This is a genomic window from Salmonella sp. 32120201201600049SM, from assembly GCF_017572835.1.
Classification (GTDB): Bacteria; Pseudomonadota; Gammaproteobacteria; order Enterobacterales; family Enterobacteriaceae; genus Salmonella; species Salmonella enterica.
Genome location: NZ_JAGESA010000001.1, coordinates 1,030,208 through 1,087,878, shown reverse-complemented (window position 1 = coordinate 1,087,878; position 57,671 = coordinate 1,030,208). Strand labels below are relative to the sequence as shown.

Genomic DNA, 57,671 nt, shown 5'->3' with positions numbered 1-57,671 from the left:
GAATCGGTTCGTGCTTATGCACGATGTTGCCGACAACGTCTTCTTTTCCTTCCTGCACGTTATATTCCCAACGGCAGGCATTGGTGCAGGTGCCCTGGTTCGGATCGCGTTTATTGATGTAGCCGGAAAGCAGGCAGCGGCCGGAATAGGCCATGCATAGCGCGCCGTGGACGAAAATTTCTATTTCCATATCCGGCACCTGCTGGCGAATTTCCTCAATCTCTTCCAGTGACAGCTCGCGGGAGAGAATCACACGGGTCAGCCCCATCTGCTGCCAGAATTTTACCGTCGCCCAGTTTACGGCATTAGCCTGTACCGACAGGTGAATCGGCATTGCCGGGAAGTGCTCGCGTACCAGCATAATCAACCCTGGATCGGACATGATCAGCGCATCCGGGCCCATCTCGACGACGGGTTTCAGGTCACGGATAAAGGTTTTGAGCTTGGCGTTATGCGGGGCGATGTTCACCACCACGTAGAATTTTTTTCCGAGCGCGTGGGCTTCGTTGATGCCAAGCTGCAAATTTTCGTGATTGAATTCGTTATTACGCACGCGTAAAGAGTAGCGTGGTTGGCCCGCATAGACGGCATCGGCACCGTAAGCGAAAGCGTAACGCATATTTTTCAGCGTTCCCGCCGGCGAAAGAAGTTCTGGTTTAAACATCATTTTCTCGTTCTGATGACAGGTCAGATCCGCCTCACCTGATGAGGCGGCTTGAGGAGAGTCCTCACTTTAAGGGCGGGCATTGTAGCGCCGTGGGAGAGGGGAGTAAACCACCTTACACCATTGAGTTGACCTGTCCCGGCAGCTCTGAATTCGGGATACGGATGGTATACCAGGCGAAACGAAAGCGTTTCCAGAAAGAATCGAAATGCAGGTGGTCCAGGCAGTCCATAACGATTTCATTATCCGGGTAAAGAGTGAAGGCAAAATGCGCCCAGCGTGCGCTTAGCCTCATATTAAACAGCGTTCGATCGTGTTTATTACCGTGCAGGCGCGATAGGGTCACCATAGCATGTAGCGTGCCTTTGTTGGCCTCTTGTTGCACCAGTTCCAAATGCTTATGCGCCAGCGTAATATCCTTCACTTCAAAAATATTCAGCAGGAACAAGCCCCAGGCCTCTTTATGCCCGAACTGATGCGCCAGCCAGAGATTATCGAGCAGTTCTTTTTCATAAGCGGAACGTTTTTCGGTATCAGGTTCTTGTTTACTCAGACGCTGGTTGCAGACGCCGATGCTGAAATGAATATTTTGCAGGTCATTTTCATAGTCGGTATAGCCTCCGTTATCTATTAATTTGTACGGGGTGCTCTCGCGCAGCGCTAACTGCCGGTGCAAAATCTCCGCCGCGCGCTGAAAATACCCTAACGCGATGGCAGGATCGTAAGGTAGTAGGCCGTTGTTCTCTTTATTATTGTGTTCAAGGCCCAGCAGGTTTAGCGCGGCGGGTATATTTCTTTGTGCGCCCAGCTCTGCCAGCGGCACGAAATGTTCCGGGAGCCCGAACCAGTTGAAATTTTTAATCGCCGCCCGCCAGTTATGGTTATATTGAATGTCGGCGACGCTATCGAGCCAGGCGAGGCCTTGCGCCTCATCCTTTTCGAAACCCAATAACCCGGCGTACTGAAAGTAGCCACGACGGATTTTCGGCACTGCGAATTCCGTTTGCTGCGCATTCTGACAGAGAAAATTATACATCCACAAGGTGTCAGGAAAATCGCGCAGGGCGAACTTTATCGTGTCATCAAAGAAGTAATTGTTGAACTTAACTTTTTCCACGATCGAACGCTGAAGGGTTCGCCAGAGCGCGTCATTATCGTCCAGATCGCTATAGCAGACCCGCAGCCACTTCAGCGCGTTGTGGCGAGATTCCTGGATATGCGCTCGCAGGCTAATCTCTTCGGCTTTGGCGATAATGCGTTCCTGTTCTGCCGGGGAGTCAACCTCTTTGATGCGCAGATCGCGGTGATCGTCCCACCAGATCAATAGCTCCAGATGTTCACGTTCTGCGGCAGAAAGGTGATCGCATACGCTTGATTCCAGAAATTCGCGGATTTCCTCGTGAGACCCTCTCCAGCGTGGCATACAAAACGGGATATATTCATCCAGCACGTAAAATGCCGTCGGGAAAATAGCCAGGCAGACGGCGAGCCAGTATTTTTGCCCGGCATCGTCATTGCACTCCGGCAGCACGGACGGGCGCGGCAAATTTGGGCAAACCGCGTCGGCAAACGACAGCCCGGAATGGGCCATCAGCGCGTCCACCTCCTGCGGTGAATGGCGATGATATTCAGCCAGATCTTCCATTAATGGCTGCCCGGCAACATCCGCGCCCACGAGGAACTCAACCAGCCAGCCGGGCTGGCCGAAGACTTTTGAGTTGGTGCTGGTCAGGGCCGCCGCCATCCACTGGCGCGGTTCACAGTCGATAGCATTGAGCGCGGCGATGACCATCCGTTCGTTGCAGGCGGCGGCGCAGATCCACATCGCTCGGGTGGTTTCTCTCGCCCAGCCATAGCTGCGGTAAAGCCACGCACGGTGATTCCAGTATTGCGCCTCGGCAAGCCAGGCGTGAGTGGAGCGGGGACGAGCGCGCTGCCAGTTTTTGATCAGCGCTAATCCTTGCGGCCCAGCCTCAACCAGCGTGTCCATATCGTAAAAAGGGTTGTCCATTTGATTCCAGGCGAAGAAATAGCGCTTTTCCGCTTCGCGGCTGGTAAAGCTCTCCGTCAGCGCCTGGTTGTAGCGTTCGTCCAGTTCGTCATAGCGTTCTTCGCGCAGCAGGCCGGGAATATCGGCAATATGCCATTCGCGTTGCCCGTCATTGAGGGGATTTTTGTGGTTGCACATCTCAAACATAGCGTTGAGCAGACGATCATCCTGTTCCATAAAGCGTCCTTTAAATCGGCTCGAAAATTTTGAATTCATTCCACGGCAGTTGTCGCCAGCGGCTGACCGGGTCTTGCAAATAATGGGTGGCTTCCTGTAAATCCCGTCCGGCAAGCGCTGTTGGCGTGTCACGTAGCGTGAGCCATACCCGGCGAGCGCGAACGTAGGCGGTGGCGTAATCCTCCCAGGAATCAAAACAGTCCTGAGCGCGCTGGGCGTTGAGCAATAGCACCAGCCAGGCCTCGTTTTCGTTACACCAGCCGAGCCCGGCGATACAGCGGGTCAGAAAGGCGGTGCGCATACAGTCGAAGGCCAGCGCGTCGCGGACCTGGCCCTGGGCCGCCAGATGATGATAAAACGTGCGCGGCGAGCTGCCGATGCCCGCAGGCCAGCGGCGTAAGATATCCTCAACCTTGTGGCGTAACGCCGCGCCGTCGAGGTTTTCGCTCAAGCCCAGCTCTTTTTTTACCTGCTGCGCCAGATAGCGGCGTTTGTCATCGTCAAGTTTAAATACCAGCTCAACGCCTTTGATCGGTAGCCCGTTGCGCCGGGCGAGGATATCAGCTAGCGCCAGCGCCCATTGCCGCCGTCGAGTATCGCGACGCAGGTCTTTCAGGCGATCTTTTTCTTTCTCCTCGGCGATACGGGCCGCAATCAGCGGTTTGTTTTTTTTGTAGTTGCGCCAGCTAAAAAATAGGGCGGCAATAATAAGAACAATCCAGAACATTATTGCACCTCCTTGATGACAGGGAGGTAACGCGTGGTTTGTAGCGTCAGGCTTTCAATTTCGAAAGGTTCGCTACTGGTGTTTTTCCCGGCAAGCGTAGGATGCCATTCATGCTGCGGAAACAGCATTTCCGCAGCCGTCGCCACGTTAGGATCAACAACCTGAAGGTAGCGCAGTGCCTCCGGGGCGCTGTGCAGCAGCAGCCACTGTAAAGCCACCGGAGGCGTAGGGAAGTGCTCCATTAAATGAAAATTGTCATGCAGCACATTGAGCAGAAAATTGAGGTCATGAATATGAGTAATAAATTTCCAACCTGAATATTCCGGCGTTGCTTCATAAACTATTCCCATCCCTTCGCAATCGGCGTGGCGCTCAGGAAGTGGTTGCAGATGGCGTAACAGAGATAAAACATCGTTAGCATATTTCTTAATAGGGTGGCGATTTTGCTTACCTTTAATCTGATCAATGCTCAGGCCGTTATTACCAACCACCAGGCTTATTGTGACGTGGGGAATATTATTGCCGTCGCGCAGGCTAAACAGGCGAAGTTTTTGTTGTTCAATTTGCCAGGCGTAGTAATCGCCGTAGCCGCCGGAAAGCGCGCCTTTATTATCAAAATCTCCGACGCAGTGTTGCATATGCCAGGATTCATACGCCATCTCACTGCGCAGGCCGGGGTTTGTTGCATCAAGCTCAACCAGTACACCGTTATTCACCGCCATCACCGGTTTTAGCGCCTCGCTGTTGGAGGGATACCAACCTTGTTCACGCAGGCGCTGCATTTTTTGATGCTCCGCTTCGCGCATTGCCAGCACGGTAAAGCAGTTGATGCGCTGCAGTTTAGTTTCCAGCCGCGTTCCTTCCTGACGCGAAAGAAATTCCACTAAATCTCTTTCCATTGCCACGAGTTGCGGGTGCTGAACGTTAAGGTAGTAAAAGCGCTCATCGCCACCCAGCTTTGGCGCCAGCCAGGCGGGGATTTCTGCATCAGCGCTAAAATAAACGGCATAATCGGCGACGGAGCGCACAGGATAAACGTGAGGAAAGTCACCAATGATCCAACGATAAAAATGGTTGCTTAACCAGCGCTGGATATTTTCGCTGTCGCCGCGTTGTTGGCTCCGGGAAAAAATAGACGATTTTACATTTGGCGCATTTATTATATTGCGTGGTTTATAGCGGTGAGATGACGTTTCTGTCATAAAAATCCATGTATAATTAAGCTGGTATTATGTTTATGTATTTTTAGATTCACTTAATGAATTAATGCGCAATAAGTTTAAAAAACTACTCACAGTATATCGGTAAACTAAAAAGAGCGGCCAAATAATTTATTGTCCCCGATCGCGTTCGTTGTGGTTTTCGGGATACCGCTCGGCCAAAGGAAAGAGGACAGTGTGTTAATTCCGCCAGAATAGCGTTGGCGAAAAATATCGTCTTACGACCTTGTTATTGTTATGCCAATAATCATTATACCAGGCGACACGCATCCGCTTCCCAGCGATATCCCACCCCGTAGACCGCGCGGATAAATGACTGTTCGGCATCCAGCGATTCCAGTTTACGGCGCAGGTTTTTAATGTGGCTGTCGATAGTACGATCGGTCACCACACGGTAGTCGTCGTAGAGGTGGTTTAACAACTGCTCGCGGGAAAAAACTTTACCCGGTTCAAGCGATAAGGTTTTTAGCAGGCGGAATTCAGCGGGGGTTAAATCCAGCGCTTTACCACACCAGGAGGCCTGAAAGCGGCTTTCATCAATCATTAACGGGCTTTCGGCATCCTGCTGCTGGAGTTCGCGCTGCGGTTTACAGCGGCGCAAAATGGTTTTCACGCGGGCCACGACTTCGCGTGGGCTGTAAGGCTTACAGATATAATCATCGGCGCCGATTTCCAGCCCCAGCAGCCGGTCGATCTCTTCGATTTTGGCCGTGACCATCACAATGGGGATGTCGGAAAAACGGCGAATCTCCCGGCATAGCGTCAGACCATCGGTACCCGGCAGCATCAGATCCAGCAGGATCAGATCCGGCGGCGTTTGACGCACATACGGCAGTACCTTGTCGCCATGATTGATGAGCGTGGGGGCGTAACTCGCCGCGCGTAAGTAGTCAATAAGCAGCTGTCCCAGCTTGGGTTCATCTTCAACAATCAAAATGCGCGGCGTGTTTTCATCAATGGGTAATTCAGTCATACTTCTCTCTGTAAATCGCGATCCAGCGGTAACTCTACTGTAATGCTAACCCCGCCAAAAGGCGAATGAGCGGCGTGAAGATGACCGTTATGCGCGTGTACAATATTGACGCATATCGCCAGCCCCAGTCCAGAACCGCCGCTGGCGCGGTTACGGGACACTTCCGTGCGGTAAAAACGGTCAAAAAGCTTTTGTAACTGTTCATCGCTGACGCCCGGTGCAGAATCGGCAAAGGTCAGGAATAATGATTTGTCGCGTTGTTCGGCGGAAATATGCAGGCCACCGCCGCTGTCGGTGTAGCGCAGACTGTTTTCCAGCAGATTATTAAACAGTTGCATCAGGCGATCCGGGTCGCCGAAGACGGTCATGCTATCCGGCAACGCGTAATGTAGCGTTAGCCCCCGGCTGGTAAAGCGCTCTCTGAACGCGCCGCCAGCGACTTCCAACAGGGGAACAAGATCGACGGTCGTTTTTTGGTAAGCCAGCGCGCCCTCGTCAGACAACGACAGCTGATGCAGGTCGTCAACCAGTTTGGTAAGCGTACCGACTTCCGCCTGTAGCGAGGTAACCGATTCTGGCGTGAACTGGCGAACGCCATCCTGAATGGCTTCCAGTTCGCCGCGCAATACCGCCAGCGGCGTGCGCAGTTCGTGGGAAATATCCGCCATAAAGTCGCGGCGCATCTGCTGATTTTTTTCCAGCGTGCTGGCAAGCTGGTTAAAGTCCTGCGCCAGTTTTCCCAGCTCATCGGCGCTGGTTGGGGTCACGCGCGTGGTAAAATCCCCCGCCGCCAGTCTGTGCGTACCCTCGACCAACCGTTTGACCGGGGCGAGCAGGCCACGCGCCAGCAAAAACGTCGCCAGCGCGGCTAGCAAGGTTGATAACGCCACGATCATCCAACTGGCACGCCGCTGCTGCATATCAAAATTAATATCCGTATTGCGCGTCAGCCGCTCGACAGGCGAGGCGATAATCGCGCCGACTTCGGCACCATTGACCAGAATGGGGCGGCGAGTACCGTCATGCGGCACCGGACCGCGTGGGCCGACCAGCACCCGGCCATTTTGATCGACGACCCAGAACTGGGTGCGCCAACCGTGCGGCGGCATACCGGGGCCGGGTTTATCCCGGTCGTTGTCATGCTCAAATGAACGCAGAATCTGGAAAACAAAGCGATCGTTGTTGCGTAAAAAACGCCAGTTGCCGTGTTGCTGGTACTGGTCGCCCAGCGCATCGCCCAGCATTTGTAGCCGCTGCTCGTTGCCGTGTTTGATATAGTCAATAAATCCGCGTTCAAAACTGACGCGCACGGCCCAATGCATACTGATCAGCAGCACGATGCAGGTGGCGAAGATCGCCAGAAACAGCTTGCCGGTGATTCCGGGCCGCCAGACTTTCATTACAGGCTCCTTTTACGCCGTGAAATGACCATGTTTTTCTGTGTATCGTTCGGCACGCGGGCAAAAATTATCGCCGGTAGCGCGATAATAACCGCCATACATAACCAGGTGTACATAAAGACGTGATGTGTGGCGCTACTGTCTATCCCGATATGCTGTTGGCCAAACATACCCAGCAGCATTCCGGCAATAGTGACGCCAATACTCATCGAGAGCTGCATAATCATCGATAATAAGCTATTGCCGCTGCTGGCCAGCGTATCGGGAAGGTCTTTTAGCGTTAAGGTGTTCATGGAAGAAAAGCGCGCCGAGTTCACCATTCCCTGCAAAAGCAGTACCAGCGGCAGGAGATAATACCAGCCGAGCAGCGCGACCGACATAAACAACAGGCTAACCAATGCCAGTCCGAGCGTGGTCGCTACCAGAACCCGACGATAGCCAAAACGGTTAACTATCTGCACCACAATCCGCTTCATTCCCATGCTGCCCAGCACCATGGGGATCATCATCAAACCGGCATGAAACGGTGAAAAACCAAGACCAATTTGTAAAAAGACCGGCGTCATAAACGGCAGCATACCGCTGCCGATACGCCCGGCAAAACTGCCCAGCAACCCCAGTGAAAACGTGGGCGTGCGGAACAATCGCAGGCTGAATAACGCACCTGAGTTTTTTTTGGCATGGAAGAGATAGAGCAGAATGGCTGCCGCGCCGCCCGCAGCAAGTCCGGCTAATGTCCAGGGCGAGATCCCCATGCTTTTACTACCGTCCAGCGCCAGCGTGAGTACCGCCATGCCGATAGCTAACAGCAGGAACCCCGGCAGATCAAAGCGCCGGGTCTCTATGGTGTAGTTTGGCATCAGCATAAAGGTCGCCATAGCGCCGACAATTCCCACCGGGATATTGATCAGAAAGATCCAGTGCCATGAAGCATATTCCACCAGCACCCCGCCCAGCGCGGGGCCGAGTAACGGCCCGATCTGACCCGGCAGGGTGACGAAGGTCATCGCCGCCATATATTGCGCGCGCGGCACGATTTTCATGACCGTCAGGCGTCCGACCGGCACCATCATCGCGCCGCCTACGCCTTGTAAAACCCGCGCTAATACCAGTTGATTAAGCGTGCCGGAGAGGGCGCAAAACAGCGAACCCAGCGTGAACAGCACAATGGCGGCAAAGAAGATATTACGCACGCCGATTTTATCTGCCAGCCAGCCGCTGGCGGGGAGCATCACGGCGACGGTAAGAACATATGACACCACTACCATGTGCATATGCAGCGGGCTTTCCCCCAGGCTTTTCGCCATGGAGGGCAGCGCAGTGTTGACGATGGTGGTATCCAGCGACTGCATAAAAAAGCCGAATGCCACAATCCAGAGTTGCCAGCGGGTGTTGTCAGGAAGTTCTGTCATATCTCTACTACCGGTTTGCTATTTTTACGCGAAAAACGCAGCCGCAGACGGTCGAAAAAGAGGTACACCACTGGCGTGGTATAGAGCGTCAGAAGCTGGCTCATGACCAAACCGCCGACAATGGTTATCCCCAGCGGCTGCCGTAATTCCGAACCGTCTCCGCCAGATAACACCAATGGCAGTGCGCCGAACAGCGCCGCCAGCGTGGTCATCATTATTGGACGGAAGCGTAACAAGCAGGCCTGGAAAATGGCTTGTTCCGGCGTCAGGCCGCCGCTTCGTTGCGCTTCAAGCGCAAAATCGACCATCATAATGGCGTTTTTCTTCACAATGCCAATTAATAGCATGATCCCTATCAGGGCGATTAGGCTGAAAGGGGCATTGAAGAGTTCCAGCGCCAGAAGCGCCCCAACGCCCGCCGATGGCAGAGTAGAGAGAATGGTCAGCGGATGGACGTAACTTTCGTACAGTATCCCCAGCACAATGTAGACGGTAGCGATCGCCGCCACTATCAAAATAAGCTGCGAATTCATGGTCTGCTGGAACACTTGCGCCGTTCCGGAAAAACTGCCGCGTACCGTCGGAGGGACGCCAAGCTGCGTCATGGTGCGATTAATGGCCTCCGTCGCCTGCGATAACGATGTGCCGGTCGGCAGGTTAAAGGCAATCGTGGACGCCGCGGAAAGTCCCTGATGGTTCACCGACAGCGGCGCATTGGCGGGCCGCCATTGGGCGAAATAAGAGAGGGGGATCGCTTTTCCGTCACGGTTGATAACAAACATTTTCTCCAGCGCGCTGATATCCTGGCTATAGCGCGGATCGACTTCCATCACCACTTTATACTGGTTCATCGGCTGATAAATGGTGGAAATTTGCCGCTGGCCGAAAGCATTATTTAACAGACTGTTTGCGGCCTGAACATCAATGCCCAGTCGTGACATGGTGTCGCGGTCGTAGATAAGGTTCATCTCCGCGCCGTTATCCTGCTGGTCGGAGTTTACGTCCGCCAGTTGCGGCAGGGCCGAGAGCGCTTTGCGTATTTTCGGCTCCCACTCGCGCAGCGCCGCCAGGGAGTCAGACAGCAATGTGTATTGATAACTGGCGTTAGCCTGCCGCCCGCCGACGCGAATATCCTGTACCGCCATCAGAAACAGCCTGGCGCCGGGTTCTTTTGCCAGTTTGACCCGCAGTCGATCAATGATTTGCTGCGCCGTCTCTTTGCGTTCGCCGCGCGGCTTCAGCGTAATAAACATCATGCCGCTATTCACCCGCGAGCCGCCGGTAAAACCAGTGACATTATTCACCGCCGGATCGTCGCGAATAATTTTCATAAAATCCTGCAGCTTGCCGCGCATGGCCTGGAAAGAGATGCTCTGGTCAGCCTGAATACCGCCCATCAACACGCCGGTGTCCTGCTCCGGAAAGAATGTTTTAGGGATGGCGATATAAAGCCAGATGTTCAGCGCAACGGTGCCAAGAAAAACCACACCGACAAGACGCGTATGGTTAAGCACCCATTTTAACGACGTGCCGTAACCCTGTTGCAAAGCTACCAGCAAACGGCCAACGCCCCGTTTACGCGGTTGGGTGCGCGGTTTGCTTGATTTAAGCATCCAGCCGCACATCATCGGCGTCAGCGTGAGTGAGACCACCAGCGAAATGCCAATCGCCACCGAGAGGGTAACGGCGAATTCCCGTAATAATCGCCCTGGCAGACCGCCCATTAACAGCAGCGGCAGAAATACCGCCACCAGCGACAGACTCATGGAGATGACCGTAAACCCGACTTCCCGCGTACCCTGTAATGCCGCCTGCAAAGGTTTCATTCCCGCCTCCAGATGGCGGGCGATATTTTCCAGCACCACAATGGCATCATCAACGACAAATCCGGTCGCGATAGTCAGCGCCATCAGCGACAGATTGTTGAGGCTGAAGCCGCACAGATACATGGCGGCGAAGGTGCCGATGAGCGAAACGGGAACGGCGACGGCGGGGATTAGCGTGGCGCGCCCGGAACGCAGGAATAAAAACACCACCAGGATCACCAGCGCGACAGAGATAGCCAGCGTCTCTTCTACCTCTTGCAGCGACGCGCGAATCGTCGGCGAACGATCCTGGACGATTTGTAAATCGATAGCGGCGGGGATCATTGCCCGCAGTTCCGGCAGTTTTGCCCGGATGCCGTCGACCGTCTGAATAATGTTGGCCTCCGGCAGCTTGCGGATCATCAACAAAATAGCGGGTTTAGCGTTCGTCATCCCGGCGTTACGGACATCCTGCACCGAGTCGGTGACGCTGGCGACGTCGCCCAGGCGTACCGCCGCGCCGTTGTTATAGTGAATAATCAGCGGCTGGTATTCGGCGGCGGTTTTCAGTTCGTCGTTGGTCTGGATTTGCCAGCGGTGGACGCTATCTTCAATTGCGCCTTGCGGTCGGCGTACGTTGGCGCTGTCGATCGCTTCGCGGACCTCATCCAGCGAGACGCCCTGGTTAAAGAGCGCCTGCGGGTTTAAGCCTACACGTACTGCGGGCAGGGAGCTGCCGCCGACGTCAACGTCGCCGACGCCGTCAATTTGCGCGATGGTTTGCGCCAGTTGGGTAGAGGCGAAATCATACAGTTTGCCCTGTGACCAGCTCTCCGAGGTGAGCGTTAAAATCATAATCGGCGCGTCGGACGGGTTGGCCTTGCGATAAGTCGGGCGGCTGGGCATTCCGCCTGGCAACAAGCTTTGCGCGGCGTTAATGGCGGCCTGCACGTCGCGCGCCGCGCCGTTAATATCACGATCGAAATTAAATTCGAGAATAATGCGCGTGCTGCCGAGCGAGCTGCTGGAGGTCATTTCATTGACGCCTGCAATGCGTCCTAAAGAGCGTTCCAACGGCGTCGCCACCGACGAAGCCATGGTTTCCGGCGAGGCACCCGGTAGCGAGGCGCTAACCATAATCACCGGGAAATCAACCTGCGGCAGCGGGGCGACCGGCAGCAGACGAAAGCCCAGAATGCCGCACAGCGTAATGGCGGCGGCAATCAAAATGGTGGCGACCGGGCGGTAGATGAAAAGGGCGAAAAAGCGCATCTACGCCTCCTCTTTATGGCGCGGAAAGCGACTTTTCACGTACAGCGACAGGCGGTCAAACAGGAGATAAATCACCGGTGTGGTAAACAGAGTTAATACCTGGCTGACCAGTAGGCCGCCCACCATCGCGATCCCCAACGGGCGACGTAATTCCGCGCCAACGCCGGTACTCAACATTAATGGCAATGCCCCGAGCAACGCCGCCAGCGTGGTCATCAGAATCGGTCGAAAACGCAGCAGACAGGCCTGGAAGATAGCGTCGCGCGGACTCATCCCCTGTTCGCGTTCAGCGGCGAGGGCGAAGTCAATCATCATGATGGCGTTTTTCTTCACGATGCCGATCAGCAAAATAATGCCGATAATGGCGATAATATCGAGCTCGCTACCAGCGATGATCAGCGCCAGTAGCGCGCCGACGCCCGCCGTAGGCAGCGTTGAGAGAATCGTGATCGGATGGATAAAACTCTCATACAGCACGCCGAGCACGATATACATCGCCACCACGGCGGCGACAATAAGCCAGACGGTGCTGCCCAGCGCCGCCTGGAAGGCGAGCGTACTGCCCTGAAACTGCGTTGTAATATCCGCTGGCAGGGCGAGCGTTTTTTCCGTATCGAGAATCGCCTGCACCGCATCGCCGAGCGAATAGCCCTCCGGCACGTTAAACGAAAATGTCGTAACCGGGAACTGATCTAAATGATTGATGGAGAGCGGAGCGAAGCGCTGCTCAATGCGGGCAATCGCGCTGAGCGGTACGGTGCCGCCGTCGCGGCTCGTCAGGCGAATCGTCTCCAGCGCCGCCAGGCCCGGCGTGCTGGCGGTATTATGTTCCAGCACGACGCGGTACTGGTTCGCCTGGGTATAAATCGTTGAAATCAGGCGTTGTCCGAACGCGTTGTAGAGCGCGTTATCCACATCCGCCATGCTGATACCCAGACGGCTGGCGCTGTCGCGGTCGACATTCACCCAGGCCGCTAATCCTCGATCTTGCCAGTCGCTGCTTACCTCGGAAAGCTGTGGTAACGACTGTAGCGCGTTCTGCAGTTTTGGCACCCAGTGGCTGAGCGCATCGAGCGTCGTGGCCTGCAGGGTAAACTGATACTGCGTGCGGCTGACCTGCGTGTCGATGGTTAAATCCTGCGTCGGCTGGAGATACAGCACCACGCCGGGAATCGTCGCCACGGCGGTTTGCAGCCGGGAGATCACCTGCTGCACGCGGTCATCACGCGCATCCAGCGGCTTGAGGTTAATTTGCAGGCGCGCGCTATTCAGCGTGGGATTAGCGCCGTCTACGCCAACAAAAGTCGTCAGGCTTTGCACCGCCGGGTCCTGTAATATCCGCTCCGCCACCTGGCGCTGACGTTGCGCCATACTGGCATACGATGACGATTGCGGCGCCTGCAGCGTCCCCTGGATAATGCCGTTATCCTGTACCGGAAAGAACCCTTTCGGAATGACTATCCACAGCATAACGCTGAGCAGGAGCGTGGCGAATGCCACGCTCAATGTAAGCCACGGATGGTTGAGCACTTTCGCTAATCCACGTCCGTAGCTGGCGATCACGCGGTCAAACATCCGCTCGCAGGCGCAGGAAAAGCGGTTTTGTTTACGCAGAGACTGCTGGCTGAGCATACGCGCGCACATCATGGGCGTGAGCGTCAAAGAGACGACGGCGGAGATTAAAATCGCTACCGCCAACGTCACCGCAAATTCGCGGAACAGTCGACCAACAATATCGCCCATAAAGAGCAACGGGATCAGCACCGCAATCAGTGAAAAGGTGAGGGAAATAATGGTAAAGCCGATTTCGCCCGCGCCTTTGAGCGCCGCCGCCAGCGGTTTTTCTCCTTTTTCGATGTAGCGCGAGATGTTCTCGATCACCACAATCGCATCGTCCACCACGAAACCCGTGGCGATAGTGAGCGCCATCAGCGTCAGGTTATTAATGGAAAAATCCAAAAACACCATCACCGCAAAGGTGCCGATAAGCGACAGCGGTACGGCGACGCCGGGAATAATTGTGGCGGGAATATTACGTAAAAACAGATAGATAATCATGACGACCAGCGCGATCGCCAGCATCAGTTCAAACTGGGTATCGCGCACGGAAGCGCGAATATTGGTGGTGCGATCGGACAGGACCGTGACCTTCACCGATTTTGGCAGGCTTTCGGTAAGCTGGGGCAGCATCTGGCGAATGCTGTCCGCTGTCGCAATGATATTGACGCCGGGCTGGCGTTGAACGTTCATCACGATAGCCGGCGCTTGATTCGCCCATGCGCCGAGCCAGCTATTTTCCGCCCCCTGTTCGACGGTGGCGACATCGCCCAACCGTACCGGCGCACCGTTTTGATACGCGATGATAAGCCTGCGGTATTCGTCGGCAGACTGCATCTGATCGTTAGCAGAAAGCGTCACCGCCCGTTCGGGGCCATCCAGACTGCCTTTCGCCGAGTTGACGTTGGCGCCGGTAATTGCGGTACGGACCGTTTCGCTGGTCAGACCGAGCGCGGCGATAGCCTGAGCATTCAGTTTTACACGCACCGCAGGGCGCTGCCCGCCGGCAAGCGTCACCAGTCCGACGCCGGAGACCTGCGAGATCTTCTGCGCCACGCGGGTTTCTACCATGTCCTCTACCTGAGTCATTGGCATCGCGTTTGAGGTGACGGCAAGCGTCATAATCGGCGGGTCCGCCGGATTGACTTTGCTAAAAATCGGCGGATTCGGCAGGTCGGAAGGCAATAAATTGGTGGCTGCGTTAATCGCCGCCTGTACTTCCTGCTCGGCAACGTCCAGCGGCAGCGTCAACTGAAACTGTAGCGTCACCACCGATGCGCCGCCGGAACTTTGCGACGACATCTGCTTCAGTCCTGACATCTGGCCGAACTGGCGCTCAAGCGGCGCGGTGACGGCGGAGGTCATGACATCCGGGCTGGCGCCAGGGTAGAGCGTAACAACCTGAATAGTGGGGTAGTCGACCTCCGGCAAAGCGGCGACGGGCAGGAAGCGATAGCCGATAATCCCGGCGAGTAAAATCGCCGCCATCAGCAGAGTGGTGGCCACGGGGCGCAGAATAAACAGACGCGAGGGGCCGCCCGTGCTGCCCGGAGGTAATACCTGCATCAGGCGCGCGCTCCTTTTTGACCTTCATGGCGGGAAGGGGATTTTTCATCCGCCATGGTGGTTTGCGGCTCAACGACCTCGACTTTTGCGCCTTCCGTCAGCCGATCAATACCATCGGTAACGACGCGATCGCCTGCCGACAAGCCTGCGCTGATCACCACGTTTTGGTTATCCTGAATACCGATTTTTACCCGCTTCTTGCTGACGTTATTTTCGTCGTTCAGCACCCATACAAAATGGCCCTCATTGCCCATTTGCACCGCCGCGGCAGGCACCACAACGGCATTTTGTTCGGTATCGACCAGCATCCGGGCGTTCACAAATTGATTGGGGAACAGCGTATCGTCCTGATTGGTAAAGCGCGCTTTAATTTTGATCGTTCCCGTCGTGGGATCAATCTGGTTGTCCAGACTGAGCAACACACCTTCGCTCAATTTGTGCGAGTTAGTCCGATCCCAGACTTCTACGACCAGCGTTTTCCCCGCTTTCTGCGCCTGAACCACGGTCGCGATATCGCTTTCCGGCAGAGTAAAAATGAGATCAATCGGGTGCGTTTGCGTAATGACGACAATACCTGCGGTATCGCTGCTGGAAATCTGGTTGCCGACATCCACCTGTTTCAGACCCACGCGTCCCGAGACCGGGGCCGTGATACGACTCCAGTCGAGCTGTAACTGCGCGCTGGCGACATTAGCTTCATCCGCTTTAATGGTTCCCTGGGTTTCGTTGACCAGCGCCTGTTGCGCATCCAGTTCCTGACGGGAAACCAGATTGGTTTTTGCCAGTTGCTGATAGCGCGCCAGATCACGACGCGCATTCGCCAGCGTAGCGTTATCTTTTGCCAACTGTCCCTGAGCCTGCGCCAGGGCGACCTTAAACTGGCTGGGATCGATTTGCGCCAGCAGATCGCCTGCGTTGACCTGCTGACCTTCCTGAAAGTGCAGGGCGATGAGTTGACCATCCACGCGGCTACGCACCGTAACGGTATTCGCGGCGGTCACGGTACCCAGCCCGCTCAGATAGCGCGGTACGGCCTGCGTGGTCGCGGTCGCGGCCTGTACCGGCGCCAGAGGGCCGTCGCGCATACCGCGGCGACCTGCGGCGGCGGTATGCGGCGCTTGCGCGGCGACGCCCGGCGCGGCGGTCGGGCTTTCGCTACGGCTATGCCAGAACCAGAATGCGGCGGCGGCCACTACAACCCCAATCGCTATTGCCCAGCGGAAAGTATTACTGCCTTTCATCGGTATAAGTTTCTCATCCTGAAACGTTTTGCGGAATGTTGCTCCCTCTATTGTAGTCAGCAGGGAAGGGAGAAAAATGGAGGAATTATGGAACACGGTCGGGATTATTCTGAATGGCGACCCGCTTTGCGAGGCGCTACGCAACTCTCATCGGTGAAAATCGTTAACGCGCCGGAGTGCGGTAAAGTGGCGGCACGGCAATGAAGGTAAGCCACCGATTTCAGCAGGACGCTGAAACGGGAAAGCCCCTCCCGAGGAAGGGGCCAAAATAAGGAAAGGGTTATGATGAAGGTAGTCATCATACTGGTGATACTCTTAGTGATTAGCTTCCAGGCTTACTAAGACACCAAGGGGAGGAGGAATCCTCCCTAACCCTCACTCCTGACGTTAAGCCACATCAAGAATAATGTCAATCCATCAGCGCTGGGCTTGCGAGGCGCTTAGCGGAAAACGACCTCTGCCCAGCGCGCCAGTCCTGCGGTGACGGAGCCGAAATCATCGCCGCCAGCGACGGGTATGCCCGGTAGCTGTTCGGAAAGCGCTTTTTTAATCAATGGCGAACGGGCGCTGCCGCCGGTCAGATAGATGACATCCGGTTTTTCCTGCGCGCTGTCCAGCGCCAGTTGCACCTGTTCCAGAATACGCGTCAGCGGTTGATCCAGCGCCGCTTCCAGTCCTTGCTGGCTGATAGCGACCGCCAGGTCGTCGCTGATAAATGGCAGCCTCGCCGTAACATCCGCCTGGCCGGAAAGGGCGATTTTGCTCTCTTCCGCGCAGCGTACCAGGCGGTAACTAAGGCGCTGGCGCCAGACCTTGAGCAGCAACGCGACCTTGTCTGCTTCACGCGCGTTGCGAACCAAATCGTTCAACAGACGACCATTCGCGCTACTGTAAAAATCGCTTTGCGCCGGGACGTCGTTAATCGCCACGGCATTCCACCACGGCAGCACCGGCAGGGCGATGCCTTTTTCGGTTTCGCCGCCCATGCCCAGCAAAGGCATCAGATTTTTAAAGGCCAGCGCGATATCCAGATCGTTTCCGCCCACGCGGCAACCGCTGTGCCCCAACAGGCTGTTTTCACGATCGGCGCGCTGACGCCACTGCGGCCCCATCAGCAGCATGGAGCAGTCGGTGGTGCCGCCGCCAATATCCACGACCAGCACACGCTTCTCTTCCCGCAGCGTAGCCTCGTAGTCCAGGCCCGCCGCGACCGGTTCGTACTGGAATACCACCTCCTGAAAACCGGCGCGTTTTGCCGCCCGCTCCAGAATACCCTGCGCCTGGCGATTCGCGTCATCGCCGCCGAGTCCCTGAAAGTTGATCGGGCGACCGATCACTGCCTGGGTAATGGCCTCCGGCAATTGGCTGTGCGCCGTATGACGAATATGTACCATCATGGCGCAGACTAAATCTTCAAACAGCGCGACCTGCTGCGGTTTCAGGCCGCTGGCGCCTAAAAAGGATTTCGGCGATTTGACAAACCAGACCTCCTGGGGATCGTCAATATAGTGCGCCAGCGACGCCAGACCAAACTGTACGCTTTGCGCGCCAACCTCAATATCTTCCTCGCGGTTGTAGCGTATCGCGCGGCGCAGCAGCGCCTGGGTTTCTTCGTCCGTTGCCGGCACATCATGATGGCGATACAGCCACTCGCTCACCGCTTCGCGCGTCGGCGCGCACAGCATAGACGGCAGTAATACGCTGTTATTCTCCATTGTCAGCAACTGTGGATGCCCGTCGCGCATAATAGCGACCGAGCAGTTTGCCGTACCGTAATCAAATCCTATAAACACCTTAAAATCCCCATGCCAGTGAAGAAGGGGCGTGACTTTAGCGAAATGTCGTCGCGGCGACAACTGGAATATGAAAGCAAGGCGTTACGTGCGATTAGCGTTTATGCTGAAAGGTCAAATAAAGGAGAAAAGTATGTTTACCCTGAGCTGGCAGCCGCCTTACGACTGGTCGTGGATGTTGGGCTTTCTTGCCGCGCGTGCGGTGGACGGCGTGGAAACGGTAGGCGAGGGCTTTTATGCGCGCAGCCTGGTGGTGGGCGAGCATCGCGGACTGATCAGCGTGAGCCCCCATCTGCCCACCCACACTGTGCAGGTCAGCGTGAGCGCCGGATTACTTCCCGTCGCGCCGGCGTGTCTGGCGAAGGTTTCGCGTCTGTTTGATCTTGACTGCCAGCCCGCGCAGGTTGCCGCCGTGCTGGGGCCACTGGGCGAGGACAGACCGGGGCTGCGTTTACCGGGATCGGTTGATACGTTTGAACAAGGCGTGCGGGCGATACTGGGGCAACTGGTGAGTGTCGCGATGGCGGCAAGGTTGACGGCGAAAGTGGCGCGCCGCTATGGCGAGGCGTTGCCGGATGCCCCCGATTATGTCTGTTTTCCCGGTCCGGAAACGCTGGCGTTGGCCGATCCGCTGGCGCTTAAAGCTCTGGGGATGCCGCTGCGGCGCGCCGAAGCGCTGATTCATCTGGCGCAGGCGACGCTGGCGGGAAAACTGGCGCTCGCCGCGCCGCCGGATATTGAGCAGAGCGTTAAAAATTTACAAACGTTTCCGGGAATTGGCCGCTGGACGGCGAACTATTTCGCCCTGCGCGGTTGGCAGGCAAAAGATATCTTTTTACCCGATGATTACTTAATTAAGCAGCGCTTCGCCGGGATGACGGCCGCGCAGATCCGTCGCTACGCGGAGCGCTGGAAACCGTGGCGTTCCTACGCGCTACTGCATATCTGGTATACCCACGGCTGGCAACCGTCAATGGATAGCGAAATAGCTGGTATTCAGTAACAAATCCAACGGTTGCGCTTCGGCGATAGTGTCGCCATAAATCAGATCCACGCCAATACGGGAGAGCGTATCCAGCACCTGTGAGTTTTGTACCGGCCCGGCGAGCGTTTTGATGTCCAGATGCTGGGCGTGTCCCTGGATGATCGAGGTCAGCATTTCATCCATTAAACTTTCATGAACGTTGGCGATAAGGTCGCTATCCAGCAGTAAATAATCGGCGATATGCGGGGGCAGTAAATTAAACAGCTGTAAATCGCGCCCGACATGGCTGAGAATTACCTGGCAGCCGCGTTGCCGCAGTTTTCGCAGAGTCGCAGCGGCGGTCTGCGCCTGCTTAACGATAACGTCAGCCGGGATAATCAGGTGTAATAACCGTGGCGGCAGTGGACTATGCTCCAGTTGTTCCAGCAGCTCATCAATAAGGGTCGCGCTGTATAATCCCGCGGCGGACAGCGGCAGCGCAACGCTTAATCCCTTGCTGGCGACGGCGGTCGCCGCATGGTGGAAAAACTCATGGAATACCCGTCGGTCAAGCGCGTGATGCAGCGCGGAGTCGGCTAACCCTGCCCGGAACGCGCGCTCTTCCATCACTTCCCCTTCGCTGGTCCACAGCCTGAGTGAGACCAGCCAAAAGCTGGTGGCCTCCGGCGTACGCGGCGGCGCGACGTTTCTGGCAAGCATCAGCAGGTGGTTATTTTTAATCATATGCCACTGTTCTTCCAGCGGCATCATTCCCTTTGAGGAGGTTAATGCGTGCTGCGGTTCGTACACGGTCAGACGGCCTCGACCGCTATTTTTCGCGGCGTAGCAGGCAATATCGGCCTGAGACACGACCTCTGTGAGCTGGCAGTTATGTTCATTTATCATTGTGATCCCGGCGCTGGCGCCGATCCGATGCAGGCGTCCTTCCCACATAAAGTGATACTCATTAACGGCGTTGATAAGCCGCGTCACGATAAAGCGTGCGCTGTCACTATTACAATCCGGCAGCAACAGGCCAAACTCATCGCCACCCAGACGGGCCAGAAGATCGCCGGATCGAAGCATACTGAGCATCAGTGACGCGAGTTCGCGCAATAAGGCATCGCCGGCGGCATGTCCCGCGCTGTCGTTAACCGCTTTAAAACGGTCCAGATCGATAAACACCAGCGCATGATGTTGAGGCGATTCCTGTATTGTTTGCAGGCGCTGTTGAAGCTGCTTTTCAAAACTGGCGCGGTTGGCAAGATGGGTGAGGGCGTCATGCGTTGCGCTGTAGCTGAGCTGGCGTAACATTTTTCGTGATTCGGTAACGTCCTGGATAACCAGAACCGAACCAATCTTATCGCCGTCAAGCGTACTGAGCGGCGTGATACTGTAATGAATATCGTAGCTACCGCCGTTATGACAATGGAGCACTATCTCCTGTTCCATGTCCGATCGCGACCTGTCGGCGCGATAAATATCCTCCAGCAGCGGCCCCTTATCACCTGACGTAATGCGCAGAACCGTTAATAATGGCGCGCCTAAAGCATCCTCTTGCCGCCAGCCGCTCATCTTCTCGGCGATCGGGTTCATAAAGGTGATATTCATCGCGACATCAATACACACCACCGCTTCTCCGATAGAGTCAAGCGTGATGTGCAACCGTTCTTTTTCCTGAAACAGCGCGTCGTTCGCCTGTGTAATACGCTCCATCAACCGCTGGTTTTCCTGCTCGCTTTGCTTGAGATCGTTAATATCTTCAATCTGAGCAATAAAATAGAGAGGTTTATTGTCTTTATGACGAACCAGCGAGACGGCCAGCAGCGCCCAGACGACATCGCCGTTGCGGGTGTAGTAGCGTTTTTCCATGGAATAGCTATTGATGTCGCCGCGCACCAGCATGTTTAGCTGTTCAAGGTCGTTATTCAGGTCTTCCGGCCAGGTCAATTGCTGAAATGTCATCGTGCGTAATTCATCCTGGCTATAGCCAAGAAAATGGCTCAGAGATTTATTGACCTGTAGCCACTGACCCTCCGTACCGACCAGCGCCATACCAATGGCGGAATACTCCATCGCGTTGCGAAAGCGGGATTCGCTCTCGGTGATATGTTTACGTTCCGTGCGAAACGCGTACATCACCATCGTCATCATATTGGCAGGCAGCAGGATCATTAAAAAAGGCAGCCACGGCATATTGACCATCACGTCGGTTTTCGGCGTGGCGAGCAGCGTGGGGTCATTGGCCAGCATGAGCGAGACCACGATAACGGTAGCTAAAAAAATTAAAAACGCCTCCATTCGCGGCAGGCGCACCGCACTCCACATCAACAGGACGATAACGCACGTAAACGGCCACGGAATATAGCGCATAGCGAGCCAGCTTAGCGCCAGCGTAATGACCAGTGTCAATAGCGTTTCCAGCAACAGATGCGGGTCGCGATGACGCAACAGATAGTGTGGTTTAAACAGTAAACCTAACGGTACCAGCGTCAGCGCGCCGATGGCTTCCGATAATACCCAAATCAGAAACGCTTTTGAGGCGACCGCTTCCGGCGCTATCAGCCAAAATAACAGGCCGCCGAGTAGCGGCGGAATCACGGCGCTGCTGATAGCCAGACGAAACCAGTCATTCAAATTTTGTAAGGGGTTGTAGCTGGGGAGCAGTTTTCGCAGCAGTATCGCGCCAGTGGCCGCCTCGATAATATTTATTGCCGTCCAGCTAAAGTTAAGCGAGGCGGCCGGAAATAAAGTCAGTGAGGCGCCGATGCTGCCGAGCGAGCAGGCGACCGCGATCCCAGGCCACAGACGGCCCGCATGGCGGTAAAACGCGACCATCATAATGGAGGTGGGGAACCACAGCGGCGCGAGTTGGGTGCCGACACGCGATAATACGAGCGAAAAGAGCGTAAAGACAAACGCAACCAGGCCTAAACTGACCAGACGCAATAGCGGGTGGGGGACGGTAACGAAAACATGTTGGGATGGTTTACTCATTACCACTCTATCCGAATCGCCGGTAACGTCGCGGAATACCGGACGCGTCAGTTTACTCTGTGATTATGCTAGTATAAACGCGTAATGATTTATACGCTGGCTGAATATAAATTGTGGCTCCCGGCGTATTCCTCCTCCAGACGGGTCGATAAATCCGCTGTCCGCGTTAAAACTGAACGCTTTTACGTCGCGACGTCGAATGCGCCGCCAACAAATTCACCGTGGCATAGCGCCGGACTGGTATCGCGCTGCTGAAATCCCTATAATTGCCGCGTTTGGCGTTTCGGCGCCCCCCTTCCTTACATCCAGGTTAATCAGGTCGCTAAATTTATGACTGATCAGTCTCATCAGTGCGTCATTATCGGTATCGCTGGCGCATCGGCTTCCGGCAAGAGTCTTATTGCCAGTACCCTTTACCGCGAATTGCGTGAACAAGTGGGTGACGAACATATTGGCGTTATTCCCGAAGACAGTTATTACAAAGATCAAAGCCATCTGTCGATGGAAGAACGCGTAAAAACCAACTATGACCATCCGAATGCGATGGATCACAGCCTGCTATTTCAGCATCTTCAGGCGCTCAAGCGCGGTTCGGCGATTGAATTACCGGTATACAGTTATGTTGAGCATACCCGTATGCAGGAAACGGTTCGCGTAGAACCGAAGAAAGTGATTATTCTTGAAGGTATTCTGTTACTGACCGACGCGCGTTTGCGTGAAGAGATGAACTTCTCTATTTTTGTCGATACGCCGCTGGATATCTGTTTGATGCGCCGTATCAAACGCGATGTGAACGAGCGTGGTCGCTCAATGGATTCGGTGATGGCGCAATATCAGAAAACGGTACGTCCGATGTTCCTGCAATTTATTGAGCCTTCCAAACAATATGCGGATATTATCGTGCCGCGCGGCGGTAAAAACCGCATCGCTATTGATATTCTGAAAGCGAAAATCAGCCAGTTCTTTGAATAAATCTGGCGAATTGTGTACCGTTCAGTGATAACCTGGTTAGCCCTTGATGTGCTTGATTTAAGGGCTTGATGCGCGAAAGGAGAAAGTGCCATGCGTTTATGCGACCGAGATATTGAAGCCTGGCTGGATGAAGGCCGTTTGTCTATCACCCCGCGACCTCCCGTAGAGCGCATTAACGGCGCGACGGTCGATGTACGTCTTGGCAATAAATTTCGAACCTTCCGTGGCCATACGGCGGCGTTTATCGATCTGAGCGGGCCGAAAGATGAGGTCAGCGCGGCGCTGGATCGCGTGATGAGCGATGAAATCGTTTTGCCGGACGGCGAGGCATTTTATCTGCATCCGGGCGAGTTGGCGCTGGCCGTCACCTTTGAATCCGTTACCCTGCCGCCGGATTTAGTGGGCTGGCTGGATGGTCGCTCCTCGCTGGCGCGTCTGGGATTGATGGTGCATGTGACGGCGCACCGTATCGATCCCGGCTGGTCGGGCTGCATTGTGCTTGAGTTTTACAACTCCGGGAAGCTGCCGCTGGCGTTGCGTCCGGGTATGCTCATCGGCGCGCTGAGCTTTGAGCCGCTGTCCTGCCCGGCGGCGCGGCCTTATAACCGCCGTCAGGATGCCAAATATCGCGATCAGCAGGGCGCTGTTGCCAGCCGGATTGATAAAGACTGAGCCATTCGGCGCAATACTGCCGGTCCATTGAGGGTAGCATGAGACGATTTCTGACGACGCTGATGATTCTCCTGGTCGTGCTGGTGGCCGGACTCTCTGCGTTGGTATTGTTGGTCAATCCGAATGATTTCCGCGCCTATATGGTGCAGCAGGTTGCCGCGCGTAGTGAATATCAGTTGCAACTGGACGGGCCGCTGCGCTGGCACGTATGGCCGCAACTCAGTATCCTTTCCGGGCGAATGACGCTAACGGCGCGAGGCGCCAGCGAACCGCTGGTGCGGGCTGACAATATGCGCCTGGATGTCGCTTTATGGCCGCTGTTGAGTCATCAGCTTCATGTTAAGCAGGTGATGCTGAAAGGCGGGGTGATTCAACTGACGCCGCAAACGGAAGCGGTACGCAGTGATGATGCGCCGGTCGCGCCGAAAGATAATACCTTGCCGGACGTAGCGGAAGATCGCGGCTGGTCGTTTGATATTCGTAGCCTGCGCGTTGCCGACAGCGTGCTGGTTTTCCAGCATGAAAATGATGATCAGGTCACGGTGCGCGATATTCGTCTGAATATGGAACAAGATGCCGAGCATCGCGGCACGTTTGATTTTTCGGGACGCGTGAACCGCGATCAGCGGGATCTTGCTTTATCGTTCAGCGGAACGGTGGATGCTTCCGATTACCCGCATAATTTAACCGCGGGTATTGAGCAACTGCGCTGGCAATTGCAGGGCGCGGATCTACCGGCGCAGGGGATTGAGGGGCAGGGACAATTGCAGGCGCAGTGGCAGGAGGCGCAAAAACGTCTTTCATTTAACCACTTAAATTTAACGGCGAATGACAGTTCTCTGACCGGGCATGTCCAGGTAACGCTGGCGGAGCAGCCGGAATGGCAAATTGACCTCCGGTCCAGCAAGCTTAATCTGGACAACCTGTTGCCGCATCATAGCGCCGTGGCACAGACGGGCGGCGCGGTGTCGCAGGGGCAAAATACGCTCCCCCTGACCAGGCCAGTTATCGCGTCGCGTGTTGGTGCGCCGCCTTATCAGGGGCTGCAAAGCTTTACGGCGGAGATTGCTTTACAGGCGGATTCAGTTCGCTGGCGGGGAATGGACTTTACCCAGGTTTCGACGAAGATGTCTAATCAGGCCGGATTGCTGGATATCACCGAGTTGCAGGGGAAACTGGCCGACGGAGAGATGTCGCTGCCCGGCACGCTGGACGCCCGCACCGCCAGTCCGCGCATCGAATTCCACCCTCGCCTCAACCATGTTGAGATTGGGACTATCCTGAAAGCCTTCAATTATCCGATTAGCCTGACCGGTAAGATGTCGCTGGTTGGCGATTTCTCCGGGGCGGATATTGACGCGGAGGCATTTCGCCACAGCTGGAAAGGAAAAGCGCATGTTGACATGAGCAATACGCGCCTCGAAGGAATGAATTTCCAGCAACTGGTGCAGCAGGCCGTAGAGCGAAGCGGCGGCGACGCGCAGCAGTCGCAGGAAAATATGGACAACGCGACCCGACTGGATCGCTTCACGACCGATCTGACGCTAAATAAGGGCACGCTGACGCTCGACGACATGGTCGGGCAATCTTCTATGCTGGCGTTAACCGGCAGCGGAACGCTGGATCTGGTTAAGCAGAGCTGTGATACGCAATTTAATCTGCGTGTGCTGGGCGGCTGGAACGGCGATAGCAATCTGATCACCTTCCTGAAAGAGACGCCGGTGCCGCTGCGCGTCTATGGCAAGTGGCAGGAGCTGAACTATACCCTGCAAGTGGATCAGTTATTGCGTAAGCATTTACAGGATGAGGCGAAACGTCGGCTCAATGACTGGGCGGATCGCAATAAAGATACCCGCAACGGTAAAGATGTGAAGAAACTGCTGAATAAGCTGTAGTTTTTGGCCAAAGGGCAGAGCCGGATGGCGAGGCTAACGCGCCTCCGGCCTGCCTGGTAAGCAGGCCGGGGCAGGCGAACAGACGTTACATCTCCGGGTCTGGCTCGCCGTTATGCAGCGGAATTAACTGCACTTTCTGCACTCGATGGCTTTCTACCTGCAATGTTTTCAGCAAATAATCGCCCACCTGAACCTCTTCACCGGTTTGCGGTATGCGTTGCAAATATTCCATCAACAAGCCGGCAATCGTATGGTATTCCCGTTTTTCATCCAGTGGTAGCGGCACGTACTGCACCAAATCCTCCAGCGGCATATGGCCGTTTGCTGTCCAGGAACCGTCCGGGTTCTTCTGAATATCGTGGCGGGCGTCAATTTCCTCGACTTCATTCGGCAGATTACCGGCAATAGTCTCCATGACATCGCTTAATGTCACAATGCCTTCAACCGAGCCAAACTCATCTACGACAAAGGCAAAATGGGTTCTGGCGTTACGGAACTGCTCCAGCGCAGGCAGCAGCGGCAATGTTTCCGGGAAAACCAGCGGTTGGCGAATCAGCGCCCGCAGGTTGAGCGGTTCGCCGCGCAGCGATTGTTGCAACAGATCGATGACGTGGACGACGCCGAGTAAATCTTCCTGTTCATTTTCACCCGTCACGACCAGACGCGTATGCTGGTTCTTTTCCAGCAGAGCGCGGATTTCCGCTTCCGGCGCGTTGAGATCGATATGCTCGATATCATGACGCGACGTCATGATGCTACTTACGGTGCGCTGGTTGAGATTCAGCACCCGCTCAATCATCCTGCGCTCCTGCGGATTAAAAATCTGGCTGTCGTCATGGTCTGCCAGCATCGCGGCGGTTTCCGCATCCAGTTCGGCATCCTCTTTTTTACCGCTAATCAGCCGCATCACGGCCTCCGTTGTGCGCTGGCGCAGCGTATGGTTAGCGGAAAGAAAACGGCGGCGGTTAAAAATAGCCAGTTGGTTGAGCGCCTCGATCATCACCGAGAAACCGATAGCCGCGTACAGATATCCTTTCGGAATGTGGAAACCAAACCCTTCCGCCACCAGGCTAAAGCCGATCATTAGCAGGAAGCTAAGACACAAAATGACAATGGTGGGATGGTTGTTCACAAATCGGGTCAGTGACTTGCTGGCGAGCAGCATCAGGCTAATGGCGATTATCACTGCCGCCATCATGACCGCCAGGTGATCGACCATCCCCACGGCGGTAATCACTGAGTCGAGAGAAAAGATAGCGTCCAGCACCACGATTTGCGCGACCACCGCCCAGAATTTCGCCCCCTTACGCTGGGTAGGGTTGGCGCTATCTTTCCCTTCCAGCCGTTCGTTGAGCTCCATGGTGGCTTTAAAGAGCAGGAAGAAGCCGCCGAACAGCATAATCAGATCGCGGGCGCTGAAGCTTAATGCCTGTACGCTAAAGAGCGGCTTAGTCAAGGTGACCAGCCACGAGATTGACGCCAGCAGCAGCAGGCGCATGATCATCGCCAGTATCAGGCCGGTAATGCGCGCGCGGTCGCGCTGCCCCGGCGGTAGTTTTTCAGCGAGGATGGCAATAAAGACCAGGTTATCAATGCCGAGAACAAGTTCGATAACGATTAACGTTACCAGTCCGGCCCAGATTGACGGATCGGCAATCCATTCCATAGTAAGAGCAATACCTTCTGTAATATGACAATTGTCACAATTCGATCATGGATAATACGGCGGAAAAATGCAATGCCGCAGAGCAATTTATCTTTGTTACGCGGCTATAAAATAACTTTAAAATAGCCGTAATGTTTCTGTCGGAAACTAAATAATGTCAAGAATATATTTAGGAAATATCGCAGGTGGAGTGGGGTAAATAAATATTGTCAACATCAATAAAATCCTAAAATCATCTGTTAATTCATTTAATATTAATCTTAAAAATATAGAATGGCGGGTTTGTTACCTTGCCTGTCATTAGGTTAGCTGCAACAATTCTTGCAGGATTAAGATAGCGCTCTTAAATATCCTGTCACGACATCGAGAAAACTATTAATACGTAACCTTTATTTCGCTGAAGATTTTTATCTGAACGAGGATGAAATCGGAGGGGAATGCGAAAATTTAGAATAATCAGTGTATTGGTAGCTAAAAAGCCAGGGGCGGTAGCGTGCCTGAAAGCCTGAATATAAGCCTTTATTATTCTGTCAATAGCCTGCGGATGAATTGATTTTTTTTCAGAATGATGCCAGTTAATTTTCTCTGCCATTAACTGCAAGGTAAATGTGCACGGACGAAGCCGCTATTTAAATTGCACAGGATAATGACTCTGCCAAAGTGATAAATAATCAATGATGAAATCCAAAATGAAATTGATGCCATTATTGGCGTCGCTCAGCTTGATAAGTGGTTGCACAGTACTTCCGGGCAGCAATATGTCTACGATGGGGAAAGATGTGATCAAACAGCAAGACGCTGACTTTGATCTCGACCGGATGGTCAATGTGTATCCGCTGACGCCACGGCTGGTTGAGCAATTACGCCCGCGGCCCAATGTCGCGCAACCGAATATGTCGCTGGACCAGGAGATTGCCAGCTATCAGTATCGCGTCGGGCCTGGCGATGTGCTGAATGTCACCGTCTGGGATCACCCGGAATTGACCACGCCAGCAGGCCAGTACCGTAGCTCAAGCGATACCGGCAACTGGGTACAGCCGGACGGCACCATGTTTTATCCCTACATTGGCAAGGTTAGCGTCGTCGGTAAAACTTTGTCAGAGATTCGCAGCGATATTACCGGGCGTTTAGCGAAGTACATCGCGGACCCGCAGGTGGATGTCAATATCGCCGCTTTCCGCTCGCAAAAAGCGTATATCTCCGGCCAGGTGAATAAATCCGGTCAGCAGGCTATTACTAACGTACCGCTAACCGTCCTGGATGCGATTAACGCTGCGGGCGGCCTGACCGATATGGCGGACTGGCGCAACGTCGTGTTGACGCACAACGGCAAAGAACAGCGCATTTCGCTACAGGCGCTGATGCAAAATGGCGATCTTAGCCAGAACCGCTTGCTCTACCCTGGCGACATTCTGTATGTGCCTCGCAATGACGATCTGAAAGTCTTTGTCATGGGCGAAGTGAAAAAACAGAGCACCCTCAAAATGGATTTCAGCGGCATGACGCTCACCGAAGCATTAGGCAATGCGGAAGGCATCGATCTGACCACCTCCAACGCCAGCGGCATTTTTGTGATTCGTCCGTTGAAAGGCGAGGGGGGACGCGGCGGCAAGATCGCCAATATCTACCAGCTTGATATGTCTGACGCCACGTCATTGGTGATGGCGACGGAATTCCGACTTCAGCCTTACGATGTGGTGTACGTCACGACCGCGCCGGTTGCTCGCTGGAACCGTCTGATCAATCAGTTGCTGCCAACCATTAGCGGTGTCCGTTATATGACGGATACGGCCAGCGACATTCATTCCTGGTAATCGTTATGTTTAACAAAATCTTAGTGGTCTGTGTGGGGAATGTTTGCCGTTCCCCGACGGCAGAACGTTTGCTAAAGCGCTTTCATCCTTCGCTGACGGTAGCGTCCGCCGGGTTAGGCGCGCTGGTCGGCAAAGGCGCCGATCCTGCGGCGGCGAGCGTGGCGAGCGCCCACGATCTGTCTTTGGAAAATCACTGCGCAAGGCAAATTTCCGCGCGTCTGTGCCGGGAATATGACCTGATTCTGACGATGGAGAAACGTCACATCGCCGCCCTGTGCGACATTGCGCCGGAAATGCGCGGCAAGGTAATGCTGTTTGGTCATTGGGACAGCGAGCGTGAAATACCGGACCCGTATCGCAAAAGCCGCGATGCGTTTGAGGCGGTGTACACATTACTGGAAAGGTCTGCCCGCCAGTGGGCGCAGGCACTGAATGCAGAGCAGGGAAAACCATGACAGAAAAAGTAAAACAATCTGCGGCGGCTACGGGTAGCGATGAAATCGATATCGGGCGTCTGGTCGGAACGGTGATTGAAGCGCGTTGGTGGGTGTTGGGGACGACGGCCATATTTGCGCTGTGCGCGGTAATTTATACGTTCTTCGCCACGCCCATCTATAGCGCCGATGCGCTGGTGCAGATTGAACAAAACGCCGGTAATTCGCTGGTACAGGATATCAACAGCGCATTAGCGAATAAGCCGCCGGCTTCCGATGCGGAAATTCAGCTCATTCGATCGCGCCTGGTGCTGGGGAAGACCGTTGACGATCTGGATCTGGATATTGCCGTCACCAAAAACACCTTTCCGCTCTTTGGCGCCGGGTGGGAACGGCTGATGGGGCGTCAGAATGAAATGGTGAAAGTCACGACATTCACCCGACCAGAGACGATGAGCGGACAGATCTTCACCCTCAAAGTGCTGGGCGACAAACGTTATCAGTTGGTTAGCGACGGCGGATTTAGCGCTCAGGGCGTTGTGGGCCAGCCACTCAATAAAGACGGCGTGACGATGCAGGTAGAGGCGATTGACGCCCGTCCTGATACGGAATTTACGGTGAGTAAATTCTCAACGCTTGGCATGATTAATAACCTGCAAAATAACCTCACCGTAACGGAAACCGGCAAAGATACCGGCGTTCTGAGCCTGACGTTCACGGGAGAGGATCGCGACCAGATCCGCGAAATTCTCAACAGTATTACCCGTAACTATCTGCAACAGGATATTGCGCGGAAATCTGAAGAGGCGGGGAAGAGCCTGGCGTTTCTGGCAAAACAACTGCCGGAAGTCCGTAGCCGTCTGGATGTGGCGGAAAACAAGCTAAACGCTTTCCGCCAGGATAAAGACTCGGTGGATTTACCGCTGGAGGCGAAGGCGGTGCTCGATTCGATGGTTAATATCGACGCCCAGTTGAATGAGTTGACGTTTAAAGAGGCGGAAATTTCCAAGCTCTTTACCAAAGCGCATCCGGCTTACCGCACCCTGCTGGAAAAACGTAAAGCGCTGGAAGATGAAAAAGCCAAACTGAACGGGCGGGTGACGGCAATGCCGAAAACTCAGCAGGAGATTGTGCGTTTGACCCGCGATGTGGAGTCCGGCCAGCAGGTTTATATGCAACTGCTTAATAAACAGCAGGAGCTGAAAATCACCGAAGCCAGCACCGTTGGCGACGTGCGCATCGTTGACCCGGCGATTACCCAGCCGGGCGTGCTGAAGCCGAAAAAGGCGTTGATTATTCTCGGCAGCATTATTCTGGGATTAATGTTATCGATTGTCGGCGTGCTGCTGCGCTCGCTGTTTAATCGCGGTATCGAAAGCCCGCAGGCGCTGGAGGAGCACGGGATCAGCGTCTATGCCAGTATTCCGCTGTCGGAATGGCAAAAAGCGCGCGATAGCGTCAAAACCATTAAAGGAATTAAGCGTTACAAGCAGAGCCAACTGCTGGCGGTGGGCAATCCGACCGATCTGGCGATTGAGGCGATTCGCAGCCTGCGCACCAGCCTGCATTTCGCCATGATGCAGGCGCAAAATAATGTACTCATGCTCACAGGCGTCAGCCCCTCTATCGGCAAAACCTTTGTTTGCGCCAACCTGGCGGCCGTCATCAGCCAGACGCATAAACGGGTATTACTGATCGACTGCGATATGCGCAAAGGCTACACCCATGAACTGCTCGGCACCAATAACGTGGACGGCTTATCTGACATTCTGGCGGGCAAAGGCGAGATAGCCTCCTGCGCGAAACCCACGGCGATCGCTAATTTTGATCTTATTCCGCGCGGTCAGGTGCCGCCTAATCCATCGGAATTGCTGATGAGCGAGCGCTTCGGCGAGCTGATCGCCTGGGCAAGCAGCCGCTACGACCTGGTATTAATCGACACGCCGCCAATTCTGGCCGTGACGGACGCCGCGATTGTGGGTCGTCACGTCGGGACGACGCTGATGGTGGCGCGTTATGCCGTCAACACTTTAAAAGAGGTGGAAACCAGTCTGAGCCGTTTTGACCAGAATGGCATTCAGGTCAAAGGCGTCATTCTCAACTCCATTTTCCGCCGGGCGACGGGCTACCAGGATTATGGCTATTACGAATATGAATACCAGTCAGATTCCAAATAAAAAATAAGGCGTGCCGGATGGCGCGGCCTGTGACTGTAGGCCGGACAAGCGTAGCGCCATGCGGCAAAACTATCTGGGGAATAAGCATGACAACAGACAATCCGCTGATCTCAATTTATATGCCAACCTGGAACAGGCAGCAGTTGGCTATCCGGGCGATTAAATCAGTACTACGTCAGGACTACCGTCACTGGGAGATGATCATCGTGGATGATTGCTCCTCGTCTTATCAGCAGCTACAACAATTTGTTGAGGAGCTGAACGACCCGCGCGTCCGTTATACCCATAACGCCAGGAATACCGGCGCCTGCGCGGTTCGCAACCAGGCCATTATGCAGGCGCAAGGACACTACATTACCGGTATTGATGATGACGATGAATGGACGCCCAACCGTCTGAGCGTGTTTCTGGCCCATAAACACCAGTTGACTACGCACGCCTTTTTGTATGCCAACGACTATGTGTGCGAGGGCGAGGTCTACTCTCAGCCTGCCAGCCTGCCGCTGTATCCGAAATCCCCTTATTCGCGCCGCTTATTCTACAAGCGCAATATTATTGGCAATCAGGTTTTTACCTGGGCCTGGCGTTTTAAAGCGTGTTTGTTCGATACCGAACTCAAGGCGGCGCAGGATTACGACATTTTTCTGCGCATGGTGGTGGAGTATGGCGAACCGTGGAAAGTCGAAGAGGCGACGCAAATTTTACATATCAACCACGGCGAGATGCAGATTACCTCTTCGCCGAAAAAGTTCTCCGGCTATTTCCATTTTTATCGTAAGCACAAAGATAAATTCGATCGCGCCAGCAAAAAATACCAGCTTTTTACCCTGTACCAAATTCGCAATAAGCGAATGACCTGGCGCACGTTGCTGACGTTGCTCTCCGTGCGTAACAGCAAACGCCTGGCGGCCGGGCTGCGGGGGCGATAACGATGCTGGAAGACTTACGCGCGAATAGCTGGAGCTTACGCCCCTGTTGCATGGTGCTGGCCTACCGTATCGCTCATTTTTGTTCCGTCTGGCGCAAAAAGAATGTGCTGAATAATCTGTGGGCCGCGCCGGTGCTGGTGCTGTATCGCGTGATCACGGAATGCCTGTTCGGGTATGAAATCCAGGCCGCCGCGACCATTGGTCGGCGGTTCACTATCCATCATGGTTACGCGGTAGTGATTAACAAACATGTCGTCGCCGGCGACGATTTTACCATTCGCCACGGCGTCACCATTGGCAATCGCGGCGCGGACAGCCTGGCTTGTCCGGTGATTGGTCACGGCGTTGAGCTGGGGGCGAATGTCATCCTGCTTGGCGATATTACTATTGGTAATCACGTCACGATTGGCGCGGGTAGCGTGGTGCTTGACAGTATTCCGGACCATGCGCTGGTGGTGGGAGAAAAAGCACGGGTGAAGGTCAGCACATGAATATTCTGCAATTTAATGTACGGCTGGCGGAAGGCGGTGCGGCGGGAGTGGCGTTGGATCTCCATCTGCGGGCATTGCAAAAAGGGCTGACGTCACGTTTTGTCTATGGTTATGGCAAAGGCGGAAAAAAAAGCGTCAGTCACCACCGCTATCCGCAGGTGATAAAACAGACGCCGCGCGGCACGGCAATCGCTAATATCGCGCTGTTTCGTTTCCTGAATCGCGATCTGTTTGGCAATCTCGACAATCTTTACCGCACGGTTATCCAGACATCCGGCCCGCTGGTGCTGCATTTTCATGTTCTCCACAGTTACTGGCTAAACCTGGCGGACATCGTGACGTTTTGCGAAAAAGTCAAAGCGCAAAAACCAGACGTCACGCTGGTCTGGACGCTGCACGATCACTGGAGCGTCACCGGGCGTTGCGCCTTCACCGACGGTTGCGAGGGTTGGAAAAGCGGCTGCCAAAAATGCCCGACCCTAAGCAATTATCCGCCGGTCAGGGTGGATCGGGCGCACCAGCTTATTGACGGCAAACGTCAGCGCTTTCGGGACATGCTGCGGCTGGGCTGCCAGTTTATTTCGCCGAGCCAGCACGTGGCCGAGGCCTTTAACAGCGTTTATGGCGCGGGGCGCTGCCAGATTATTAACAACGGTATCGATCTGGCGACCGAGGCGATTCTCGCGCAGCTATCACCTGTGCCGCTGAATCCGGGCAAACCGCGGATCGCCATTGTGGCGCATGACTTGCGTTATGACGGCAAAACTGACCAGCGTCTGGTACACGACATGATGGCGCTGGGCGAAAAAATTGAACTGCACACCTTCGGTAAATTTTCGCCTTTTACCGGCCAAAACGTTGTTAATCACGGTTTTGAAACCGATAAGCGCAAATTAATGAGCGCACTCAATGAGATGGATGCGCTGGTCTTTAGCTCGCGGGTCGATAACTATCCGCTGATCTTGTGTGAAGCGCTCTCGATCGGCGTACCGGTGATCGCCACCCACAGCGAGGCGGCGCAGGAGGTGCTGGCGAAATCCGGCGGCCAGACCTTTGCCGCTACAGATGTACTGCGCCTGGCGCAGCGGCGTAAGCCAGAGATTGCTCAGGCGGTATTTGGCGCCACGCTGGACGCCTTTCGTATGCGTAGCCGCGTCGCGTACAGCGGTCAACAGATGCTGGAGGAGTATGTCTCGTTCTATCAGAATCTGTAGCTATCTGCTGCTGCCGCTGATCTACCTACTGGTCAATGTCAAGATTGCCCAACTGGGGGAAAGCTTTCCCATTACCATCGTCACTTTTTTACCGCTGTTGCTGCTGTTATTTGTGGAACGCATTAGCGTAAAAAAATTAATGATCGCCTTAGGCATCGGCGCGGGGCTTACGGCATTTAACTTCCTGTTCGGCCAGTCGCTGAATGCCGGTAAATATGTCACGTCCACGATGCTGTTTGTCTATATTGTGGTCATTATCGGGATGGTCTGGAGTATCCGATTCAAAACCATTTCCGCGCATAACCACCGAAAGATTTTGCGTTTTTTTTATCTGGTGGTGGGTATAGTGGTCGCGCTCGCCGCGGTTGAGATGGCGCAAATTATCCTTACTGGCGGCAGCAGTATTATGGAAGGAATTTCGAAATATCTCATTTACAGTAATAGCTACGTACTGAACTTCATAAAATTTGGCGGTAAGCGTACCACTGCGCTTTATTTTGAACCGGCATTTTTCGCTTTGGCACTAATCTCAATTTGGCTGAGCATCAAACAGTTTGGTATCAAAACACCGAAAAGCGATGCTATGATTCTGGCAGGGATAATATTATCAGGATCATTTTCAGGGGTAATGACCTTTATCCTGTTTTACCTTCTGGAGTGGGCGTTCCAATATTTGAATAAGGATGCGATAAAGAAAAAACTTCCACTGGCGCTGGTCTCATTAACCCTGTTTTTGGTTGGGGTAATTATTGCATTTCCTTATATCGCGACACGACTTGGCGATTTAGGGACGGAAGGCTCATCTTCTTATTATCGTATTGTGGGCCCGTTAGTCATGGTCGGATATTCCTTGACCCATATTGATGGTGTAGTCAGATTTGGCTCACTTTATGAATATGTTGCATCATTCGGAATCTTTAACGGTGCGGATGTCGGGAAAACCATAGACAATGGATTGTATCTGCTGATTATTTATTTTTCCTGGTTCGCAGTGCTAATGACGCTGTGGTATATGGGGAAAGTTTTAAAAATGGCGCTAAATGCGTTTGGCGATAATCGTAATTTTCGGGTGCAGCTCTATCTTTTTACGCCGGTGTCGCTGTTTTTTACCGGTTCAATATTTAGCCCGGAATATGCTTTTTTAATCGTCTGTCCGTTCATTTTGCGCAAGGCGTTAAAAATTTCATAACGGGGTGGTTGCATGTTTTTAAGCGTCGTTACCGTCGCCTTTCGCAATTACGAAGGGGTGGTAAAAACCTGGCGCTCGCTGCGCAATCTGGCGCGCGATCCGGGTCTGTCATTTGAATGGATCGTAGTGGACGGCGGTTCGGAGGACGGCACGCGCGAATTTCTGCAAAAACGTCACGGTGAGTTTAACCTGCGTTTTATCAGTGAAAAGGATCGCGGTATTTATGATGCCATGAACAAAGGCATTGCGCTGGCGCAGGGGCGCTATACCCTGTTTCTTAATTCCGGTGATGCGTTCCATGATGATGCCGCGCTGTTTGTCCGCCAACTGGCGCGACAAAAGGGCGAGGCGATGTATATTGGCGACGCGCTGCTGGATTTCGGCGGCGGGCATAAAATACGCCGGAAGGCTAAACCCGGGTATTATATCTACCATAGTTTGCCAGCCAGCCATCAGGCGATATTTTTCCCGACGGTAGCGTTAAAAAAGTATCCTTATGATCTGCAATATCATGTCTCTTCAGATTATGCGCTGGCGGCCCGTCTCTATAAAGCAGGCTATCCTTTTCGGCGAATTAACGGACTGGTATCTGAATTTTCGATGGGCGGCGTGTCAACCTCGAATAATCTGGAATTATGTCAGGATGCAAAAAACGTACAGCGAAAAATATTACGTGTGCCAGGGTTTTGGGCGCAATTATCCTATTTATTACGTCTGAAAACGACGGGTAAAACAAAAGCGCGGTATAACAAAGTCTAATCACCGGGAGTTATTATGCAGGATCTTAGCGGCTTTACGGTGCCGAAGGGGTTCCGCGGCGCTAATGCGCTAAAAGTACAATTATGGTGGGCGGTACAGGCGACATTATTCGCCGGGTCGCCGCAAATATTGTATCGCTGGCGAGCCTTTTTGCTGCGTCTGTTTGGCGCCAAAATTGGAAAAAATGTGGTTATTCGACCGTCAGTAAAAATTACCTATCCGTGGAAATTAACCGTCGGCGATTATGCCTGGGTAGGCGACGACGCTGTGTTATATACGTTGGGTGAAATTAATATTGGCGCACATGCGGTCATTTCACAAAAAGGGTATTTGTGTACCGGTAGCCATGATTATACCAGCGCCCATTTCGATATTAACGCCGCGCCGATTGTTATTGGCGAAAAATGTTGGCTGGCAACCGATGTTTTTGTCGCGCCCGGCGTGATGATAGGTCATGGCACCGTCGTCGGCGCGCGCAGCAGCGTATTTAAATCATTACCGGCAAATGCGATTTGTCGGGGCAATCCCGCAGTGGTAACGCGCCAGCGCGTTCAGAAAGTTACTCCCTAACGGGACTATTTGAGGAAATGAAAATGTCAAAAGTCGCTCTCATTACTGGCGTAACCGGACAGGATGGGTCTTACCTGGCAGAATTTCTGCTGGAAAAAGGGTATGAGGTGCATGGTATCAAGCGCCGCGCGTCATCGTTTAATACCGAGCGCGTGGACCATATTTATCAGGACCCGCACAGCTGCAACCCGAAATTTCATCTGCATTATGGCGACCTGACCGACGCCTCCAACCTGACCCGCATTTTACAGGAAGTGCAGCCGGATGAGGTCTACAACCTGGGCGCGATGAGCCACGTGGCGGTGTCGTTTGAGTCGCCGGAATATACCGCCGATGTGGATGCGATGGGCACGCTGCGCCTGCTGGAGGCGATTCGCTTCCTCGGTCTTGAAAAGAAAACGCGGTTCTACCAGGCCTCCACCTCTGAACTGTACGGTCTGGTGCAGGAAATTCCGCAGAAAGAGACCACGCCGTTCTACCCGCGTTCCCCCTATGCGGTGGCGAAACTGTACGCCTACTGGATCACCGTCAACTACCGTGAATCCTACGGCATTTACGCCTGTAACGGCATTCTGTTTAACCATGAGTCCCCGCGTCGCGGCGAAACCTTCGTCACCCGTAAGATCACCCGCGCCATCTCCAATATCGCGCAGGGACTGGAGTCCTGCCTGTATCTCGGCAACATGGACTCGCTGCGCGACTGGGGCCATGCGAAAGATTACGTGCGGATGCAGTGGATGATGTTACAGCAGGAGCAGCCGGAAGATTTCGTGATTGCCACCGGCGTGCAGTATTCCGTACGCCAGTTTGTGGAGCTGGCGGCGGCGCAACTGGGGATAAAACTGCGCTTTGAAGGCGAAGGCATTAATGAGAAAGGGATCGTGGTATCCGTTACCGGACACGATGCGCCGGGCGTGAAACCGGGGGATGTGATTGTGGCCGTTGATCCGCGTTATTTCCGTCCGGCGGAAGTGGAAACCCTGCTGGGCGACCCGTCCAAAGCGCATGAGAAACTGGGCTGGAAACCGGAAATCACCCTGTCGGAGATGGTCTCCGAGATGGTGGCGAACGATCTGGAGGCCGCGAAAAAACACTCACTGCTGAAATCTCACGGTTACGAGGTGGCCATCGCGCTGGAGTCCTGAGAATGAACAAGCAACGAATTTTTGTGGCGGGCCATCGCGGAATGGTGGGCTCCGCCATTGTACGGCAGCTTGCGCAGCGCGGCGACGTGGAACTGGTGCTGCGCACCCGCGATGAGCTGGATCTGCTCGACGGGCGTGCGGTACAGGCGTTCTTTGCCGGGGCGGGTATCGACCAGGTTTATCTGGCGGCGGCGAAAGTGGGCGGCATTGTCGCCAACAACACGTATCCGGCGGATTTTATTTATGAAAACATGATGATAGAGAGCAACATTATTCACGCCGCGCACCTGCACAACGTGAACAAACTGCTGTTTCTCGGTTCGTCCTGTATCTATCCGAAACTGGCAAGGCAGCCGATGGCGGAAAGCGAGCTGCTGCAGGGGACGCTGGAGCCGACCAACGAGCCGTACGCCATCGCCAAGATCGCCGGGATTAAACTGTGCGAGTCCTACAACCGGCAGTACGGTCGCGACTACCGTTCGGTGATGCCGACCAACCTGTACGGCCCGCATGACAATTTCCATCCGGACAATTCACATGTGATCCCGGCGCTGCTGCGCCGCTTTCATGAGGCTGCGCAGAGCCACGCGCCGGAGGTGGTGGTGTGGGGCAGCGGCACGCCGATGCGCGAATTTCTGCACGTTGACGATATGGCGGCGGCCAGTATTCACGTGATGGAGCTGGCGCGCGAGGTGTGGCAGGAGAACACCGACCCGATGCTGTCGCACATTAACGTCGGCACTGGCGTGGACTGCACCATTCGCGAGCTGGCGCAGACCATCGCAAAGGTGGTGGGTTACCAGGGCCGGGTGGTGTTCGACGCCGCGAAGCCGGACGGCACGCCGCGTAAATTACTCGACGTCACGCGCCTGCATCAGCTTGGCTGGTATCACGAAATTTCACTGGAGGCAGGGCTTGCCGGTACTTACCAGTGGTTCCTTGAGAATCAGCAACGGTTCCGGGGGTGACAATGTTTTTACGTCAGGAAGATTTCGCCGCCGTGGTGCGGACCACGCCCCTCATCTCCCTCGATTTCATTGTGGAAAACGGCCAGGGGGAAATTTTACTGGGCCAGCGTCTCAACCGTCCGGCGCAGGGCTACTGGTTTGTGCCGGGGGGGCGGGTGTGCAAAGACGAAACGCTGGAGACCGCCTTTGCACGCCTGACGCAGGCGGAACTGGGCGTGCGTCTGCCGCTGGCGGCAGGGACGTTTTATGGCGTCTGGCAGCACTTCTATGACGACAACTTTTCCGGTGAGGATTTTTCAACTCACTACATCGTGCTCGGCTTTCGTCTGCGCGTGGCGGAGAGCGATTTACGCCTGCCTGACACCCAGCATGGCAGTTACCGCTGGCTGACGCCGGAACAGCTTCTGGCAAGCGATAATGTTCATGAGAACAGTCGGGCCTACTTCTCTCCTGACGCGCCGGCGGTGGGCCTATGAAGATCCTGGTCTATGGCATTAACTATTCACCGGAACTGACCGGTATCGGCAAATATACCGGCGAAATGGTGGCGTGGATGGCGCGGGAAGGCCATGAGGTGCGGGTCATTACTGCGCCGCCATACTACCCGCAGTGGAAGGTCGGCGAGCGCTATTCCGCCTGGCGCTATCGCCGGGAAGAGGGCGAGGCTACCGTCTGGCGTTGCCCGCTGTATGTGCCGAAACAGCCCTCCACCCTAAAACGACTACTTCATCTGGGGAGCTTTGCATTGAGCAGTTTTTTCCCACTGATGGCGCAGCGTCGCTGGAAGCCGGATCGGATTATCGGCGTTGTACCGACGCTCTTTTGTACGCCGGGAATGCGTCTGCTGGCGACACTCTCCGGCGCACGTACCGTTCTGCATATTCAGGATTACGAAGTGGACGCCATGCTCGGCTTAGGAATGGCGGGAAAAGGCAAGCGCGGCAGCGTAGCGCGGTTAGCGACGACCTTTGAACGCAGCGCGCTGCGTAACGTTGATAATGTTTCGACCATTTCTCGCTCCATGATGAATAAAGCGCGGGAAAAGGGCGTCGCGGCGGAAAAAATCCTCTTTTTTCCGAACTGGTCGGAAGTGGCGCGCTTTCAGGACGTTAATGATGCTGACGTGACGGCTTTACGTCAGCAGCTTGGCTTGCCAGAGGGCAAAAAAATTGTGCTTTATTCCGGCAATATCGGCGAAAAGCAAGGGCTGGAAAAGGTAATTGACGCCGCGGAACGATTACGCGATCGACCGTTGATTTTTGCGATTGTCGGCCAGGGGGGCGGCAGGGCGCGGCTGGAGAACATGGCCCGTGAACGCGGCCTGCCAAATATTAAATTCCTCCCGCTGCAGCCTTACGACGCCTTACCCGCGCTGCTGAAAATGGGCGACTGCCATCTGGTGGTGCAAAAGCGCGGCGCAGCGGATGCGGTACTGCCCTCCAAGCTGACTAACATTCTGGCGGTCGGCGGTAATGCGGTGATTACCGCTGAGCCGCACACCGAATTAGGACAACTTTGCGCGCGCTATCCGGGCATCGCCGTTTGCGTGGAACCGGAGTCGACCGACGCGCTGGTCAACGGGATTAGCCAGGCGCTCGCCATGCCGAAAAACAACACGACGGCACGTGAATACGCCGAACGCACGCTCAATAAAGAGAACGTGCTACGCCAATTTATTGCAGATATTCGGGGATGATAATGCGTCAGACAAAACTTTACCCGGTTGTGATGGCCGGTGGCTCCGGTAGCCGATTGTGGCCGCTTTCTCGCGTGCTTTATCCAAAACAGTTTCTGTGCCTGAAAGGCGATCTCACCATGCTGCAAACCACCATTTGCCGTCTGAACGGCGTGGAGTGCGAAAGCCCGGTGGTTATCTGCAACGAACAGCACCGTTTTATCGTTGCCGAACAGCTCCGCCAGCTCAATAAGCTGACGGAGAACATTATTCTTGAGCCCGCCGGGCGCAATACCGCGCCGGCGATTGCGCTGGCGGCGCTGGCGGCGACGCGCCAGCATACGGACTGCGATCCGCTGATGCTGGTACTGGCGGCGGATCATGCGATCGCCAATGAAGAGGCTTTCCGCGACGCGGTGCGCGGCGCCATGCCCTATGCCGACGCGGGCAAACTGGTGACCTTCGGTATCGTGCCGGATCTGCCGGAAACCGGCTATGGCTATATCCGGCGTGGTGATGTCGTGCCGGGCGCGACGGATGCGGTGGCTTTTGAGGTGGCGCAGTTCGTTGAGAAGCCGGGGCTGGAAACCGCCCAGGCCTACGTCGCCAGCGGCGATTACTACTGGAACAGCGGCATGTTTCTGTTCCGCGCCGGACGCTATCTGGAAGAGCTGAAAAAGTTCCGCCCCGATATTCTGGCCGCCTGTGAACAGGCGATGCGCGGCGTCGATCCGGATCTTGACTTCATCCGCGTGGATGAAGAGGCCTTCCTCGCCTGTCCGGAAGAGTCCATTGACTACGCGGTGATGGAGCGGACGGCGGACGCGGTGGTGATGCCAATGGACGCGGGCTGGAGCGATGTCGGCTCGTGGTCCTCGCTGTGGGAAATCAGCGCCCACACCCCGGAGGGAAACGTCCACCACGGCGACGTCATCAGCCATAAAACGGAAAACAGCTACGTTTACGCCGAATCCGGCCTGGTGACCACCGTCGGCGTGAAGGATCTGGTGGTGGTGCAGACCAAAGACGCCGTGCTGATTGCCGATCGCCACGCGGTGCAGGACGTGAAAAAGGTGGTGGAGAAGATCAAGGCCGACGGACGCCATGAGCACCACATGCACCGCGAGGTTTACCGTCCGTGGGGCAAATACGACTCCATCGACGCGGGCGAGCGCTATCAGGTGAAGCGCATTACCGTCAAGCCGGGGGAAGGACTGTCGGTGCAGATGCACCATCACCGCGCCGAGCACTGGGTGGTGGTGGCGGGGACCGCCAGAGTCACCATCAACGGCGAGGTTAAGCTGCTCGGTGAAAACGAGTCCATCTATATTCCGCTGGGGGCGACCCATTGCCTGGAAAATCCGGGAAAAATACCGCTCGATTTAATTGAAGTGCGTTCCGGCTCGTATCTCGAAGAGGACGACGTGGTGCGGTTCGAGGATCGTTACGGGCGGGTCTGACGCCTGCAATTATGCCCGGTAAGCGCAACGCGCCATCCGGCAATGAACAACAATAACGATGTTGGCCATTTACGGTCAGGGCTAACTGTTGCCTGAAGAAGGGTAAGAACATGACAAAATTAACCTGTTTCAAGGCCTACGACATTCGCGGCAGGCTGGGCGAAGAGCTCAATAAAGATATCGCGTGGCGGATTGGCCGCGCCTACGGCGAATATTTAAAACCGAAAACCGTCGTGCTGGGCGGCGACGTGCGCCTGACCAGCGAGGCGCTGAAGCTGGCGCTGGCGAAAGGGTTACAGGACGCGGGCGTCGACGTGCTGGATATCGGCATGTCCGGCACCGAAGAGATTTACTTCGCCACCTTCCACCTCGGCGTGGACGGCGGTATTGAGGTGACCGCCAGCCATAACCCGATGGACTACAACGGCATGAAGCTGGTGCGCGAGGGCGCCCGCCCGATAAGCGGCGACACCGGTCTGCGCGACGTTCAGCGTCTGGCGGAAGCGGGCGACTTCCCGCCGGTGAACGAGGCCGCGCGCGGCAGCTACAGACAAATCAGCCTGCGCGACGCCTACATCGGCCACCTGCTCGGCTATATCAGCGTCAACAATCTCACCCCGCTGAAGCTGGTGGTGAATTCCGGCAATGGGGCGGCGGGGCCGGTCATTGACGCCATCGAAGCGCGTCTGAAGGCGCTGGGCGCGCCGGTGGAGTTCATCAAAATCCACAACACCCCGGACGGCACCTTCCCGAACGGCATTCCCAACCCGTTGCTGCCGGAGTGTCGCGACGACACCCGCAAGGCCGTTATTGAATACGTGGCGGACATGGGCATCGCCTTTGACGGCGACTTCGACCGCTGCTTCCTGTTCGATGAGAAAGGGCAGTTTATCGAGGGGTACTACATCGTCGGGCTGCTGGCGGAAGCGTTTCTGGAAAAACACCCGGGGGCGAAGATTATCCACGACCCGCGCCTGACCTGGAACACGGAGGCAGTGGTGACGGCGGCGGGCGGGACGCCGGTGATGTCAAAAACCGGGCACGCCTTTATCAAGGAGCGGATGCGTACGGAGGATGCCATTTATGGCGGGGAAATGAGCGCGCATCACTATTTCCGTGATTTTGCCTACTGCGACAGCGGGATGATCCCGTGGCTGCTGGTGGCGGAGCTGGTATGCCTGAAGGGGCAGTCGCTGGGTGAGCTGGTTCGCGACCGGATGGCGGCGTTCCCGGCGAGCGGGGAAATCAACAGCAGACTGGCGGAGCCGGCGGCGGCCATTGCGCGGGTGGAAGCGCACTTTGCGGAAGAGGCGCAGGCAGTGGACCGCACGGACGGCCTCAGCATGTCGTTCCCGGACTGGCGTTTCAACCTGCGCTCGTCGAACACCGAACCGGTGGTGCGCCTGAATGTGGAATCACGCGGCGATATTCCGCTGATGGAAGCGCGAACACGCACTCTGCTGGCGCTGCTGAATCAGTAACGTCAGATCTCCCCTTACCGCCTGCGGGTAAGGGGCCAATCACAGGAACAACGATGACAAATCTAAAAAAGCGCGAACGAGCCAAAACCAATGCATCGTTAATCTCTATGGTGCAACGCTTTTCAGATATCACCATCATGTTTGGCGGGCTGTGGTTCATCTGTGAAGTCAGTGGACTGCCATTCCTGTACATGCACCTGTTGGTGGCGCTGATTACGCTGGTTGTTTTTCAAATGCTGGGCGGGATAACCGATTTTTATCGCTCCTGGCGCGGCGTCAAAATGTCGACAGAGTTAACGCTGTTACTGCAAAACTGGACGCTGAGCCTGATCTTCAGCGCCGGTCTGGTGGCGTTTAATGATGACTTTGACAACCGCCTCGCCACCTGGCTGGCCTGGTATGCGCTGTCCAGCCTGGGCTTAGTGTTATGCCGTTCATTTATTCGTTTCGGCGCGGGCTGGCTACGCAATCGTGGTTATAACACTCGCCGGGTCGCCGTCGCCGGAGATTTGCCTGCGGGCCAGGCGTTGCTGGATAGCTTCCGTAATGAGCCGTGGCTGGGTTTTGAGGTGGTGGGCGTCTATCACGATCCTAAACCGGGCGGCGTCTCTGCTGACTGGGCCGGGAACTTCGAGCAGTTAATTGACGATGCGAAAGCCTCGCGAATTCACAATGTTTATATCGCCATGTCAATGAGCGACGGCGCCATGGTGAAAAAACTGGTGCGCGAGCTGGCCGACACCACCTGCTCGGTGATCCTTATTCCCGATGTGTTCACCTTTAATATTCTCCACTCGCGCGTGGAGGAGATGAGCGGCGTTCCGGTCGTTCCGCTGTATGACACGCCGCTATCAGGGATTAACCGTCTGCTTAAACGGGCAGAAGATATCGTGCTGGCGTCGCTGATTCTGCTGCTCATCTCACCGGTACTGTGCTGCATTGCGCTGGCGGTCAAATTGAGCTCGCCCGGGCCGGTGATTTTCCGTCAGACGCGCTACGGGATGGACGGCAAGCCGATCAAAGTCTGGAAGTTCCGCTCAATGAAGGTAATGGAGAACGATAAGGTCGTTACCCAGGCGACGCAAAACGATCCGCGCGTCACCCGGGTAGGTAACTTTTTGCGTCGTACCTCGCTGGATGAATTGCCGCAGTTTATCAACGTATTAACTGGCGGGATGTCCATCGTCGGTCCTCGCCCTCACGCGGTGGCGCATAACGAACAGTATCGTCAGTTGATTGAGGGTTACATGCTACGCCACAAGATGAAGCCGGGCATCACCGGCTGGGCGCAAATTAATGGCTGGCGCGGTGAGACCGATACGCTGGAGAAAATGGAAAAACGCGTGGAGTTCGACCTGGAATACATCCGCGAATGGAGTATTTGGTTCGATATCAAAATCGTTTTTCTGACGATTTTTAAAGGGTTTGTTAATAAAGCGGCGTATTAAGAACCTGACCCACAAGGCTATTTTACTTGCCATATTGCACCAGGGCAGTGCTCAATCTGGCTGCGCCAATGACGCCTTGTGAACAGGTTCTGGAGAAAAGAATGAGTTTACGACAAAAAACGATCAGCGGCGCTAAATGGTCGGCTATCGCCACGATAGTGATTATCGGTCTGGGGTTAATTCAGATGACGGTGCTGGCGCGGATCATCGACAACCACCAGTTTGGCCTGTTGACCGTATCGCTGGTGATTATCGCGCTGGCCGACACGATCTCGGACTTTGGCATCGCGAACTCGATTATCCAGCGTAAAACGATTGGGCATCTGGAGCTGACCACGCTTTACTGGCTAAACGTTGGGCTTGGGATTGTGGTATTTGCGGTGGTCTTTTGGCTGAGCGATGCGATTGCCCATGTTTTGCATAACCCGGATCTCGCGCCGTTAATCAAAACGTTGTCGCTGGCGTTCATCGTGATCCCTCACGGGCAGCAGTTCCGCGCGCTGATGCAAAAAGAGCTGGAGTTCAATAAGATCGGCATGATCGAAACGACCTCCGTGCTGGCGGGGTTCACCTTTACGGTGATTAGCGCCCATTACTGGCCGCTGGCGTTAACCGCGATTCTCGGCTATCTGGTGAACAGCGCGGTGCGAACGCTGCTGTTTGGTTACTTTGGCCGCAAGATTTACCGTCCGGGGCTGCATTTTTCGCTGGCATCGGTGTCCACGAACCTGCGTTTTGGCGCGTGGCTGACGGCGGACAGTATCGTCAATTACATCAACACGAATTTATCGACGCTGGTACTGGCGAGAATTCTCGGCGCAAGCGTCGCCGGGGGATATAACCTCGCGTACAACGTGGCGGTTGTGCCGCCGGCGAAGCTTAACCCCATCATTACTCGCGTGCTATTTCCGGCATTCGCCAAAATCCAGGACGATACCGAGAAGCTGCGCGTCAACTTCTATAAGTTGCTTTCCGTGGTGGGAATTATCAATTTTCCCGCGCTGTTGGGCCTGATGGTAGTGGCGAACAATTTTGTGCCGTTAGTGTTTGGCGAGAAGTGGAACAGCATTATCCCGATCCTGCAATTGCTGTGCGTAGTGGGGCTGTTGCGCTCGGTCGGCAACCCGATTGGTTCGCTGCTGATGGCGAAAGCGCGCGTGGATATCAGCTTTAAGTTCAACGTCTTTAAAACGTTTCTGTTTATCCCGGCAATTCTCATTGGCGGCCATCTGGCGGGGGCGATTGGCGTGACGCTGGGGTTTCTGGTGGTGCAAATCATCAACACCATTCTGAGCTATTTCGTGATGATTAAGCCGGTACTCGGCTCCAGCTATCGTCAGTATATTCTCAGCCTGTGGCTACCGTTTTATCTCTCATTGCCAACATTTATTACCAGCTACGGCACAGGAAAGCTGGTCGACGGTTATTTACCGTTGTCAGGGGTATTCGCACTACAGGTTATGGTCGGTATTTTGAGTTTTATTTTAATGATTATTTTTTCACGCAATGCGCTGGTGATGGAAATTAAAAATCAGCTTGTTGGCAGTGCAAAACTGAAAAAGTTATTACGTGTCGGATGACGGGGATATAAGAGGCTATTTATGAAATTATTAATTTTAGGCAACCACACATGCGGCAACCGTGGTGATAGCGCCATTATGCGCGGTTTGCTTGATGCCATCCGTCAACAGGCGCCAGAGGCGGAGATGGATGTGATGAGCCGTTTCCCGGTGAGTTCCGCCTGGTTGCAGGGGCGCCCGATTATTGCCGACCCGCTGTATCAGTTAAGCCAGAAACAGCAGGCGGCGGCAGGGCTTAACGGTCGGGTGAAAAAAATATTATGCCGTCGTTTTCAGCATAAAATTTTATTGTCTAAAGTCGCCCAGGAAGGATCGCTGCGTAATTTTGCTATCGCGCCGGAATTTGCCGAATTCGCGCAATTTATTGCGCAGTATGACGCCGTCATTCAGGTGGGCGGTTCAAACTATGTCGACTTATACGGTTTGACTCACTTTGAATATCCGCTGTGCGCGTTTATGGCGAACAAACCAATTTATATGGTGGGACATAGCGTCGGCCCTTTCCAGAACCCTGACTTTAACCAGCTCGCCAATTATGTTTTTGGGCGCACCAGTGCGCTGATCCTGCGTGAAACCGTCAGCCGCGATCTGATGACCGCCGCGCAGATCGATACCCGGAAAGTGGAGCAGGGGGTGGATACTGCCTGGTTAGTCGAACGCCGTCACGACGAGTTTGTTGCCAGTTATGCTGTGCAGCACTGGCTGGACGTCACCGCGCGCCGCAAAACCGTCGCGATTACGTTGCGCGATCTGGAGCCGTTTGATAAACGCCTGGGCACCACTCAGCAGGCCTATGAGCAGGCATTTGCCCAGGTCGTGAATCGCCTGATTGCGGACGGTTATCAGGTACTGGCGCTGTCGACCTGCACCAGTATCGATCGCTATAACCGCGATGACCGGATGGTTGCGTTACGGATGGCGAAGTATGTAAACGACTCAGAGCATTTCCATATCGCGATGGACGAACTCAATGACGTGGAAATCGGAAAGATCCTCGCATCCTGCGTACTGACCATCGGGACGCGCCTGCATTCCGCCATTATCTCCATGAATTTTGGCACACCCGCCATCGCCATTAATTATGAACATAAATCCGCCGGGATTATGCAGCAGCTAGGCCTGGCGGAATTGGCCATCGATATCCGTCACTTGCTGAACGGTTCATTACAAAGCGTGGTGGCCGATACGCTCAATCAATTGCCTGCGCTAAAGGCAAAAGTGGCTAACGCCGTCACCGAGGAGCGGGCGAAAGGGTTCACGATGATCAAATCTGTTCTCGACAGAATTCGGGAGGCGCAATGAAAGTCAGCTTTTTTCTGCTGAAATTTCCACTCTCATCGGAAACCTTTGTGCTGAATCAGATTACTGCGTTTATTGATATGGGCCATGAGGTGGAGATTGTCGCGTTACAAAAAGGCGATACCCAACATACTCACGCCGCCTGGGAGAAGTATGGCCTGGCGGCGAAAACCCGCTGGTTACAGGATGAGCCCCAGGGACGGCTGGCGAAACTGCGCTACCGGGCATGTAAAACGCTGCCGGGGCTGCATCGGGCGGCGACCTGGAAAGCGCTCAATTTTACCCGCTATGGCGATGAATCACGCAATTTGATCCTTTCCGCGATTTGCGCGCAGGTGAGCCAGCCTTTTGTGGCGGATGTGTTTATCGCACACTTTGGTCCGGCGGGCGTGACGGCGGCCAAACTACGCGAACTGGGCGTGCTTCGCGGCAAAATAGCGACTATTTTCCACGGGATTGATATTTCCAGCCGCGAAGTGCTCAGTCATTACACGCCGGAGTATCAGCAGTTGTTTCGTCGTGGCGATCTGATGCTGCCCATCAGCGAACTGTGGGCCGGTCGCCTGAAAAGTATGGGCTGTCCGCCGGAAAAGATTGCCGTTTCGCGCATGGGCGTCGACATGACGCGTTTTACCCATCGTTCGGTGAAAGCGCCAGGGATGCCGCTGGAGATGATTTCCGTCGCGCGCCTGACAGAAAAAAAAGGCCTGCATGTGGCGATTGAAGCCTGTCGGCAACTGAAAGCACAGGGCGTGGCGTTTCGCTACCGCATTCTGGGGATTGGCCCGTGGGAACGTCGGCTGCGCACGCTCATCGAGCAGTATCAGCTAGAGGATGTCATTGAGATGCCGGGGTTTAAACCGAGCCATGAAGTGAAGGCGATGCTGGATGACGCCGATGTTTTTTTGCTGCCGTCGATTACCGGTACGGATGGCGATATGGAAGGTATTCCGGTAGCGCTGATGGAGGCGATGGCGGTAGGGATTCCCGTGGTATCTACCGTGCATAGCGGTATTCCGGAACTGGTGGAGGCCGGCAAATCCGGCTGGCTGGTGCCGGAAAACGATGCGCAGGCGCTGGCGGCCCGACTCGCTGAGTTCAGCTGGATTGACCATGACACGCTGGAGTCGGTGATCACGCGCGCCCGTGAAAAAGTAGCGCAAGATTTTAATCAGCAGGCGATTAATCGCCAGTTAGCCAGCCTGCTACAAACGATATAAACGAGGTGGTATGCCCGCGACTAAATTCTCCCGACGTACCCTCCTGACGGCAGGTTCTGCGCTTGCTGTTCTTCCTTTTCTGCGCGCCTTGCCGGTACAGGCGCGTGAACCTCGCGAGACCGTCGATATTAAGGATTATCCGGCGGATGACGGTATCGCCTCGTTCAAACAGGCCTTCGCCGACGGACAGACCGTGGTCGTACCGCCAGGATGGGTGTGTGAAAATATCAATGCGGCGATAACGATTCCGGCGGGAAAAACGCTGCGGGTACAGGGCGCGGTGCGTGGGAATGGCCGGGGACGGTTTATTTTGCAGGACGGGTGTCAGGTGGTGGGGGAGCAGGGCGGCAGTCTGCACAATGTGACGCTGGATGTTCGCGGGTCGGACTGTGTGATTAAAGGCGTGGCGATGAGCGGCTTTGGCCCCGTCGCGCAAATTTTCATCGGTGGTAAGGAACCGCAGGTGATGCGTAATCTCATTATCGATGACATCACTGTTACCCACGCCAACTACGCCATTCTCCGCCAGGGATTTCATAACCAAATGGACGGCGCGAGGATTACGCATAGCCGCTTTAGCGATTTACAGGGGGACGCCATTGAGTGGAATGTCGCGATTCACGACCGCGACATCCTGATTTCCGATCATGTCATCGAACGCATTGATTGTACCAATGGCAAAATCAACTGGGGGATCGGCATCGGGCTGGCGGGTAGCACCTATGACAACAGTTATCCTGAAGATCAGGCAGTAAAAAACTTTGTGGTGGCCAATATTACCGGATCTGATTGCCGACAGCTGGTGCACGTAGAAAATGGCAAACATTTCGTCATTCGCAATGTCAAAGCCAAAAACATCACGCCCGATTTCAGTAAAAAGGCGGGTATTGATAACGCAACGATCGCAATTTATGGCTGTGATAATTTCGTCATTGATAATATTGATATGACGAATAGTGCCGGGATGCTTATCGGCTATGGCGTTGTTAAAGGAAAATACCTGTCAATTCCGCAAAACTTTAAATTAAACGCTATTCGGTTGGATAATCGCCAGGTTGCTTATAAATTACGCGGCATTCAAATTTCCTCCGGCAACGCTCCTTCGTTTGTCGCTATCACCAACGTACGGATGACGCGTGCTACGCTGGAACTGCATAATCAACCGCAGCACCTCTTTCTGCGCAATATCAACGTGATGCAAACTTCAGCGATTGGCCCGGCGTTAAAAATGCATTTCGATTTGCGTAAAGATGTCCGTGGTCAATTTATGGCCCGCCAGGACACGCTGCTTTCCCTCGCTAATGTTCATGCCATCAATGAAAACGGGCAGAGTTCCGTGGATATCGACAGGATTAATCACCAAACCGTGAATGTCGAAGCAGTGAATTTTTCGCTGCCGAAGCGGGGAGGGTAAGTACCGCTATTTTTACGAAAATTCCTGGGAAAAAGTTGTTCATACTTAATGTTATGGTGCCGACTAAGACGTAATGTAGAGCGTGCCATCATTATCCCTGGCAGCAGAGTAATTCATGCTGGCGAAAACAAGCTAAAGAGCTATAATTCAGCAACCATTTTACAGGTGGAAGAAACAATGATGAATTTGAAAGCAGTTATACCGGTAGCGGGTTTGGGTATGCATATGTTGCCTGCCACCAAGGCAATCCCAAAAGAGATGCTACCGATCGTCGACAAGCCAATGATTCAGTACATTGTCGATGAGATTGTGGCTGCAGGGATCAAAGAAATCGTACTGGTGACTCACGCGTCTAAAAACGCCGTTGAGAACCACTTCGACACCTCTTATGAACTTGAATCACTTCTTGAACAGCGCGTTAAGCGTCAGCTTTTGGCGGAAGTGCAATCTATCTGCCCACCGGGCGTGACGATTATGAACGTTCGCCAGGCGCAGCCGTTAGGACTGGGGCATTCTATTCTGTGCGCGCGTCCGGTCGTGGGCGATAACCCTTTCATTGTGGTACTCCCGGATATTATTATTGATGATGCTACCGCCGATCCGCTGCGCTATAACCTTGCGGCGATGGTGGCGCGTTTCAATGAAACGGGTCGCAGCCAGGTGCTGGCGAAGCGCATGAAAGGTGATTTATCGGAGTATTCCGTTATCCAGACGAAAGAACCTCTGGATAATGAAGGCAAAGTCAGCCGGATTGTGGAGTTTATCGAAAAACCGGATCAGCCGCAGACGCTGGATTCCGATTTGATGGCGGTAGGCCGTTATGTGCTTTCAGCCGACATCTGGGCGGAACTGGAAAGAACCGAACCGGGCGCCTGGGGCCGCATCCAGCTCACCGATGCCATTGCTGAGCTGGCGAAAAAACAGTCGGTTGACGCGATGCTAATGACGGGTGACAGCTATGACTGCGGTAAAAAAATGGGCTACATGCAGGCATTTGTGAAGTACGGGCTGCGCAACCTGAAAGAAGGAGCCAAGTTCCGTAAGAGCATAGAGCAGCTTTTGCATGAATAAGTATTAACAACCGTGATAAATGGTTGGTGATAAACATAATAACGGCAGTGAACATTCGAAGCGGCAAGTTGGCTGAAACGAATGTTGACTGCCGTTTTAGTTTTGTATAAAGGGCTTAAGTAACAAGGGGTTATCTGGATCATTTTAATGCTGATTTTATAAGATTAATCCTTGTTTCCGGATGCAATTAATAAGACAATTAGCGTTTAAGTTTTAGTGAGCTTTGCCCTGCCGGGCGAGGTCTGTAACAAGTCGATATGTACGCAGTGCACTGGTAGCTGATGAGCCAGGGGCGGTAGCGTGTCCTGAATAATTATAATATCGTATTTATAAAGATTATTTTTAGAAAACAATAAGAATAATTTTTTATTTGAGAGACTTAGCATGATATATTATATTTTTATTGTAATTTTTCCGTTCTTTTCATTTGTTAAGAATAAAAATATAAAAATTTACGCCTTGATGCTAAGTTTTTTATTTCTTGTCTCGTTTTGTTCTTTACGTTGGCAGACTGGTACTGATTGGCTCCCCTATTACGATGATTTCATGAGTCCAGGGAATCGACATGACTTTGAAATCGGGTATGTATTATACGTCAAATTAATAAGATATTTGACAGATAATTATACATTGTTTCTATTCACTACATCAATTATTCCTATCGCGTTAATATTCTGGGGATGCCTGAAAACACAAAAAAATATATCATTAACTATTCTGTCTGTTTGTGTTTTTTATAGTTATTATTATCTGGGGTCTTTTTTTGGGGCCGAAAGAAGAATTATTGCAATTGGGTTATCTTTTTTCGCTTTAATCCAATATAAAAGTAATAAAAAGGTGCAATCGCTTATTCTTATTCTATGTGCGTCGACATTTCATATCTCGTCTTTAGTTACCTTATCTGTTTTTTTAATCAATAAGTTATCTTTAAACTTATATAAAATATTACTTGTGCTTGGTGCCATTCTATCATTGCCTTTGTCACATTATTTATCAGATATAATTTCTTCCGTTATTAGTCTAATTCCTGTCGAAATTGTTCGCTATAAACTCACTGTTTATACTCAAAATGCACAAGAATATGGTTCCATAAGTATATCTGGAATTTTAAAAAGGGTGGTAATTTCTGCTATTTTTCTTTACACATTATCTTTTGATATAAAAAATAATAAGGCAAATTTATTTTTGGTAAAAACATATTTATTTGGAACTATCATATATTTATTTTTATCTCCGATCTCAGCCATGTTCTCAGTAATTAGTATATATTTTACTATAGTCGAAATATTGTTGATTCCTGCAGTATTAGTGCGTGTAGGAATTTTTACACGGATTCCTGCTCTGATTTTTATAGTGATTTTTTATTTTGGCTATCAAGTTTACTCTATACTAGGGTCTTATCCTGAACTTTTCTATCCTTACATATCGGTATTTTCAGAAATTCAGCGTCAAGGTATTTACTAATGTTATTAATATATACGGGTTCGTATCCAGATGATAAATGTGGAGTAGGTGATTATGTTTATAATCTAAACCAAGAAATTAAAAAGAATTATACAGTTAACGTTGTCAAACTATCCTTATTCGAATTAATCTATAAAATAGTTTCTAATAGAAAAATTATCAAACTTATTAATATTCAATATCCATCGATTGGATTTTCGACAAACAAAATTGCGGCTTTTAAACCTCATGTTGCATTTATCTTAGCTAAGTTAGTTGGCTTAAAAACATCGATAACGCTACACGAATTTAGTAGTTTATCAAAGAGAGCTCAATATTTCCTAAAAATTTTTAAGCTTGCTGATTATATAATCTTTACAACTCAGTATGAGAAGAATATAGGTGAAAAAACATTATTTAATTCTGCAAAAACAAGACTAATTCCTATCGCATCTAACATACCTTCTTGCCAAAAGAAAGAAAAAAAATTTGATCTTGTTCATTTTGGTATAATTTCCAAAGGAAAGGGAATAGAAGAATTTATCTGGATTATTAAAGAGCTTAATAAGAAAAATATTAAATTCCGCTCTGCCTTGATTGGTTATGTTCCTGGTGCTGACAATAGTTATGCCAATTTAATTATAGAACAGTGTACAGAACAAAAGTGCGAGTTACTTTTAAATAAATCAGCAGCCGAAATATCAAATCTGCTAGCTGAAACTGACATGGCTATATTACCATATCCCGATGGCATCTCAGAACGGAGAGGTACTGCCCTTGCTGCGATGATTAATCGAGTATTAGTATTTTCCCTAAGGGGGCAGTTTTCGTCTGAATTTGAAAATATTGCCGTATTAGGGAACGATAAAAATGATCTTTTGAGTAAGGTTTTATATTATATAAATAATACAGATAGCTTTGCCAAAATTAATGATAGTGCCTATGAGTACTCTGAAAAAAGAAATTGGCAGTCGATCGCTCAACTGTATATAGGACTAATAAACAATGATAGTAATAAATAATTATTTTAGTGGTGTTTTAAAAAGAGGAATACCGATTTATACTGAAGAGTTAGTTCTTCAAATGAAAAAGGACTCTATGCAAGTCTGTGAATTAACTTGTCCAAAAGTCCTATACCCTTTACCTGCTTTTATACATAATTTTTTATTCATATTCTATGAACAAATACTTACTCCGCTTATTGGACTTATATTAAAGTCAAAATTTAATATCTATCCATATAATAGTACATCAATTATAGACGCGTACTTGGGTAAATCAGTGGTTATTATTCATGATCTAATAAGCTTAAGAAAAAAGAACCATTCTTTATCCGCGAAATATGTGTCATATTGTATGCTCAAAGCATCACAATTAAAAGCCGATTATATATATATATCAAAAACAACTAAGCGTGTTATAGATAGCATTGAACTCTTTAAAAATTGTAAAGGCTATTATTTCCCAAACACATTTTTTCGTTTCGAGGAAATTGCGAAAAAAAATACGATTCTTGATCTTGGATATATATTATTGGTAACAGGGGTGGGTGATAATAAAGATCTCGATGGTGCTTTGAAATTATATTCATCTATTAGCAAGGATGAACGATTGCCGCTTAAAATATTAGGCTGTGGAAATGCTATAGAGAGGGTAAAAAAAATAATTGATGACCATAGAGTCCAAAGTGAAATTGAAGTTATTCCTTTCCTGGATCTTGATGATGTTGTAAGCCTTTATTGTAACTCTACCTTTATTTGGGCACATTCGAAATATGAGGGTTATGGAAGAGCTGTAGCAGAGGCTAAGTTGTCCCATAAAAAGATTTTATGTACACAAATATCAGCCTTTATGGAACAAAAAGATGAAAATGTATATCTTTATACTAATCAAAATGACTTTCACATCCAATATAAAGCTGTGTTAGCTAGCAAGTATAAAGATATCCATGGACAATTGATAGAACATGAAATTTTTAAATCCCAACTCGAGTTTTTATATGGAAAAAAGTAAAATACTCATCCTCACCCCACGATTTCCGTATCCAGTGGTAGGAGGGGATAGGTTAAGGATATATCGCATTTGTAAGGAATTGTCTAAATACTACACATTAGATTTGCTAAGTCTATGCGATAGTATCGAAGACTTAAATTTTATAGTAAAAAATGATCACGTCTTTGATAAAATTTTCCGGATCTATCATCCTAAAATAAAAAGTTATTTTAATGTATTAAAAGCATTACCTGGTAGAAAACCACTTCAGATAGCTTATTATAAAAATACTGAATTTGAAAATAAACTTAATGAGATAATTAGGAATTATGATTTGACTCTTTCTCATCTCATTCGTGTTGGTGATTACACTTTAAATAAGCCTGGCTTGCATATTCTTGAAATGACTGATGCAATTTCCTTAAATTATTCGCGTATAAAAAAAGAAGCTCCGAAAAATTCTTTAAAAAGCATCATTTACTCTATCGAACAAGAGCGATTATTAAAATATGAAAAAGAAGTTTATGGCCGCTATTCACTCATATCGTTAATATCAGAGGTTGACAAAAAATTCCTTTTTGGGAATAGGAATGATAACATTTTGGTTTGTAATAATGGAGTTGATCTTGAGGATTATCCTTTTACAAAGAGAGTCATTGAAAATACCAATATAATTAATCTTATTTTTATTGGGAACTTGTGTTCATTCCAAAATTTTGACGGAGTGAAATGGTTCGTAAAAAATATTCTACCATCAATAAATAAAAATAATAACGGTAAGAAATATATTTTCCACATTTTAGGTAAAATAAACAAAAGTGATAAACTATATTTACAAGGTTTTGAAAATGTTGTGGTGAGTGGCAGCGTTACAAATATGGCTGATGCGGCTAAAATAGGACATATCGGAATTTGCCCAGTTCGGTTTGGTGCAGGTGTACAAAATAAAATATTAGAATATATGGCTCTTGGACTTCCAACTATCACATCCCGAATGGGTTATGAGGGTATAGAAGCAAATATTGGTGAAGAGATATTAATTGCTGATAATAGTGATGAGTACTTGAAGTCGTTAGAAACTTTGAGTGAAAATTCTGTATATCAAATGATTGCTAAGAATGCGCGAAATTTTGTTGCGGAGAAATTTAATTGGTCAACGCGTTTATCAGTTTTGGTGAAAAATATTGAGAGGTTAACAGGAAAATGATTACACCAATAATTATGGCTGGGGGAAATGGAAGTCGGTTATGGCCACTTTCTCGAACGTTATATCCTAAACAGTTTTTATGTTTAGATGGCTCTCAAAGTATGCTTCAGACCACAATTACGCGAATTAATAATTTGAATGCTTCAGATCCTATTGTTATTTGTAATGAGCAGCACAGGTTTATTGTTGCAGAACAGCTTAAAGAATTATCTAAATCATCTGGCGATATAATTTTAGAACCTGTTGGACGTAACACGGCCCCTGCAGTAGCCTTGGCAGCTTTAAAATGCCTTAAGAAAAACGCTTTACTGTTAGTATTGGCTGCTGACCATATAATTAAGGACGAAGAAACGTTTTGTAAGACTATACAAGACGCTAGAAAATATGCCGAAGCAGGAAAATTAGTTACGTTTGGTATTGTACCTACCATGCCAGAGACAGGTTATGGTTATATACGGCGTGGGCAAGCTCTTTTCTCTGCAGAAAATGATTGTTCTTTGGCGTTTAGGGTGGCTGAATTTGTCGAAAAACCCAATCTAGAAACGGCTCAGAGTTATCTTGATTCTGGTGAGTATTACTGGAACAGCGGTATGTTTTTATTTAGGGCAGATCGATATATTGAAGAGTTAAAAAAATTTCGCCCTGATATTTATAAAGCTTGCTCATTAGCGATGGAATCTGCTGTTACGGATCTCGATTTCATTCGAGTGGATGAAGATTCATTTTGCGCTTGCCCGGATGAATCAATTGATTATGCAGTGATGGAAAAGACGAATGACGCGGTTGTCGTACCTTTAAATGCGGGTTGGAGTGATGTCGGTTCGTGGTCTTCTCTTTGGGAGATAAGTGATAAAGATAGTAATGGTAATGTGACTAAAGGCGATGTATTAAGCCACAATGCAGATAATTGCTATCTCCATGCAGAAACGGGTTTGGTAACCGCTGTTGGTGTCAAAGATCTTATAGTCGTGCAAACGAAAGATGCCGTTTTAGTTGCAAACACAAACTGTGTTCAAGATGTTAAGAAAATTGTTGAGAAAATTAAATTAGAAAATCGTCATGAGCATATAACTCATCGGGAAGTTTATAGACCATGGGGTAAATACGATTCAATCGATTTCGGTGAGCGTTATCAGGTAAAGAGAATCACTGTAAAACCCGGAGAAGGAATTTCAGAGCAGCAACATTATCATCGCGCGGAACACTGGATTATCGTTGCAGGTACCGCAAAAATAACCATAAAAGGTGAAGTGAAAATTTTAACTGAAAATGAATCCGTATATATTCCTGTCGGTGTTAAGCACTGCCTTGAAAACCCAGGGAAAATTGCACTTGAACTTATTGAGGTAAGATCCGGCGCATATTTAGGGGAGGATGATATTGTTCGTTTTTCAGATAAGTATGGTCGTAATTAAGGAATAACGTAATAATGAATAATTTAACTTGTTTTAAGGCCTACGACATTCGCGGCAGGCTGGGCGAAGAGCTCAATGAAGATATCGCGTGGCGGATTGGCCGCGCCTACGGCGAATATTTAAAACCGAAAACCATCGTGCTGGGCGGCGACGTGCGCCTGACCAGCGAGGCGCTGAAGCTGGCGCTGGCAAAAGGGTTACAGGACGCGGGCGTCGACGTGCTGGATATCGGTATGTCCGGCACCGAAGAGAT

The 57,671-nt window shown here is 52.3% G+C and carries 45 protein-coding genes (2 of these 45 running past the window's edge); 32 read left to right on the top strand and 13 right to left on the bottom strand.

Annotated elements, in window-relative coordinates:
• The 10 genes from yegQ to mdtA all read right to left on the bottom strand — a co-directional run.
• Positions 1–664, bottom strand: partial view of a tRNA 5-hydroxyuridine modification protein YegQ gene (gene yegQ / locus J4650_RS05480; protein WP_001517981.1) — the start only. 698 nt of this gene lie to the left of the window's left edge; the window shows 664 of its 1,362 coding nt (coding positions 1–664); its start codon is at positions 662–664; the stop codon falls past the left edge of the window.
• Positions 665–779: 115 nt separating this feature from the next.
• The gene (locus J4650_RS05475; RefSeq protein ID WP_023993384.1) at positions 780–2,891 is read right to left on the bottom strand and encodes a DUF4034 domain-containing protein; all 2,112 of its coding nucleotides are present in this window, start codon (positions 2,889–2,891) and stop codon (positions 780–782) included.
• 10 nt (positions 2,892–2,901) lie between these two features.
• Positions 2,902–3,618, bottom strand: a complete 717-nt coding sequence (locus J4650_RS05470) for a DUF1266 domain-containing protein (RefSeq protein ID WP_000498587.1) — start codon at positions 3,616–3,618, stop codon at positions 2,902–2,904.
• Positions 3,618–4,820, bottom strand: coding sequence for a hypothetical protein (locus J4650_RS05465; protein WP_023993383.1), 1,203 nt, complete (start codon positions 4,818–4,820; stop codon positions 3,618–3,620). The genes J4650_RS05470 and J4650_RS05465 overlap by 1 nt, the downstream gene beginning before the upstream one ends.
• A 268-nt stretch (positions 4,821–5,088) precedes the next feature.
• Positions 5,089–5,811: a two-component system response regulator BaeR gene (gene baeR / locus J4650_RS05460; protein WP_000137854.1), complete on the bottom strand. Its 723-nt coding sequence runs from the start codon at positions 5,809–5,811 to the stop codon at positions 5,089–5,091.
• Positions 5,808–7,211 (bottom strand): two-component system sensor histidine kinase BaeS, encoded by a 1,404-nt coding sequence (baeS, locus tag J4650_RS05455; RefSeq protein WP_000870073.1) that lies wholly within the window; start codon positions 7,209–7,211, stop codon positions 5,808–5,810. Before baeS ends, baeR begins: the two co-directional genes overlap by 4 nt.
• Entirely contained in the window at positions 7,211–8,623 is a 1,413-nt protein-coding gene (locus J4650_RS05450; protein ID WP_023993382.1) for an MFS transporter, read from the bottom strand. Before J4650_RS05450 ends, baeS begins: the two co-directional genes overlap by 1 nt.
• Complete coding sequence (gene mdtC / locus J4650_RS05445) at positions 8,620–11,700, bottom strand: multidrug efflux RND transporter permease subunit MdtC (protein ID WP_023993381.1); 3,081 nt, start codon at positions 11,698–11,700, stop codon at positions 8,620–8,622. Before mdtC ends, J4650_RS05450 begins: the two co-directional genes overlap by 4 nt.
• A complete protein-coding gene (gene mdtB, locus J4650_RS05440) occupies positions 11,701–14,823 on the bottom strand; it encodes a multidrug efflux RND transporter permease subunit MdtB (protein WP_023993380.1) in 3,123 nt (1,040 codons plus the stop codon). It lies immediately after the preceding gene.
• Positions 14,823–16,064 (bottom strand): multidrug efflux RND transporter subunit MdtA, encoded by a 1,242-nt coding sequence (gene mdtA / locus J4650_RS05435; RefSeq protein ID WP_023993379.1) that lies wholly within the window; start codon positions 16,062–16,064, stop codon positions 14,823–14,825. Before mdtA ends, mdtB begins: the two co-directional genes overlap by 1 nt.
• 282 nt (positions 16,065–16,346) lie before the next feature.
• Between mdtA and ibsA the strand changes: the two genes are divergently transcribed.
• Positions 16,347–16,406: a type I toxin-antitoxin system Ibs family toxin gene (gene ibsA / locus J4650_RS05430; protein ID WP_001805500.1), complete on the top strand. Its 60-nt coding sequence runs from the start codon at positions 16,347–16,349 to the stop codon at positions 16,404–16,406.
• A gap of 98 nt (positions 16,407–16,504) precedes the next feature.
• Here the strand turns inward: ibsA and yegD are convergent, their stop codons facing one another.
• Positions 16,505–17,857: a molecular chaperone gene (gene yegD, locus J4650_RS05425; RefSeq protein ID WP_000469637.1), complete on the bottom strand. Its 1,353-nt coding sequence runs from the start codon at positions 17,855–17,857 to the stop codon at positions 16,505–16,507.
• Positions 17,858–17,990: 133 nt separating this feature from the next.
• Between yegD and alkA the strand changes: the two genes are divergently transcribed.
• Entirely contained in the window at positions 17,991–18,860 is an 870-nt protein-coding gene (alkA, locus tag J4650_RS05420) for a DNA-3-methyladenine glycosylase 2 (RefSeq protein WP_000494703.1), read from the top strand.
• Here alkA and J4650_RS05415 read toward each other — a convergent pair.
• The gene (locus tag J4650_RS05415) at positions 18,828–21,818 is read right to left on the bottom strand and encodes an MASE1 domain-containing protein (protein ID WP_023993378.1); all 2,991 of its coding nucleotides are present in this window, start codon (positions 21,816–21,818) and stop codon (positions 18,828–18,830) included. The two genes, alkA and J4650_RS05415, sit on opposite strands and share 33 nt — an antisense overlap.
• A 330-nt stretch (positions 21,819–22,148) precedes the next feature.
• On the opposite strand from J4650_RS05415, the gene udk reads away from it, so the two are divergent.
• The 3 genes from udk (at position 22,149) to asmA (ending at position 25,357) form a co-directional block, all read left to right on the top strand.
• A complete protein-coding gene (udk, locus tag J4650_RS05410; RefSeq protein ID WP_000132082.1) occupies positions 22,149–22,790 on the top strand; it encodes a uridine kinase in 642 nt (213 codons plus the stop codon).
• Between the two features lie 90 nt (positions 22,791–22,880).
• Positions 22,881–23,462 (top strand): dCTP deaminase, encoded by a 582-nt coding sequence (gene dcd, locus J4650_RS05405; RefSeq protein ID WP_124234999.1) that lies wholly within the window; start codon positions 22,881–22,883, stop codon positions 23,460–23,462.
• Between the two features lie 38 nt (positions 23,463–23,500).
• A complete protein-coding gene (asmA, locus tag J4650_RS05400) occupies positions 23,501–25,357 on the top strand; it encodes an outer membrane assembly protein AsmA (protein WP_023993377.1) in 1,857 nt (618 codons plus the stop codon).
• Positions 25,358–25,442: 85 nt separating this feature from the next.
• Here the strand turns inward: asmA and J4650_RS05395 are convergent, their stop codons facing one another.
• Positions 25,443–27,023, bottom strand: a complete 1,581-nt coding sequence (locus tag J4650_RS05395; protein WP_000454712.1) for a TerC family protein — start codon at positions 27,021–27,023, stop codon at positions 25,443–25,445.
• Positions 27,024–27,697: 674 nt separating this feature from the next.
• On the opposite strand from J4650_RS05395, the gene J4650_RS05390 reads away from it, so the two are divergent.
• From J4650_RS05390 to cpsG (J4650_RS05260), 27 genes are all read left to right on the top strand, one after another.
• Positions 27,698–28,837, top strand: coding sequence for a polysaccharide export protein (locus J4650_RS05390; protein WP_000978077.1), 1,140 nt, complete (start codon positions 27,698–27,700; stop codon positions 28,835–28,837).
• A gap of 5 nt (positions 28,838–28,842) precedes the next feature.
• Positions 28,843–29,292, top strand: coding sequence for a low molecular weight protein-tyrosine-phosphatase Wzb (wzb, locus tag J4650_RS05385; RefSeq protein WP_000482224.1), 450 nt, complete (start codon positions 28,843–28,845; stop codon positions 29,290–29,292).
• Positions 29,289–31,448, top strand: coding sequence for a tyrosine-protein kinase Wzc (wzc, locus tag J4650_RS05380; RefSeq protein ID WP_023993376.1), 2,160 nt, complete (start codon positions 29,289–29,291; stop codon positions 31,446–31,448). The genes wzb and wzc overlap by 4 nt, the downstream gene beginning before the upstream one ends.
• A gap of 86 nt (positions 31,449–31,534) precedes the next feature.
• Positions 31,535–32,377 carry a colanic acid biosynthesis glycosyltransferase WcaA gene (gene wcaA, locus J4650_RS05375; RefSeq protein WP_000205695.1) on the top strand — a complete coding sequence of 281 codons (843 nt, stop codon included), beginning with the start codon at positions 31,535–31,537 and terminating at the stop codon, positions 32,375–32,377.
• 2 nt (positions 32,378–32,379) lie between these two features.
• A complete protein-coding gene (wcaB, locus tag J4650_RS05370; protein WP_000888724.1) occupies positions 32,380–32,868 on the top strand; it encodes a colanic acid biosynthesis acetyltransferase WcaB in 489 nt (162 codons plus the stop codon).
• The gene (gene wcaC, locus J4650_RS05365; protein ID WP_017466013.1) at positions 32,865–34,082 is read left to right on the top strand and encodes a colanic acid biosynthesis glycosyltransferase WcaC; all 1,218 of its coding nucleotides are present in this window, start codon (positions 32,865–32,867) and stop codon (positions 34,080–34,082) included. The genes wcaB and wcaC overlap by 4 nt, the downstream gene beginning before the upstream one ends.
• Positions 34,057–35,271: a colanic acid polymerase WcaD gene (gene wcaD, locus J4650_RS05360; RefSeq protein ID WP_000091392.1), complete on the top strand. Its 1,215-nt coding sequence runs from the start codon at positions 34,057–34,059 to the stop codon at positions 35,269–35,271. The genes wcaC and wcaD overlap by 26 nt, the downstream gene beginning before the upstream one ends.
• Before the next feature lie 12 nt (positions 35,272–35,283).
• On the top strand, positions 35,284–36,030 hold the full coding sequence (gene wcaE, locus J4650_RS05355) for a colanic acid biosynthesis glycosyltransferase WcaE (RefSeq protein WP_000480134.1): 747 nt from the start codon (positions 35,284–35,286) through the stop codon (positions 36,028–36,030).
• Between the two features lie 15 nt (positions 36,031–36,045).
• The gene (gene wcaF, locus J4650_RS05350; protein WP_001153601.1) at positions 36,046–36,600 is read left to right on the top strand and encodes a colanic acid biosynthesis acetyltransferase WcaF; all 555 of its coding nucleotides are present in this window, start codon (positions 36,046–36,048) and stop codon (positions 36,598–36,600) included.
• A gap of 23 nt (positions 36,601–36,623) precedes the next feature.
• Positions 36,624–37,745, top strand: coding sequence for a GDP-mannose 4,6-dehydratase (gene gmd / locus J4650_RS05345; RefSeq protein ID WP_023993375.1), 1,122 nt, complete (start codon positions 36,624–36,626; stop codon positions 37,743–37,745).
• Positions 37,746–37,747: 2 nt separating this feature from the next.
• The gene (locus tag J4650_RS05340; protein ID WP_001041704.1) at positions 37,748–38,713 is read left to right on the top strand and encodes a GDP-L-fucose synthase; all 966 of its coding nucleotides are present in this window, start codon (positions 37,748–37,750) and stop codon (positions 38,711–38,713) included.
• Between the two features lie 2 nt (positions 38,714–38,715).
• The gene (locus tag J4650_RS05335) at positions 38,716–39,189 is read left to right on the top strand and encodes a GDP-mannose mannosyl hydrolase (RefSeq protein WP_023138394.1); all 474 of its coding nucleotides are present in this window, start codon (positions 38,716–38,718) and stop codon (positions 39,187–39,189) included.
• Positions 39,186–40,409: a colanic acid biosynthesis fucosyltransferase WcaI gene (wcaI, locus tag J4650_RS05330; RefSeq protein ID WP_023993374.1), complete on the top strand. Its 1,224-nt coding sequence runs from the start codon at positions 39,186–39,188 to the stop codon at positions 40,407–40,409. The genes J4650_RS05335 and wcaI overlap by 4 nt, the downstream gene beginning before the upstream one ends.
• A complete protein-coding gene (cpsB, locus tag J4650_RS05325) occupies positions 40,406–41,848 on the top strand; it encodes a mannose-1-phosphate guanyltransferase (protein WP_000605946.1) in 1,443 nt (480 codons plus the stop codon). The genes wcaI and cpsB overlap by 4 nt, the downstream gene beginning before the upstream one ends.
• Positions 41,849–41,958: 110 nt before the next feature.
• The gene (cpsG, locus tag J4650_RS05320) at positions 41,959–43,329 is read left to right on the top strand and encodes a colanic acid biosynthesis phosphomannomutase CpsG (protein ID WP_023993373.1); all 1,371 of its coding nucleotides are present in this window, start codon (positions 41,959–41,961) and stop codon (positions 43,327–43,329) included.
• A gap of 53 nt (positions 43,330–43,382) precedes the next feature.
• On the top strand, positions 43,383–44,777 hold the full coding sequence (gene wcaJ, locus J4650_RS05315; protein WP_000183155.1) for an undecaprenyl-phosphate glucose phosphotransferase: 1,395 nt from the start codon (positions 43,383–43,385) through the stop codon (positions 44,775–44,777).
• Positions 44,778–44,878: 101 nt separating this feature from the next.
• Positions 44,879–46,357, top strand: a complete 1,479-nt coding sequence (gene wzxC, locus J4650_RS05310) for a colanic acid undecaprenyl disphosphate flippase WzxC (protein ID WP_023993372.1) — start codon at positions 44,879–44,881, stop codon at positions 46,355–46,357.
• Between the two features lie 21 nt (positions 46,358–46,378).
• Positions 46,379–47,659, top strand: coding sequence for a colanic acid biosynthesis pyruvyl transferase WcaK (wcaK, locus tag J4650_RS05305; protein ID WP_124235008.1), 1,281 nt, complete (start codon positions 46,379–46,381; stop codon positions 47,657–47,659).
• Complete coding sequence (gene wcaL, locus J4650_RS05300; protein WP_023993371.1) at positions 47,656–48,876, top strand: colanic acid biosynthesis glycosyltransferase WcaL; 1,221 nt, start codon at positions 47,656–47,658, stop codon at positions 48,874–48,876. The genes wcaK and wcaL overlap by 4 nt, the downstream gene beginning before the upstream one ends.
• Before the next feature lie 10 nt (positions 48,877–48,886).
• Positions 48,887–50,290 (top strand): colanic acid biosynthesis protein WcaM, encoded by a 1,404-nt coding sequence (wcaM, locus tag J4650_RS05295; protein ID WP_023994317.1) that lies wholly within the window; start codon positions 48,887–48,889, stop codon positions 50,288–50,290.
• 177 nt (positions 50,291–50,467) lie between these two features.
• Complete coding sequence (gene galF, locus J4650_RS05290; RefSeq protein WP_000981469.1) at positions 50,468–51,361, top strand: GalU regulator GalF; 894 nt, start codon at positions 50,468–50,470, stop codon at positions 51,359–51,361.
• Positions 51,362–51,745: 384 nt separating this feature from the next.
• Complete coding sequence (locus J4650_RS05285) at positions 51,746–52,825, top strand: EpsG family protein (protein WP_023993369.1); 1,080 nt, start codon at positions 51,746–51,748, stop codon at positions 52,823–52,825.
• Positions 52,825–53,826 carry a glycosyltransferase family 1 protein gene (locus J4650_RS05280; protein ID WP_000924685.1) on the top strand — a complete coding sequence of 334 codons (1,002 nt, stop codon included), beginning with the start codon at positions 52,825–52,827 and terminating at the stop codon, positions 53,824–53,826. The genes J4650_RS05285 and J4650_RS05280 overlap by 1 nt, the downstream gene beginning before the upstream one ends.
• On the top strand, positions 53,810–54,817 hold the full coding sequence (locus J4650_RS05275) for a glycosyltransferase (RefSeq protein ID WP_001536394.1): 1,008 nt from the start codon (positions 53,810–53,812) through the stop codon (positions 54,815–54,817). Before J4650_RS05280 ends, J4650_RS05275 begins: the two co-directional genes overlap by 17 nt.
• On the top strand, positions 54,804–56,003 hold the full coding sequence (locus J4650_RS05270; RefSeq protein ID WP_023993368.1) for a glycosyltransferase: 1,200 nt from the start codon (positions 54,804–54,806) through the stop codon (positions 56,001–56,003). The genes J4650_RS05275 and J4650_RS05270 overlap by 14 nt, the downstream gene beginning before the upstream one ends.
• The gene (locus J4650_RS05265; RefSeq protein WP_000632420.1) at positions 56,000–57,418 is read left to right on the top strand and encodes a mannose-1-phosphate guanylyltransferase/mannose-6-phosphate isomerase; all 1,419 of its coding nucleotides are present in this window, start codon (positions 56,000–56,002) and stop codon (positions 57,416–57,418) included. Before J4650_RS05270 ends, J4650_RS05265 begins: the two co-directional genes overlap by 4 nt.
• A gap of 14 nt (positions 57,419–57,432) precedes the next feature.
• Positions 57,433–57,671: the beginning of a colanic acid biosynthesis phosphomannomutase CpsG gene (gene cpsG, locus J4650_RS05260; protein WP_023993367.1), read on the top strand. Its footprint extends 1,132 nt past the window's final position; 239 of the gene's 1,371 nt are visible here — the first part of the coding sequence; it begins with the start codon at positions 57,433–57,435; its stop codon lies off the right edge, out of view.

What these genes read in the sequence shown, in the direction of transcription:
- J4650_RS05475 (WP_023993384.1), bottom strand. Translation starts at nt 2,891, where the DNA reads ATGGAACAGGATGATCGTCTGCTCAACGCTATGTTTGAGATGTGCAAC.
- J4650_RS05470 (WP_000498587.1), bottom strand. Translation starts at nt 3,618, where the DNA reads ATGTTCTGGATTGTTCTTATTATTGCCGCCCTATTTTTTAGCTGGCGC.
- J4650_RS05465 (WP_023993383.1), bottom strand. Translation starts at nt 4,820, where the DNA reads ATGACAGAAACGTCATCTCACCGCTATAAACCACGCAATATAATAAAT.
- baeR (WP_000137854.1), bottom strand. Translation starts at nt 5,811, where the DNA reads ATGACTGAATTACCCATTGATGAAAACACGCCGCGCATTTTGATTGTT.
- baeS (WP_000870073.1), bottom strand. Translation starts at nt 7,211, where the DNA reads ATGAAAGTCTGGCGGCCCGGAATCACCGGCAAGCTGTTTCTGGCGATC.
- J4650_RS05450 (WP_023993382.1), bottom strand. Translation starts at nt 8,623, where the DNA reads ATGACAGAACTTCCTGACAACACCCGCTGGCAACTCTGGATTGTGGCA.
- mdtC (WP_023993381.1), bottom strand. Translation starts at nt 11,700, where the DNA reads ATGCGCTTTTTCGCCCTTTTCATCTACCGCCCGGTCGCCACCATTTTG.
- mdtB (WP_023993380.1), bottom strand. Translation starts at nt 14,823, where the DNA reads ATGCAGGTATTACCTCCGGGCAGCACGGGCGGCCCCTCGCGTCTGTTT.
- mdtA (WP_023993379.1), bottom strand. Translation starts at nt 16,064, where the DNA reads ATGAAAGGCAGTAATACTTTCCGCTGGGCAATAGCGATTGGGGTTGTA.
- alkA (WP_000494703.1), top strand. Translation starts at nt 17,991, where the DNA reads ATGTTTACCCTGAGCTGGCAGCCGCCTTACGACTGGTCGTGGATGTTG.
- J4650_RS05415 (WP_023993378.1), bottom strand. Translation starts at nt 21,818, where the DNA reads ATGAGTAAACCATCCCAACATGTTTTCGTTACCGTCCCCCACCCGCTA.
- udk (WP_000132082.1), top strand. Translation starts at nt 22,149, where the DNA reads ATGACTGATCAGTCTCATCAGTGCGTCATTATCGGTATCGCTGGCGCA.
- dcd (WP_124234999.1), top strand. Translation starts at nt 22,881, where the DNA reads ATGCGTTTATGCGACCGAGATATTGAAGCCTGGCTGGATGAAGGCCGT.
- asmA (WP_023993377.1), top strand. Translation starts at nt 23,501, where the DNA reads ATGAGACGATTTCTGACGACGCTGATGATTCTCCTGGTCGTGCTGGTG.
- J4650_RS05395 (WP_000454712.1), bottom strand. Translation starts at nt 27,023, where the DNA reads ATGGAATGGATTGCCGATCCGTCAATCTGGGCCGGACTGGTAACGTTA.
- J4650_RS05390 (WP_000978077.1), top strand. Translation starts at nt 27,698, where the DNA reads ATGATGAAATCCAAAATGAAATTGATGCCATTATTGGCGTCGCTCAGC.
- wzb (WP_000482224.1), top strand. Translation starts at nt 28,843, where the DNA reads ATGTTTAACAAAATCTTAGTGGTCTGTGTGGGGAATGTTTGCCGTTCC.
- wzc (WP_023993376.1), top strand. Translation starts at nt 29,289, where the DNA reads ATGACAGAAAAAGTAAAACAATCTGCGGCGGCTACGGGTAGCGATGAA.
- wcaA (WP_000205695.1), top strand. Translation starts at nt 31,535, where the DNA reads ATGACAACAGACAATCCGCTGATCTCAATTTATATGCCAACCTGGAAC.
- wcaB (WP_000888724.1), top strand. Translation starts at nt 32,380, where the DNA reads ATGCTGGAAGACTTACGCGCGAATAGCTGGAGCTTACGCCCCTGTTGC.
- wcaC (WP_017466013.1), top strand. Translation starts at nt 32,865, where the DNA reads ATGAATATTCTGCAATTTAATGTACGGCTGGCGGAAGGCGGTGCGGCG.
- wcaD (WP_000091392.1), top strand. Translation starts at nt 34,057, where the DNA reads ATGTCTCGTTCTATCAGAATCTGTAGCTATCTGCTGCTGCCGCTGATC.
- wcaE (WP_000480134.1), top strand. Translation starts at nt 35,284, where the DNA reads ATGTTTTTAAGCGTCGTTACCGTCGCCTTTCGCAATTACGAAGGGGTG.
- wcaF (WP_001153601.1), top strand. Translation starts at nt 36,046, where the DNA reads ATGCAGGATCTTAGCGGCTTTACGGTGCCGAAGGGGTTCCGCGGCGCT.
- gmd (WP_023993375.1), top strand. Translation starts at nt 36,624, where the DNA reads ATGTCAAAAGTCGCTCTCATTACTGGCGTAACCGGACAGGATGGGTCT.
- J4650_RS05340 (WP_001041704.1), top strand. Translation starts at nt 37,748, where the DNA reads ATGAACAAGCAACGAATTTTTGTGGCGGGCCATCGCGGAATGGTGGGC.
- J4650_RS05335 (WP_023138394.1), top strand. Translation starts at nt 38,716, where the DNA reads ATGTTTTTACGTCAGGAAGATTTCGCCGCCGTGGTGCGGACCACGCCC.
- wcaI (WP_023993374.1), top strand. Translation starts at nt 39,186, where the DNA reads ATGAAGATCCTGGTCTATGGCATTAACTATTCACCGGAACTGACCGGT.
- cpsB (WP_000605946.1), top strand. Translation starts at nt 40,406, where the DNA reads ATGATAATGCGTCAGACAAAACTTTACCCGGTTGTGATGGCCGGTGGC.
- cpsG (WP_023993373.1), top strand. Translation starts at nt 41,959, where the DNA reads ATGACAAAATTAACCTGTTTCAAGGCCTACGACATTCGCGGCAGGCTG.
- wcaJ (WP_000183155.1), top strand. Translation starts at nt 43,383, where the DNA reads ATGACAAATCTAAAAAAGCGCGAACGAGCCAAAACCAATGCATCGTTA.
- wzxC (WP_023993372.1), top strand. Translation starts at nt 44,879, where the DNA reads ATGAGTTTACGACAAAAAACGATCAGCGGCGCTAAATGGTCGGCTATC.
- wcaK (WP_124235008.1), top strand. Translation starts at nt 46,379, where the DNA reads ATGAAATTATTAATTTTAGGCAACCACACATGCGGCAACCGTGGTGAT.
- wcaL (WP_023993371.1), top strand. Translation starts at nt 47,656, where the DNA reads ATGAAAGTCAGCTTTTTTCTGCTGAAATTTCCACTCTCATCGGAAACC.
- wcaM (WP_023994317.1), top strand. Translation starts at nt 48,887, where the DNA reads ATGCCCGCGACTAAATTCTCCCGACGTACCCTCCTGACGGCAGGTTCT.
- galF (WP_000981469.1), top strand. Translation starts at nt 50,468, where the DNA reads ATGATGAATTTGAAAGCAGTTATACCGGTAGCGGGTTTGGGTATGCAT.
- J4650_RS05285 (WP_023993369.1), top strand. Translation starts at nt 51,746, where the DNA reads ATGATATATTATATTTTTATTGTAATTTTTCCGTTCTTTTCATTTGTT.
- J4650_RS05280 (WP_000924685.1), top strand. Translation starts at nt 52,825, where the DNA reads ATGTTATTAATATATACGGGTTCGTATCCAGATGATAAATGTGGAGTA.
- J4650_RS05275 (WP_001536394.1), top strand. Translation starts at nt 53,810, where the DNA reads ATGATAGTAATAAATAATTATTTTAGTGGTGTTTTAAAAAGAGGAATA.
- J4650_RS05270 (WP_023993368.1), top strand. Translation starts at nt 54,804, where the DNA reads ATGGAAAAAAGTAAAATACTCATCCTCACCCCACGATTTCCGTATCCA.
- J4650_RS05265 (WP_000632420.1), top strand. Translation starts at nt 56,000, where the DNA reads ATGATTACACCAATAATTATGGCTGGGGGAAATGGAAGTCGGTTATGG.